The sequence below is a fragment of the Mesorhizobium sp. M0437 genome, from assembly GCF_040321335.1.
In the GTDB taxonomy this organism is placed as follows: Bacteria; Pseudomonadota; Alphaproteobacteria; order Rhizobiales; family Rhizobiaceae; genus Mesorhizobium.
In genome coordinates this window covers 1-55,311 of the sequence record NZ_JAMYRK010000023.1, presented here as the reverse complement: position 1 = coordinate 55,311, position 55,311 = coordinate 1, and the positions used below count along the sequence as shown (strand labels likewise).

The 55,311-nt window shown below is 62.4% G+C and carries 61 protein-coding genes and 1 pseudogene (1 of these 62 only partly in view); 37 read left to right on the top strand and 25 right to left on the bottom strand.

Annotated features, from left to right (window positions below):
• Positions 1-212: the start of an FAD-binding protein gene (locus NKI72_RS16790; protein WP_352850330.1), read on the bottom strand. It extends 1,411 nt beyond the left edge of the window; the window shows 212 of its 1,623 coding nt (coding positions 1-212); its start codon is at positions 210-212; its stop codon lies off the left edge, out of view.
• Between the two features lie 118 nt (positions 213-330).
• On the opposite strand from NKI72_RS16790, the gene NKI72_RS16785 reads away from it, so the two are divergent.
• On the top strand, positions 331-825 hold the full coding sequence (locus tag NKI72_RS16785) for a YegJ family protein (RefSeq protein ID WP_352469768.1): 495 nt from the start codon (positions 331-333) through the stop codon (positions 823-825).
• A 15-nt stretch (positions 826-840) separates the two neighbouring features.
• Here NKI72_RS16785 and NKI72_RS16780 read toward each other — a convergent pair whose 3' ends face one another.
• The gene (locus tag NKI72_RS16780; protein ID WP_352850328.1) at positions 841-1,812 is read right to left on the bottom strand and encodes a hypothetical protein; all 972 of its coding nucleotides are present in this window, start codon (positions 1,810-1,812) and stop codon (positions 841-843) included.
• Between the two features lie 72 nt (positions 1,813-1,884).
• Entirely contained in the window at positions 1,885-2,925 is a 1,041-nt protein-coding gene (locus NKI72_RS16775) for a CapA family protein (RefSeq protein ID WP_352850326.1), read from the bottom strand.
• Positions 2,926-3,066: 141 nt separating this feature from the next.
• Here NKI72_RS16775 and NKI72_RS16770 point away from each other — a divergent pair, with 141 nt between their 5' ends.
• The 6 genes from NKI72_RS16770 to NKI72_RS16745 all read left to right on the top strand — a co-directional run bounded on the left by NKI72_RS16770 (position 3,067) and on the right by NKI72_RS16745 (position 10,950).
• A complete protein-coding gene (locus NKI72_RS16770; RefSeq protein ID WP_352850324.1) occupies positions 3,067-4,320 on the top strand; it encodes a hypothetical protein in 1,254 nt (417 codons plus the stop codon).
• Between the two features lie 114 nt (positions 4,321-4,434).
• Positions 4,435-7,725, top strand: coding sequence for an excinuclease ABC subunit UvrB (uvrB, locus tag NKI72_RS16765; protein WP_352850323.1), 3,291 nt, complete (start codon positions 4,435-4,437; stop codon positions 7,723-7,725).
• Between the two features lie 432 nt (positions 7,726-8,157).
• A complete protein-coding gene (locus tag NKI72_RS16760) occupies positions 8,158-9,687 on the top strand; it encodes an ABC-F family ATP-binding cassette domain-containing protein (protein WP_352850322.1) in 1,530 nt (509 codons plus the stop codon).
• A gap of 102 nt (positions 9,688-9,789) precedes the next feature.
• The gene (locus tag NKI72_RS16755) at positions 9,790-9,963 is read left to right on the top strand and encodes a hypothetical protein (RefSeq protein ID WP_023719167.1); all 174 of its coding nucleotides are present in this window, start codon (positions 9,790-9,792) and stop codon (positions 9,961-9,963) included.
• A 127-nt stretch (positions 9,964-10,090) separates the two neighbouring features.
• The gene (locus NKI72_RS16750; protein WP_352850321.1) at positions 10,091-10,519 is read left to right on the top strand and encodes a VOC family protein; all 429 of its coding nucleotides are present in this window, start codon (positions 10,091-10,093) and stop codon (positions 10,517-10,519) included.
• A gap of 77 nt (positions 10,520-10,596) precedes the next feature.
• Positions 10,597-10,950: a DUF1428 domain-containing protein gene (locus tag NKI72_RS16745; RefSeq protein WP_352850320.1), complete on the top strand. Its 354-nt coding sequence runs from the start codon at positions 10,597-10,599 to the stop codon at positions 10,948-10,950.
• Here the strand turns inward: NKI72_RS16745 and NKI72_RS16740 are convergent.
• The 3 genes from NKI72_RS16740 to NKI72_RS16730 all read right to left on the bottom strand — a co-directional run bounded on the left by NKI72_RS16740 (position 10,937) and on the right by NKI72_RS16730 (position 13,233).
• On the bottom strand, positions 10,937-12,592 hold the full coding sequence (locus NKI72_RS16740; RefSeq protein ID WP_352850319.1) for a tetratricopeptide repeat-containing sulfotransferase family protein: 1,656 nt from the start codon (positions 12,590-12,592) through the stop codon (positions 10,937-10,939). The two genes, NKI72_RS16745 and NKI72_RS16740, sit on opposite strands and share 14 nt — an antisense overlap.
• Positions 12,593-12,773: 181 nt before the next feature.
• Entirely contained in the window at positions 12,774-13,040 is a 267-nt protein-coding gene (locus NKI72_RS16735) for a DUF1488 family protein (protein ID WP_352683477.1), read from the bottom strand.
• 10 nt (positions 13,041-13,050) lie between these two features.
• A complete protein-coding gene (locus NKI72_RS16730; RefSeq protein ID WP_352850317.1) occupies positions 13,051-13,233 on the bottom strand; it encodes a hypothetical protein in 183 nt (60 codons plus the stop codon).
• 368 nt (positions 13,234-13,601) lie between these two features.
• Between NKI72_RS16730 and NKI72_RS16725 the strand changes: the two genes are divergently transcribed.
• Together NKI72_RS16725 and NKI72_RS16720 are read left to right on the top strand one after the other, a co-directional pair.
• Complete coding sequence (locus tag NKI72_RS16725; protein WP_352850316.1) at positions 13,602-13,868, top strand: hypothetical protein; 267 nt, start codon at positions 13,602-13,604, stop codon at positions 13,866-13,868.
• Positions 13,865-14,110: a hypothetical protein gene (locus NKI72_RS16720; protein ID WP_023678408.1), complete on the top strand. Its 246-nt coding sequence runs from the start codon at positions 13,865-13,867 to the stop codon at positions 14,108-14,110. The genes NKI72_RS16725 and NKI72_RS16720 overlap by 4 nt, the downstream gene beginning before the upstream one ends.
• A 127-nt stretch (positions 14,111-14,237) precedes the next feature.
• Here NKI72_RS16720 and NKI72_RS16715 read toward each other — a convergent pair whose 3' ends face one another.
• Positions 14,238-14,639 (bottom strand): Kazal-type serine protease inhibitor family protein, encoded by a 402-nt coding sequence (locus tag NKI72_RS16715; RefSeq protein WP_023678409.1) that lies wholly within the window; start codon positions 14,637-14,639, stop codon positions 14,238-14,240.
• A 490-nt stretch (positions 14,640-15,129) separates the two neighbouring features.
• Here NKI72_RS16715 and NKI72_RS16710 point away from each other — a divergent pair, with 490 nt between their 5' ends.
• The 3 genes from NKI72_RS16710 (at position 15,130) to NKI72_RS16700 (ending at position 16,384) form a co-directional block, all read left to right on the top strand.
• Positions 15,130-15,342, top strand: coding sequence for a cold-shock protein (locus NKI72_RS16710; RefSeq protein WP_006202520.1), 213 nt, complete (start codon positions 15,130-15,132; stop codon positions 15,340-15,342).
• A gap of 227 nt (positions 15,343-15,569) precedes the next feature.
• Positions 15,570-15,782: a cold-shock protein gene (locus NKI72_RS16705; protein ID WP_006202521.1), complete on the top strand. Its 213-nt coding sequence runs from the start codon at positions 15,570-15,572 to the stop codon at positions 15,780-15,782.
• A gap of 191 nt (positions 15,783-15,973) precedes the next feature.
• The gene (locus NKI72_RS16700; protein WP_352687867.1) at positions 15,974-16,384 is read left to right on the top strand and encodes a BA14K family protein; all 411 of its coding nucleotides are present in this window, start codon (positions 15,974-15,976) and stop codon (positions 16,382-16,384) included.
• Between the two features lie 69 nt (positions 16,385-16,453).
• On the opposite strand, the gene NKI72_RS16695 is transcribed toward NKI72_RS16700, so the two are convergent.
• From NKI72_RS16695 to NKI72_RS16685, 3 genes are all read right to left on the bottom strand, one after another.
• Positions 16,454-17,095, bottom strand: coding sequence for an MBL fold metallo-hydrolase (locus tag NKI72_RS16695; RefSeq protein ID WP_352450491.1), 642 nt, complete (start codon positions 17,093-17,095; stop codon positions 16,454-16,456).
• Between the two features lie 176 nt (positions 17,096-17,271).
• Positions 17,272-17,583: a hypothetical protein gene (locus tag NKI72_RS16690; RefSeq protein WP_352450492.1), complete on the bottom strand. Its 312-nt coding sequence runs from the start codon at positions 17,581-17,583 to the stop codon at positions 17,272-17,274.
• Between the two features lie 145 nt (positions 17,584-17,728).
• Complete coding sequence (locus tag NKI72_RS16685; RefSeq protein ID WP_352450493.1) at positions 17,729-18,622, bottom strand: branched-chain amino acid aminotransferase; 894 nt, start codon at positions 18,620-18,622, stop codon at positions 17,729-17,731.
• 249 nt (positions 18,623-18,871) lie between these two features.
• Here NKI72_RS16685 and NKI72_RS16680 point away from each other — a divergent pair, with 249 nt between their 5' ends.
• From NKI72_RS16680 to NKI72_RS16665, 4 genes are all read left to right on the top strand, one after another.
• Positions 18,872-19,399, top strand: coding sequence for a MarR family winged helix-turn-helix transcriptional regulator (locus NKI72_RS16680; protein WP_352456926.1), 528 nt, complete (start codon positions 18,872-18,874; stop codon positions 19,397-19,399).
• Positions 19,386-20,105: a response regulator gene (locus tag NKI72_RS16675; RefSeq protein ID WP_023678415.1), complete on the top strand. Its 720-nt coding sequence runs from the start codon at positions 19,386-19,388 to the stop codon at positions 20,103-20,105. The genes NKI72_RS16680 and NKI72_RS16675 overlap by 14 nt, the downstream gene beginning before the upstream one ends.
• Before the next feature lie 50 nt (positions 20,106-20,155).
• Positions 20,156-21,571 carry an ATP-binding protein gene (locus tag NKI72_RS16670; RefSeq protein ID WP_352541020.1) on the top strand — a complete coding sequence of 472 codons (1,416 nt, stop codon included), beginning with the start codon at positions 20,156-20,158 and terminating at the stop codon, positions 21,569-21,571.
• A gap of 205 nt (positions 21,572-21,776) precedes the next feature.
• Positions 21,777-22,799, top strand: coding sequence for a glycosyltransferase family 4 protein (locus NKI72_RS16665; RefSeq protein WP_352850315.1), 1,023 nt, complete (start codon positions 21,777-21,779; stop codon positions 22,797-22,799).
• 12 nt (positions 22,800-22,811) lie between these two features.
• On the opposite strand, the gene NKI72_RS16660 is transcribed toward NKI72_RS16665, so the two are convergent.
• The 3 genes from NKI72_RS16660 to NKI72_RS16650 all read right to left on the bottom strand — a co-directional run bounded on the left by NKI72_RS16660 (position 22,812) and on the right by NKI72_RS16650 (position 24,312).
• Complete coding sequence (locus NKI72_RS16660) at positions 22,812-23,171, bottom strand: tRNA-binding protein (protein ID WP_352850314.1); 360 nt, start codon at positions 23,169-23,171, stop codon at positions 22,812-22,814.
• Between the two features lie 6 nt (positions 23,172-23,177).
• Positions 23,178-23,678 carry a type III secretion system chaperone family protein gene (locus NKI72_RS16655; RefSeq protein WP_023678420.1) on the bottom strand — a complete coding sequence of 167 codons (501 nt, stop codon included), beginning with the start codon at positions 23,676-23,678 and terminating at the stop codon, positions 23,178-23,180.
• 331 nt (positions 23,679-24,009) lie between these two features.
• A complete protein-coding gene (locus NKI72_RS16650; RefSeq protein WP_352469829.1) occupies positions 24,010-24,312 on the bottom strand; it encodes an accessory factor UbiK family protein in 303 nt (100 codons plus the stop codon).
• Positions 24,313-24,458: 146 nt separating this feature from the next.
• Between NKI72_RS16650 and lgt the strand changes: the two genes are divergently transcribed.
• The 6 genes from lgt to NKI72_RS16620 all read left to right on the top strand — a co-directional run bounded on the left by lgt (position 24,459) and on the right by NKI72_RS16620 (position 30,338).
• Entirely contained in the window at positions 24,459-25,310 is an 852-nt protein-coding gene (lgt, locus tag NKI72_RS16645) for a prolipoprotein diacylglyceryl transferase (RefSeq protein WP_352772597.1), read from the top strand.
• Entirely contained in the window at positions 25,307-26,395 is a 1,089-nt protein-coding gene (locus NKI72_RS16640) for a class I SAM-dependent methyltransferase (protein ID WP_352850312.1), read from the top strand. Before lgt ends, NKI72_RS16640 begins: the two co-directional genes overlap by 4 nt.
• 139 nt (positions 26,396-26,534) lie before the next feature.
• A complete protein-coding gene (gene pgeF / locus NKI72_RS16635) occupies positions 26,535-27,323 on the top strand; it encodes a peptidoglycan editing factor PgeF (protein WP_352850311.1) in 789 nt (262 codons plus the stop codon).
• Entirely contained in the window at positions 27,323-28,474 is a 1,152-nt protein-coding gene (locus tag NKI72_RS16630) for a M24 family metallopeptidase (RefSeq protein ID WP_023678425.1), read from the top strand. Before pgeF ends, NKI72_RS16630 begins: the two co-directional genes overlap by 1 nt.
• Before the next feature lie 54 nt (positions 28,475-28,528).
• Positions 28,529-29,149, top strand: coding sequence for a hypothetical protein (locus tag NKI72_RS16625; protein WP_023678426.1), 621 nt, complete (start codon positions 28,529-28,531; stop codon positions 29,147-29,149).
• Between the two features lie 253 nt (positions 29,150-29,402).
• Complete coding sequence (locus NKI72_RS16620) at positions 29,403-30,338, top strand: ribose-phosphate pyrophosphokinase (protein ID WP_254819191.1); 936 nt, start codon at positions 29,403-29,405, stop codon at positions 30,336-30,338.
• 99 nt (positions 30,339-30,437) lie between these two features.
• Here NKI72_RS16620 and NKI72_RS16615 read toward each other — a convergent pair whose 3' ends face one another.
• Positions 30,438-31,319, bottom strand: coding sequence for an AraC family transcriptional regulator (locus NKI72_RS16615; RefSeq protein WP_352770932.1), 882 nt, complete (start codon positions 31,317-31,319; stop codon positions 30,438-30,440).
• A 128-nt stretch (positions 31,320-31,447) separates the two neighbouring features.
• Here NKI72_RS16615 and NKI72_RS16610 point away from each other — a divergent pair, with 128 nt between their 5' ends.
• Positions 31,448-32,698: an MFS transporter gene (locus tag NKI72_RS16610; RefSeq protein WP_352469748.1), complete on the top strand. Its 1,251-nt coding sequence runs from the start codon at positions 31,448-31,450 to the stop codon at positions 32,696-32,698.
• A 142-nt stretch (positions 32,699-32,840) separates the two neighbouring features.
• Here the strand turns inward: NKI72_RS16610 and NKI72_RS16605 are convergent, their stop codons facing one another.
• The gene (locus NKI72_RS16605; RefSeq protein ID WP_352772583.1) at positions 32,841-34,031 is read right to left on the bottom strand and encodes a glycerate kinase family protein; all 1,191 of its coding nucleotides are present in this window, start codon (positions 34,029-34,031) and stop codon (positions 32,841-32,843) included.
• A 1-nt stretch (position 34,032) separates the two neighbouring features.
• A complete protein-coding gene (locus NKI72_RS16600; protein WP_352850309.1) occupies positions 34,033-35,403 on the bottom strand; it encodes an SLC13 family permease in 1,371 nt (456 codons plus the stop codon).
• A 262-nt stretch (positions 35,404-35,665) separates the two neighbouring features.
• Between NKI72_RS16600 and NKI72_RS16595 the strand changes: the two genes are divergently transcribed.
• The 10 genes from NKI72_RS16595 (at position 35,666) to NKI72_RS16550 (ending at position 44,476) form a co-directional block, all read left to right on the top strand.
• Complete coding sequence (locus NKI72_RS16595; RefSeq protein WP_352850307.1) at positions 35,666-37,270, top strand: sensor histidine kinase; 1,605 nt, start codon at positions 35,666-35,668, stop codon at positions 37,268-37,270.
• The gene (locus NKI72_RS16590) at positions 37,248-37,928 is read left to right on the top strand and encodes a response regulator transcription factor (RefSeq protein WP_352450507.1); all 681 of its coding nucleotides are present in this window, start codon (positions 37,248-37,250) and stop codon (positions 37,926-37,928) included. Before NKI72_RS16595 ends, NKI72_RS16590 begins: the two co-directional genes overlap by 23 nt.
• Before the next feature lie 421 nt (positions 37,929-38,349).
• Entirely contained in the window at positions 38,350-38,856 is a 507-nt protein-coding gene (locus NKI72_RS16585) for a DUF2938 family protein (protein ID WP_352850306.1), read from the top strand.
• A 223-nt stretch (positions 38,857-39,079) separates the two neighbouring features.
• Positions 39,080-39,724: a 50S ribosomal protein L25/general stress protein Ctc gene (locus NKI72_RS16580; RefSeq protein WP_352850304.1), complete on the top strand. Its 645-nt coding sequence runs from the start codon at positions 39,080-39,082 to the stop codon at positions 39,722-39,724.
• Between the two features lie 23 nt (positions 39,725-39,747).
• The gene (gene pth, locus NKI72_RS16575) at positions 39,748-40,473 is read left to right on the top strand and encodes an aminoacyl-tRNA hydrolase (protein ID WP_352850303.1); all 726 of its coding nucleotides are present in this window, start codon (positions 39,748-39,750) and stop codon (positions 40,471-40,473) included.
• A gap of 3 nt (positions 40,474-40,476) precedes the next feature.
• Positions 40,477-41,040 carry a hypothetical protein gene (locus NKI72_RS16570; protein ID WP_352850302.1) on the top strand — a complete coding sequence of 188 codons (564 nt, stop codon included), beginning with the start codon at positions 40,477-40,479 and terminating at the stop codon, positions 41,038-41,040.
• 77 nt (positions 41,041-41,117) lie between these two features.
• Entirely contained in the window at positions 41,118-42,221 is a 1,104-nt protein-coding gene (gene ychF, locus NKI72_RS16565) for a redox-regulated ATPase YchF (protein WP_352469740.1), read from the top strand.
• Positions 42,222-42,438: 217 nt separating this feature from the next.
• Entirely contained in the window at positions 42,439-43,413 is a 975-nt protein-coding gene (gene corA / locus NKI72_RS16560; RefSeq protein WP_352833425.1) for a magnesium/cobalt transporter CorA, read from the top strand.
• Between the two features lie 134 nt (positions 43,414-43,547).
• A complete protein-coding gene (locus NKI72_RS16555; RefSeq protein ID WP_352770919.1) occupies positions 43,548-44,009 on the top strand; it encodes a MaoC family dehydratase in 462 nt (153 codons plus the stop codon).
• Entirely contained in the window at positions 44,006-44,476 is a 471-nt protein-coding gene (locus NKI72_RS16550) for a MaoC family dehydratase (protein WP_352772566.1), read from the top strand. Before NKI72_RS16555 ends, NKI72_RS16550 begins: the two co-directional genes overlap by 4 nt.
• Before the next feature lie 46 nt (positions 44,477-44,522).
• Here the strand turns inward: NKI72_RS16550 and NKI72_RS16545 are convergent, their stop codons facing one another.
• The 4 genes from NKI72_RS16545 to petA all read right to left on the bottom strand — a co-directional run bounded on the left by NKI72_RS16545 (position 44,523) and on the right by petA (position 48,122).
• Positions 44,523-45,068, bottom strand: coding sequence for an adenine phosphoribosyltransferase (locus NKI72_RS16545; RefSeq protein WP_352469734.1), 546 nt, complete (start codon positions 45,066-45,068; stop codon positions 44,523-44,525).
• Between the two features lie 213 nt (positions 45,069-45,281).
• On the bottom strand, positions 45,282-46,154 hold the full coding sequence (locus tag NKI72_RS16540; RefSeq protein ID WP_352469733.1) for a cytochrome c1: 873 nt from the start codon (positions 46,152-46,154) through the stop codon (positions 45,282-45,284).
• A gap of 89 nt (positions 46,155-46,243) precedes the next feature.
• Positions 46,244-47,545, bottom strand: coding sequence for a cytochrome b (locus NKI72_RS16535; RefSeq protein WP_352469732.1), 1,302 nt, complete (start codon positions 47,543-47,545; stop codon positions 46,244-46,246).
• Between the two features lie 16 nt (positions 47,546-47,561).
• Positions 47,562-48,122, bottom strand: coding sequence for a ubiquinol-cytochrome c reductase iron-sulfur subunit (gene petA, locus NKI72_RS16530; RefSeq protein ID WP_352541007.1), 561 nt, complete (start codon positions 48,120-48,122; stop codon positions 47,562-47,564).
• A gap of 281 nt (positions 48,123-48,403) precedes the next feature.
• Between petA and NKI72_RS16525 the strand changes: the two are divergent.
• Positions 48,404-48,759 (top strand): annotated as a pseudogene (locus tag NKI72_RS16525) (cupin domain-containing protein).
• Between the two features lie 27 nt (positions 48,760-48,786).
• Here NKI72_RS16525 and NKI72_RS16520 read toward each other — a convergent pair.
• Genes NKI72_RS16520 through NKI72_RS16505 form a run of 4 tightly spaced genes read right to left on the bottom strand, consistent with a single transcriptional unit; the run spans position 48,787 to position 53,463 of the window.
• Positions 48,787-49,101, bottom strand: coding sequence for a DUF6665 family protein (locus tag NKI72_RS16520; protein WP_352819916.1), 315 nt, complete (start codon positions 49,099-49,101; stop codon positions 48,787-48,789).
• Between the two features lie 22 nt (positions 49,102-49,123).
• Positions 49,124-51,007: an ABC transporter ATP-binding protein gene (locus NKI72_RS16515; protein WP_352833420.1), complete on the bottom strand. Its 1,884-nt coding sequence runs from the start codon at positions 51,005-51,007 to the stop codon at positions 49,124-49,126.
• Positions 51,004-52,893, bottom strand: coding sequence for an ABC transporter ATP-binding protein (locus NKI72_RS16510; protein WP_352541005.1), 1,890 nt, complete (start codon positions 52,891-52,893; stop codon positions 51,004-51,006). The genes NKI72_RS16515 and NKI72_RS16510 overlap by 4 nt, the downstream gene beginning before the upstream one ends.
• Before the next feature lie 27 nt (positions 52,894-52,920).
• The gene (locus NKI72_RS16505; RefSeq protein WP_352469727.1) at positions 52,921-53,463 is read right to left on the bottom strand and encodes a hypothetical protein; all 543 of its coding nucleotides are present in this window, start codon (positions 53,461-53,463) and stop codon (positions 52,921-52,923) included.
• 283 nt (positions 53,464-53,746) lie between these two features.
• Between NKI72_RS16505 and NKI72_RS16500 the strand changes: the two genes are divergently transcribed.
• The 3 genes from NKI72_RS16500 to NKI72_RS16490 all read left to right on the top strand — a co-directional run bounded on the left by NKI72_RS16500 (position 53,747) and on the right by NKI72_RS16490 (position 55,028).
• On the top strand, positions 53,747-54,205 hold the full coding sequence (locus tag NKI72_RS16500) for a tRNA (cytidine(34)-2'-O)-methyltransferase (protein WP_352683922.1): 459 nt from the start codon (positions 53,747-53,749) through the stop codon (positions 54,203-54,205).
• A gap of 132 nt (positions 54,206-54,337) precedes the next feature.
• The gene (soxR, locus tag NKI72_RS16495) at positions 54,338-54,784 is read left to right on the top strand and encodes a redox-sensitive transcriptional activator SoxR (RefSeq protein WP_352683921.1); all 447 of its coding nucleotides are present in this window, start codon (positions 54,338-54,340) and stop codon (positions 54,782-54,784) included.
• Between the two features lie 43 nt (positions 54,785-54,827).
• On the top strand, positions 54,828-55,028 hold the full coding sequence (locus NKI72_RS16490; RefSeq protein ID WP_352819913.1) for a hypothetical protein: 201 nt from the start codon (positions 54,828-54,830) through the stop codon (positions 55,026-55,028).
• 6 nt (positions 55,029-55,034) lie between these two features.
• Here the strand turns inward: NKI72_RS16490 and NKI72_RS16485 are convergent, their stop codons facing one another.
• Positions 55,035-55,292 (bottom strand): hypothetical protein, encoded by a 258-nt coding sequence (locus NKI72_RS16485; protein ID WP_352615528.1) that lies wholly within the window; start codon positions 55,290-55,292, stop codon positions 55,035-55,037.
• Positions 55,293-55,311 lie beyond the last annotated feature (19 nt).

Here is a 55,311-nt window from a genome sequence, read left to right as displayed (position 1 = left end):
AGCGCCGGATCGTAGGCTGGCGGGCCCTCCAGCGGCTTCTGCGCCAGGTCGATGCCGTCAATGTCGGCGATGCGCCCGGAATTCTTCTGCCCCGACGGACCGCGCGCCAGCCGCGCCACGGTCGTGCCGCCCCAGAGCATCGCGCCGCCGACCACGGTTGTACCCAGCAGCAGCCGCCGCGACAGGCGAAACCCCTTGCGTTCTTCGACCATAACCCCACCCCACTGCCCCAGGAATAGCGCCTGATGGAGACAAAAACCAGTTGCCAATCAGACGTTCGGCGAACGATGATCCGGTTTGTCTGGCGAAAATGTCGAAAGCAGTCGCATCATGAAGCTTGCAGCCCGTATCGCGCTTGCCCTGTTGCTTGCGTTTGCTCCGGCATCAGCCGACGCGCAGACTCCTGGTCAAGGCGACGACAAGGTCGTCAGCGTAGCTGGCGACGATCCGGAGATGGCGGCCGCTATCGAGCAGGCGCGTGCCAGCCTCGACGACTTCCTGGTATTGGCCGACGCACCGCCATCCGGAACGGCCGACTTCCAATTGAAAGTCGTGGTCAGGGACGGGGACGCCACTGAACATTTCTGGGTCTTTCCCTTCCACCGGACGGCGGCCGGATTTGCAGGAACCTTGGACAACGAGCCGCAGACCGTGCACAACGTCGTGGCAGGCCAGGAGATCGAATTCAGCCGGGACGATATTTCCGACTGGGGCTACATGAAGAACGGCCGCCGGGTGGGAAGTTTCACTGTCTGCGTTCTCTTCAAAAAAATGTCGAAGGAAGACGCCGACTATTATCGCCAGAACTATGGCTTCGATTGCTGACGGCTGAATTCTAGTTCAACCGGCTTCTACATCCTTCACGCCGATCTTGCGGACCAGTGCCGCGGTCGCCAGGATCGTGGCCATGTCGGCGATCATCGGCGCAACATGCTTGGCATAGTCGAGCGGCACAGAGATGTCCGGCAGTTCGAAGAAGTTCTTCGTCTGCGGAAGCAGCAGAAAGCCGTCGCTGCCGTTGAGCGCGACGCGTGCCGGTTCCTTCGGCCATGTTTCGCCAAGCCATTCGAGCGCCTGCGCCAGCCGGCCGGTCACCAGCGGCCGCGCCGCTTCGATGTTGTCGGTGTGGAACTCGTAGGCGGCGTCGAGTTCGGGTAGGCCGCATGACAATTGTTCCGTCTTGCTGCCGAACATGCCTCGGAAGAAACCTACCACCATATTGGCACGGCGCGCCGCCACCAAGATTCCCGGGAACGGCGCAATGGTGTCGAACGCGATAATGACGCCCTTGAACGCCTGAGATGTGGTCTTGCCGTTCCTCTCCAGCAGCGTCACCTCGTAGAGCTCGAACGCAAAGCCTTCATACCGACCGGAGACGACGTCCTCGAAATACGAACGGTTGAACACGCCAATCGTCTCGCGCGGCAGCCGATCGAAGGAGTTCGGCGTTACGCCATGCTGATAGCGCACGTCCTGGATGAAGCCGAAGACGATCGGCAGCAAACTGTTGCGGAACGTCTGCTGCAATTTGCGCGCTGGCCTGATCGCCTGGAGATAGAGCAGGATCGCCGCCAGGAACCCGCCGATATAGAGGAACACATGCGGGGTCGAGAACCACTGCTCGTTGGGGTCGGCAACCCCGTTGAAGAGCCAGGCCACCAGCGCCACGAAGACAACCACCGATCCGATGAAAAGTGGCACCCGCCAGTGCGTCCGGCGATATGCCGAAGCCCTTTGCGCCTCGTAGGCCTCGATGTCCTTCCTGAGGCCGGCGATCACCGCTTCGCTCGGCATGAAATCCGCAGTTTCCATCACCCACCCGCCCCACAAGCCCGCCCGCGTTGGGCATGATAGCCGGTTTGGTGGACCGCGTCAGCGCTGCTGTCAGCGCCCGGCACCGAAGATCGCATCGAGGCGGGCCAGAACCCTTTGCCTGGATTTTCCCGCCAGCGTTTCAACCGGCATCAGCCGCTCGTGATCGCCGGCGCGCAGCCGCATGAAGGCATGCAGCCGGTAGGCGGCAATGGCCCCGCGCGTGCCGGGATCGTCGCTGATGTCGACGACGAGAATGGCGCCGATGCGGCCGGGCCATGGCTGGCGCGCGAAGGCGGTGCCGATGAAATCGCCGAGCCCATAGGCGACGAGCGTCTTGCCGATCCGCTCGATCGGCTGCACGACATGGGCATGATGCCCGGCGACCAGGCCGACGCCATGTTCGGCCAGAAGTCGCGCCATTGCCCGCGTCTTCGCACGTGGAAAATGCCGGAATTCCCAATCCCAATGCGGCACCGCGCAGAGGAGGTCGACACCCGAAGCGGCAGCGTGCGGCCATTGCGTCGGATCGGGTTGCATCGAGACTCGGCCCGCCAACTGAGCCTCGTCGGTATTGCGCCACAAGGTAAAGGCGGCAAGGCCTATGGTCAGCGAACCAACCGCAAACCGCTCGACCGGAGCCGCACTGCCGATCGTGCGGATGCCTAATTGCTCCAGCGCGGCGACGGTCTCGTCGAAGCCGGCAATACCCTGGTCGAGCACATGGTTGTTGGCCAGCGACAGCACCAGTTTTTCACGCGAAATGCCGGCGGCGGCCAGCGCCTCGGCAAGGAACCGCTCGCTCATCGCGTGGTGCGTGCCGAGCCTGGTGCCCCAAACAGCGCTCGGCCGCTCCACCACCGGGCTTTCGCAATTGCCGACCACCAGATCGGCCGAGGCAAGCAGTGCCGCAATCGCCGGATCGCAGTCTGGCGCGCGGCGATTGGCCACCGCCGAGATATCGCCGACGAAAGCCAGCCGCACCGTCCGCGCCGGCAGTGGTTCGAGCAGGGCTGCGGCCGCCGGAGCAAAGCCGCGCGCGTCGCCATTGAGCGAAGGCCGGAGAAAACGCGGCAGCCACGACAGTTTGTAGGAAAGCGGATAGTTCGACACGCGACGCCCAATCGTTTGCCTTGTGTAGACCGTCCGCCGGATTGATTGAAGCGTCGACTGTTGTGGGTGAACCGCAGGCCACAGGCGCAGCGAACCAAATGCGTGTATGATCCACTGCGGAGCGACAAAGGGGCGATCACGATGACGCGTTTTTCCAGGCTGGTGGCGTGCGCCATCATTCTTCTCCTGCCGCTGGCTTCACCCAGCGCCGCGGCTCCCGAAGCGGCGGCCCTGTTCGAGGCAAAAATCGTAGCCGAACGCGACAGCGCTCTTGCCGCTCTGGAAGCCGCCGCGCCAGGCGATCCGGCAGCCGCCTACGCCGCCGGCGCCGGCGAATTCTTCACCGCGCTGGAGATCCTGGCCGGCGGCCTGCACCGCCACGGTTTCGACAGCCCGCAATCCTTCATGCTGCCGCTGATGCGGCTGCCGGTGCCGGACAATGCCAATCCCGAGCCGCTGACCTACGAACAATTCCGCGCCATTCTCGTCGCCTTCCGCGACCGGCTGGAGAAATCCGCAGCCACGCTCGGTTCGGTACCCCCCGACGCCGACATCGGCATGGTCATCGACCTCACCCGTCTCGGCATCGACGTCAACGAGGACGGCACGATCGCGCCGGACGAGAGCGCCGCCGCGATCATGGCGTCTCTGTCACGCGGCGGTGGTGCGCCAGACGCGGCCGCACCCGCCCTCACCTTCCGCTTCGACCGCGCCGACGGCTATTGGCTGCAGGGCTATGCCGAGTTCCTGATGGAGCAGGCCGACTTCTGGCTGGCGCATGATTTCAGAAACACGTTCGACGGCTCCTTCCACATGCTGTTCCCGCGCGCAAAACTGCCACTGCAGGACACGCTCGTGCCGCTGGACGGTGGCATGGGCGGCGGCATGTTGTCGTCCGAATGGCGTCTCGCCGATTTCATCTCCCTGGTGCATCTCATCAACTGGCAAGTGGTCGAGCCTGAGCGCCGGCAAGCGGCACGCCGCCATCTCATGGAAATGATCCGGCTGTCGCGCGAGGACTGGAAAGCCATCCGCGCCGAAACCGACAATGACCGCGAATGGGTGCCTGGGCCGCAGCAGAAAGGCACCAGCCCGCTGACCGGTCTCGAAGTTGGTGAGCAGCAGGTACAGGCCTGGCTCGCCGCCCTTGATATGGCCGAGGATCTTCTGGAAGGCCGCACCTTGCTGCCGCATTTCCGCATCGCCGACAAAGGCATCAACATGAAGCGCTTCTTTGATGAGCCAAAAACCTTCGACCTGGTGCTGTCGATCACCGGCCCGGCCATCGCGCCCTATCTCGAGCGCGGCAAGACTCTCACCAGCGAGGAGTTCAACCAGATCCAGCGCCAGTTCGGCGGCGCCGGGTTTCTGACGTTCGCGCTTTGGTTTAATTGAGCGGCGCACTTCGACGTTGCTCCTGACAGCCTGCTGTCAGCAGCCAAATTGCGCGCGGCACCCTTCACCACTCCGCTCTTTCCATTTTGGCCGATACCTCCCATATTCGGGGCCATGGCCAGACTCTCCGACAAGAAAACGCCGCCGCCGGCGAATGACGAGCGCGCTTCGCCGCCCAAGCGGCGCAGTCCGCTGACCGATTTCCTCGATGCGTCGGAGCCCCTGTACAAGGGCGGCTTTGCCGAGGCGCCGCAGGCCGAGTTCACCGGCGCGCCGCTGACCGGCTCGATCGCCGACTGGGCCGAACAGATCGAGCAGGAAGCCGAGAAGGAAGGGCGTCAAATCTCCCCCCTCGAGGGGGAGATGTCGCCGAAGGCGACAGAGGGGGTCGGCAAAGGAAGCGCTCGGCATCAAGGGTCGCCGAGCACTGCCGCACCGACCCCACCCGGCGGCTCCGCCGCCACCCTCCCCTCGAGGGGGAGGGAAGGCGCCAAGTCTGCCAAGAAAATCCCCGAGCGCTCCTCTTCCCCCGGCCGTACGGCACGCGGCACCTCGATGGGCGGCGCGGCTTCGGCGCGGGAGCGTACCGCGGCCGGTCTCAATCCCGTCGCCGGCCTCGATGTCTCCCTGGAAGAGGCCGAGACCATGGCCTCGGGCGGCGTCACTGCCACCGTCGCGGCACTGTCGGCGCTGATCGAATCCGGCAATCCGCTGCACAAGGACGGCGTGCTGTGGACACCGCACCGCCCTGCCCGGCCGGAGAAATCCGAAGGTGGCATCGCCATCAGGATGGTTTCGGATTTCGAGCCGGCCGGCGACCAGCCGACGGCGATCAAGGATCTCGTCGAGGGGGTCACCAGCAACGACCGTACCCAGGTGCTGCTCGGCGTCACCGGCTCGGGCAAGACCTTCACCATGGCCAAGGTGATCGAGGAGACGCAGCGCCCCGCTCTGATCCTGGCGCCCAACAAGACGTTGGCCGCGCAGCTCTATTCCGAATTCAAGAAATTCTTCCCGGAAAACGCCGTCGAGTATTTCGTCAGCTACTACGACTATTACCAGCCGGAGGCCTATGTGCCACGGACCGACACCTACATCGAGAAGGAATCCTCGATCAACGAGCAGATCGACCGCATGCGCCATTCGGCGACGCGTTCGCTGCTTGAGCGCGACGACGTCATCATCGTCGCCTCGGTGTCCTGCATCTACGGTATCGGCTCGGTCGAGACCTATACGGCGATGACCTTCCAGATGCAGATCGGCGACCGGCTCGACCAGCGCGCGTTGCTCGCCGACCTCGTCGCCCAGCAATACAAGCGCCAGGACATCAACTTCGTCCGCGGCTCGTTCCGGGTGCGCGGCGACACGATCGAGATCTTCCCGGCCCATCTCGAGGACCGCGCCTGGCGCATCTCGCTGTTCGGCGACGAGATCGAGGCGATCACCGAGTTCGATCCGCTGACCGGCCAGAAGACCGGCGAGCTGAAGAGCGTCAAGATCTACGCCAATTCGCACTATGTCACACCGCGCCCGACCTTGAATCAAGCCATCAAGTCGATCAAGGAAGAACTGAAGTATCGCCTGCAAGAGCTTGAAAAGGCTGGCCGCCTGCTTGAGGCGCAGCGGCTTGAGCAGCGCACCCGCTTCGACCTGGAGATGCTGGAGGCGACCGGGTCCTGCGCCGGCATCGAGAACTATTCGCGCTATCTGACCGGCCGCCAGCCGGGCGATCCGCCTCCAACCTTGTTCGAATACATACCCGACAATGCGCTGGTCTTCGTCGACGAAAGTCACGTCACCATACCGCAGATCGGCGGCATGTATCGCGGCGACTTTCGTCGCAAGGCGACGCTGGCCGAGTATGGTTTCCGCCTGCCGTCCTGCATGGACAACCGGCCGCTGCGCTTCGAGGAGTGGGACGCCATGCGCCCGCTCTCCGTCGCGGTTTCGGCGACGCCCGGCGCCTGGGAGATGGAGCAGTCCGGCGGCGTCTTCGCCGAGCAGGTCATCCGCCCGACCGGCCTCATCGACCCGCCGGTCGAAGTACGCCCGGCCAAGACGCAGGTCGACGACGTCGTCGGCGAAATCCGCGAAACCACGAAGGCCGGCTACCGCACGCTGGTCACCGTGCTGACCAAGCGCATGGCCGAGGATTTGACCGAATATCTGCATGAGCAAGGCATACGCGTGCGCTACATGCACTCCGACATCGACACGCTGGAGCGCATCGAGATCCTGCGCGACCTGCGCCTCGGCGCCTTCGACGTGCTGGTCGGCATCAACCTGCTGCGCGAAGGCCTCGACATTCCCGAATGCGGCTTCGTCGCCATTCTCGATGCCGACAAGGAAGGTTTCCTGCGCTCCGAGACATCGCTGATCCAGACGATCGGCCGCGCCGCCAGAAACGTCGACGGCAAGGTCATCCTCTATGCCGACCAGATCACCGGCTCGATGGAGCGGGCAATGGCCGAGACCAACCGCCGTCGCGAAAAGCAGATGGAGTGGAACGCGGCCAACGGCATCACCCCGGAATCGGTCAAGTCGCGCATTTCGGACATCCTGGACTCGGTCTACGAGAAGGACCATGTCCGCGCCGACATTTCGCAGTTCACCGACAGCGCCGGCGCGATGATGGGCAACAATCTGAAAGCGCATCTCGACGCCCTGGACAAGCAGATGCGCGACGCCGCCGCCAACCTCGATTTCGAGAAGGCCGCCCGTATCCGCGACGAGATCAAGCGGCTGCGCGAGATGGAGCTGTCCATCTCCGACGATCCGCTGGCCAAATATGCCGACATGGAAAGCCCGGTCTCGGGCCGCGAAAAGGGCAAGCACAACAAGGGCGTGGCCAAACACCGTACATCGGAGGAACAGGAGCGTTTCCGCAAGCTCGACGAGGCACGTTCGGCCGAAGAGGCGGCCCGGCCCAACCTCTTCCGCAAGCCGGCACTCGACGAGATGGGCGCCGACGGCGCCGTGCCGGTGAAGAAGCCGCTGTTTTCGAAGCCCTCGCTCGACGCCATGGGGCCGGGCACGGATATGCCGACCCCGGCCGGCGCAGTGTCGCGTTCGCTGTTCAAGAAGCAGTCGGCCGAAGAGGCGCACGGCTCCGACTTCGGCATCCCGGGCGAACCGACCAAGCCGCTATTCAAGAAGAACTCGCTCGACGAGATGACCGTGCGGCGGACGGAAAAGCCGGTCGAAGGAAAGGTGCCAGCGAAACCACAGCCGATCTCCCCCCGTGTGGGGGAGATGCGCGGCAGGGCAGAGGGGGGCGCAAAGGAACGCAACGATTCCGCCAAACCCATTGTCCGCCAGCGCAGTGGTATCGGCTCCTACGAAGACCCGGCCGACGCCCGCCGTGAAAAGCGCCGCCCCGGCAAGACGGGGCGCCCGGGACGCTAGCGAGCTTCCCTTCTCCCCTTGGGGGAGAAGGTGGATCGGCGCGCAGCGCCGAGACGGTTGAGGGGTGCTGGACGGATCGCCGTCGGTGCCAAGCTGGAGCACCCCTCATCCGACCGCTTCGCGGCCACCTTCTCCCACAAGTGGAGAAGGGGGAGCCTATCCACTTGCCATCGGCCCTAGCCTTGGTGTAGCCAGTTTCTACAACTCGAACGTCTTGAAAGGAGGGCTGCGTGTTATTTTCTCACCACCGTCAGCGCGGCCCTGTCTTTGCCCTGCGAGCTAGCTTGCAGGGCTGACCAGGGACGGTCCGGGTTTTTCCCCGCTTCGATTTTTTGGTCTGCCCTTCGTGGTGCGCAATGCCGAGCCTAATGGCTGGCACGTGCACCGTCAAAGTGCATTGAGCCGGGCTCCGGCAAGACCAGAGAAATCAAAATGGCCCTGATCAGCCTCAAATCCCTCGGCGTCACCCTGAATGCGCCGCTGTTTTCCAACCTCGACCTCACCATCGGCACCGGCGACCGGCTCGGCATCGTCGCCGCCAATGGGCGCGGCAAATCCACTTTGCTGAAGTGCCTGACCGGCGAGATGGAGCCGACATCAGGCGACATCACCCGTACGCGCGGCCTGCGCGTCGGCTATGTCGAGCAAGTCGTCCCGGCAGCGCTGGCCGGGCGCAGCTTCCAGCAGGTGGTCGCTGATGCCTTGCCGGCCGGACAGGTCGAAAGCGAACAATGGCGCGTCGATGTGGTTCTTGACTCGCTTGACGTGCCAGAACCGATGCGCGGGCGGCCAATGCAGGCGCTGAGCGGCGGCTGGCAAAGGCTGGCGCTGATCGCCCGCGTCTGGGTCACCGATCCCGACGTCCTGCTTCTCGACGAGCCGACCAACCATCTCGACCTCGGCAAGATCAGCCAGCTCGAGACCTGGCTGAACGCGCTGCCGCGCGAGGTGCCGGTGGTGATCGCCAGCCATGACAGGGCGTTCCTCGATGCCACGACCAACCGCACGCTGTTCCTGCGTCCCGAACAATCACCGGTGTTTTCGCTGCCCTATTCGCGGGCGAGGCTTGCGCTGGACGAGGTCGACGCCTCGACCGAACGCAAGTTCCAGCGCGACATGAAAGTGGCGCAGCAGCTGCGCCGGCAAGCGGCCAAGCTCAACAATATCGGCATCAATTCCGGCAGCGACCTTTTGACGGTCAAGACCAAGCAGCTCAACCAGCGGGCAGAGCGCCTGGAAGAAGCGGCAGCGCCGGCACACCGCGAAAAGTCGGCGGGCGCGATCAAGCTTGCCAACCGCGGCAGCCATGCCAAGGTGCTGATCACGCTCGACGAGTTGGTGGTCGGAACACCTGACGGCACGGTTCTGTTCAGCACCGGCAAGCGCCACATCTGCCAAGGCGACCGCATCGTCCTGCTCGGCCGTAACGGCGTCGGCAAATCACGGCTGATCGGCCTGATCCGGAACGCCATCGTCGAGCCGGAAACGGCGGCGCAAAGCCTGAAGGTGACACCGTCGACCGTGCTCGGTCATAGCGACCAGGCGCTGTCCGGCATCGACGGCGATGACACGCCGCTGGCGATGCTCTCGCGCAAATTCGACGTCGGCGAGCAGCGCGCCCGCTCGCTGCTCGCGGGCGCCGGCGTCAGCATCGACATGCAGGAGCGAAGGATCGGCGTGCTGTCCGGTGGGCAAAAGGCGCGGCTGATGATGCTGGCGCTGAGGCTCGCCAATCCCAACTTCTATTTGCTCGACGAGCCGACCAACCACCTCGATATTGATGGCCAGGAGGCGCTGGAAGCGGAATTGCTGGAACATCAGGCGAGCTGCCTGCTTGCCTCGCACGACCGCTCCTTCATCCGCGCGGTTGGCAACCGCTTCTGGCGGATCGAGAAACGGCGGCTGACCGAGGTCGACGACCCGGAAGCTTTCTTCCGGGAGGTAGCCGAAGCCGGCGGTTAAAAAATTGCGGAAAAAATCCGGCGCTCTGTCGGATGATGATCGCATGCCACGTCCTTAGGTTGCCGACACGGTGATGCCGGCGCTAATCGAGGAGAAAGCATCATGTCCATTCTGTCATCCATAGGTCACGCCGTAACGCGTTACTCGGCGGCTCGCGCCCGTTATCGCAGCGAACGCGCCATCCTGTCATTGCCGATCGAGCTGCGCAAAGATATTGGCTGGCCGGAAATCGTCGTCGACGCGCAAAACAGCCCGCGGATTCGCATCGAAGGTTGAAGGTGGCAGTTGGCCGTCGCGGCAGGCGCCATTTCAAATCCAAAAAACCATCGGCCGTGTAGGATCGTCGCCGTTCCGTTCGTCCTGTGGTTCGCAAAGGCAAACCAGACGCAAAGAGGAGCATGACATGAATGACCAGCCGCAGACCCAGCCCGCCGCCAAAGTGCTTGGCGGATTGACGCCCTACCTTCAGCTTGACGGCGCTTTCAAAGCCGCAGAATTTTACCGAAAGGCCTTCGGTGCCGAGCAGGTCTTTGCCTATCCGCCGGATGAACAGGGCCGGACCATGCATATCCATCTCCACATCAACGGTTCGACCCTGATGCTTTCCGACTTCTATCCCGAGCATGGAATGGCCGCTGTGAAACCGCAGGGCTACACCATGCAGCTCCATCTCGGCAGCGACGACATCGACGCCTGGTGGAAGCGGGCCATCGAGGCGGGCTGCAAGGAAGTCGTGCCGTTGCAGGTGATGTTCTGGGGCGACCGCTGGGGTAATATGCGTGATCCGTTCGGTGTCGAATGGGCAATGAACGCACCGGTGAAAGCAGCTTAGCATTCCACACAAGCTGTGTCTGAAATCACCTCTCCCGCTCCAGACGGAGAGGAAAACGATCGCATGGAGGAAATCAGATGTCCTATGTCGACGGTTTCGTACTTGCCGTACCAAAGGCAAAGCTCGATGCTTACAAGAAGCTGGTGGAAACCGGCGGCGCCGTCTGGAAGGAGCACGGTGCTCTTGCCTACGTCGAATGCGTCGGCGACGACGTCCCTTATGGCGAGCTCACCTCGTTCCCGCGCGCCGTACAGGCCAAGGACGACGAGGTCGTCATCTTCTCATGGGTGGTCTACGAATCGCGCCAGAGCCGCGACGCGGTGATGGCCAAGGTGATGGCCGATCCTCGTCTCAAGCAGGACTGGGAGACCATGCCGTTCGACGGCAAGCGCATGATCTTTGGCGGTTTTCAGCCCTTCATCGAGCTGTAGGCGCCCCTCGATCAAGTTTATTGAGCAGCGGCTTCAGCCGGTCGCCATAGCGCTTCCACAGGTCGACCGAGCCCTGATACATCGGCTGGCGCACTTGCGCAGCCGACGCCGTTCGCACCGGCCGGTCGGTCTGGTGGAACGACAGCACGGCGTCGTCCCACGGCAGGCCGAGATGGGCGATCAGCGCCCGCGACTGGCCTTCCTGGTCGGCGACGAAATCCTCGTAGCGAACGTCGTGCACGACATCAGGCAGCACGGCGTGCCAGTGCGCCATGATGTCGGTGTACAGATTGTGGAAATCGGCGAGCTCGTCGAGATCGTAGCCGTAGCGATGGCTGTCGCCGCGGAAGTGCACCTTATAGATCGACAGGCAGGTCGCCGCCGCATCGCGCGCGCAATGGATGATCTTGGCCTTCGGCAGCATCATATGGATGAAGCCGACCAAGAGGAAATTGCCGGGCATCTTGTCGGTGACGTGCCGAAAACCCGGATAGCGGGCGTGCAGCATGTCGAGATAGGCCTGGCCGGCCTCGGCATAGGCCTTGTCGGGCATGTCGGCGATGCCCCAGGGAAAGCCGCCCTTCATGCTGAGCGGAAACTGCTTGCCGACCGCCGTCTTCAATATGCTGAGCTCGCCGGCGCCATAGACCTGCGGATGGCTGGCGATGATCTGCTCGACCAGCGTGGTGCCGGAACGCGGCATGCCGACGACGAAGATCGGAGTGTCCTCGGCTATCTCGCTCGGCTTGTGCCTTTCAAAAAAGGCCTTGTCGAACACCGCCTTCATCGCCTCGAACTCGCCGCGCGTCTTGCCGGCGTCGTAGTCGATGCCCTGGCGGCGGATCGCGTTGCCTTCGGCGAAATAGTCGAAGGCGCGGCCATACTCCCTGAGGTCGTCATTGGCCTTGCCGAGACCGAAGGAAAGCTGCATGCGCGCCAGGCTGCCTTGCGGCGCCTTGGCGTGCTCCGCCTCCATGCGGGCAAGCTCGGCGTCGCGCTCCTTTTGGCGCTTGACCTGGGTAAGCATCAGCCAGGCCCTCGCCATGCCGGGGTCCACAGCCAGCGCCTGCCTGAAAAGATCCGCAGCCTCGTCGAGATTGCCCTTTTCCATCAGCCCGACACCCAGGCCATGCAAAAGATCGGCATCCTTCGGCCGGATCGTCAGCGCCTCGCGAAAAACAGCCAGTGCCTCATCCAGCCGGCCCGCTTCCTGCAGCGTTTCGGCAAGCCCGACGCGGGCGCGGACATGGAACGGGTTACGGCCCATCGTGCCGCGATAAATATCCTCGGCGCCTTCGAATTGGCCGAGCTGCTTCAGCGACGAGCCGAGATTGTCACGCGCCGCCAACTGGTCCGGCCGAATCGCCACCACCTTGCGGAAGAGATCGGCGGCGGCCGCGACCCGGCCGAGGTCGCGCAGCACGGTGCCGAGATTGTTGAGGAAATCCGGATTGTTCGGTTGCAGACGCACCGATTGTTCGATCAGCGCCAGCCCCTCAGCGCTGCGCCCGGTCTGGTGCAGCAGAAGCCCGAGGAAATGCGCAGCAGCCGGGTGGTTGGCCTTTTGCGCCAGCACCTGTCGGTAAAGCGCCTCGGCTTCCTGCCGGCGCCCCGCCTGGTGCAACTGCAGCGCTTGCTGCACGTACTGGTCGAGCCCCAGTGGTGGCTGCCCGCCTGAGCCGTAACGTGCGCCTGCCGGTTGTCTCGGATCTCTGTTGATGGGAAACCTGCCGTGTTGTCCGCCTGCCGCGATCTAGGCCATCGCTGCGGCGCGTGCAAGAGCAGAGGCGGTCGCAAGGGAGCGAACCTCGGAACCCACCGAGCTAGCGGAAGTCGGCCGGCGTCAGCACATACATGTTCCTGCGGCCGTGCGAGTAGGCTTGGCGCGCAATCTCGTGGATCGACGAACGCTTGGCGTCGAAGGCGCTGAGAAATTCGGCCTCGGCTCCGCTTGCAGCCGGGTTTGCCGCCGAAAGTGCCGCGACCTCGACAAAGAACGGGACTTCGAGCATGCCGTCATGGCCGACGAAACGAATGCGCTTGGCCGCCGGGTCATAGGAGCGGCTGGGATTGGGAAAATTGAGCGTCATGGCTTGCGCGTCAAATCAGGCGGTTGCTTTCGACAAGCTGGCGCGCCCGCCGCGCCGTGCCGTCGGTGTCGGCAATCCTTCGCCTTGCCGCCTCGTCGCTTCTTATCGTGAGACGCGGCGGCAAGACCTTTATCGGCTTTGCGACAGGACTGACTGCAACTGTCGGGACATCCGGTGTTCTTGCGGAGTTCATGACTCTCTTCCTTCCATTGCTAGATAAATACAAATGCCAGAGGAATTTTTTCGGAAGTTCTTCAAACAATTTTTGAGGTGCACCGGGACCGTATCATCGTTCTGCGGATAACTATAGAAAAGTAATTTGACGTTGGTAGGGGTAAGAGGCCGAAAACTTCTTGAATAAGTCGTATTTTCAGACTAGAGGTATGAAACCGTTTGGGTCATGCTTGGCCCCGCGGTGTCAGGGATTCTCGGCCCGCCAAACTTATCCAAATCGCCGACACCTGGTACCGCAATGCAGGCTCCGCTTCCGGGGCAGGCCGGAAAGAAACTTCAAGGCACGAGAACTTCAAGGCACAAGCGAGAACTTCGAGGCGCACAAGAATGTCTGCTCGCACCACCCATTCCATAGCGCATTTCGCGGCACCTTTCGTGCTTGGCGGGCTGGATGGCATGCAGCCGGCCGGCGACTATGACATCGACCACGACGAAGAACTGATCGACGGCATGTCCTGGCCTGCCTGGCACCGCGTCGCCACTTTCATCCATCTGCCGGCAAGGACAGTGAAAAGCGCGACCAGCCAGCTTGTCGCCATTGACCATGCCGAGCTCGACGCAGCGCTTCGGCACGACCAGGAGAATGTCACATGATCCGCTTCCAGCAGAATGCGCGGCGCACGGACACGCCGGCGCATATCTTCACCGTCGGCCAGACCGTCCGCATGAAGAGCCGCACCGGCCTTGCCCAAAAGACCGCGGAGCTGTTCCAGATCAAGAGCCGGCTGCCGGTCAAGGACGGCTCGCCGCAATATCGCATCCGCAGCGATCAGGAGACCTATGAGCGGGTCACCACGGAAGACAATCTCGAACCGGTCGACAACCCGGCCAACTGAGCCGACGCGCCACAACGCTGCTTCACATGCTGATAATGCCGCAGATCCGCATCTCCAACGGGAACGGCGCTGAGCTCTACGCCGGCCCCCAGATGGTGCTTATCCGGCCAGGCTGTAGGTCGGTGCGCTAGCAGGGCCCGTCATCGACGACGCGATAGTCCGCCGCGCGGGCTTCGCATTCGTTGGGGAATGTGCGCAGTTCGCCATGGCGACGGGCACAGACGGGGCGGTATTCGCGGGTGCAGAATGTCTGCTCCTCACCGCCACCACCACCGCCGCGGCACTCGCCCTCGCGAATGATGCGGTATCCGGCCCGTTCGGCAAGGCAGGCATTGGCAAAGGTCTGGCGGTCGCCGCCGCGCCGGGCACAGACCGGGTCATATTGCCTGGTGCAGAATTGCGGCCCCGGCCGTGGCGGGCGCGGCCCCGGCCCCTCATCATCCACCACGACGGTGCAGGCTGCGAGAATTGCCGACAGGAACAGGATGGAAAAAACCTGCCGCGGAAAGATTGCCGCAAGAAACCGCATGAATGTTCTCTCCCTCGAAACTCCGGCCCGCACAAATGGTGCCTGGGTCAGGCCGATCCTCGTCATTCCGCTGCCAGATGCAACCCCTGTTTGCAACTGGCGAGCCAGAGCGGTATGCCGGCGCAAGCCAAGACAGCACCTGCCCCGCTTGCTGGACCATGCCTGGGTGAAGTCTGGCCGATGACCGCGCAGCGAACCCGGACTATCGGTGCGATGCCTCGGGATGCGCCTGTTGGGGCCGCCCGCGGCTGTGTCTTGCAAGCATCACGTTTCCGTGCGATAAATTTTGTGTTCGGGCATTTGCGACCCGGAGAGCGGAACGTTTTGGACGACCTTTCCCCGATACTGTGAATCTCTGACAGCCCCGTTTTCGGCGGGGGGTTTTACCATGCGCCAATGCATGACTGCCGAAGCAACCACCGGGACTTGCCCACGGCGCCAGGCGGCGGGCGGAACCACCAAGACTGACACGGGTGAAGGAGTTTCCCCAATGGCCCAGACCGGCACCGTTAAATTCTTCAACGCTACCAAAGGCTTCGGCTTCATCACGCCCGATGGCGGCGCCAAGGATGTGTTCGTCCACATCTCGGCGATCGAGGCTTCCGGGCTGCGCACGCTCGTCGACGGTCAGAAGGTCACCTTCGATGTCGAGCCCGACCGTATGGGCAAGGGTCCGAAAGCGGTCAATCTCCGCGCCGCCTGAACGGCGGCGTTCCGCGCGTCCTTTCGGGGTGTGGGGATGCTGCAAGGCTTTTGAGTGAACTTGAATTCTGTAAAGGCGCGGCGGTTTTCGTCGCGCCTTTTGTGTTCCGGGATGCTTGCCGGCACCCGCAAAACTTTCTCTTGCCGATGGCACTAAAATAAAGGACAAATTTCCGTCCGGGCATTTGCCGGCCCGAGACTGGACTTGTGGGATCAAAGGAGCTTCCCATGCCGCAGACCGGCACCGTCAAATTCTTCAATCACGCCAAGGGCTTCGGCTTCATCACGCCGGACGACGGGGCAAAGGATGTCTTCGTCCATATTTCGGCCGTGCAGGCGTCGGGTCTTCCCGGTCTCGAGGATGGGCAGAAAGTGACATTCGACACCGAGCCGGACAAGCGCGGCAAGGGTCCGAAAGCCGTCAACCTGTCGATCGGCTGAACCACCCCCGGGCAGAATGGACGTGGGCCGGTCTGGCCCGCGGTATTTGCCGCACGCTTGAACCGCCCAGTTAGATGAACCGCCTGGCCAAATTTCGTTCAGCCCCCGTTCAGCCACGGTCGCATATTAATCTTCGTTAAAGCCGGACCGCATCCCCCGAAACGACCCGGGCCGGCACGAAGGAGACTGACATGAACCGAATTTTCAAGACTGCCATCCTGTCCGCCGCGGTCGTTGCGACCACGCTTGCGACCTTGCCCGCGGCCAATGCCGACGAATGGCGCCATCACCGCCGGCACCACGGCAACGGCGACGCCGTTGCGGCCGGCGTGCTCGGCCTTGCGGCCGGTGCCCTGATCGGCGGTGCGCTCGCCAGCCCGCAGCCCCGCTATTACGACCCGGCCTATGATGATGAATACTACAGGCCTGCCCCGGTGCGCCGTTATTACGTGCAGCCGCGAGTGGCCTATGCCGAAAGCTATGCGGAGCCGTGGACCCGCGGCTGGTACGAATACTGCTCGGACCGCTACCGGAGCTTCAACGCCCGTACCGGCACGTTCACCGGCTATGACGGCGAACAGCATTTCTGCACCGCCAATTAGCGGAGGCAGTTTCCCGTCGGAAAAAAGCGCGGTCGCACAGGCCGCGCTTTTTGTTTCCGGCAAGCGGTTTCAGACCAGAAAAGGATTGCTCCGCCGCTCCTCACCAAAACGGCCGCCGGGACCATGGCCGCAGATAAAGCCGATGTCGTCGCCCAACGGCAAAAGCTTCTCCTTGATCGAGGCGATCAGCGCGGCGTGGTTGCCGCCCGGCAGATCGGTGCGGCCGACCGAACCGCGGAACAGCACGTCGCCGACATGGGCGAACTTCGCAGCCCGGCTATAGTAGACGACGTGGCCGGGTGCATGGCCCGGACAATGGAGCACCTCGAACACGTGCGAGCCGAACGAAACGGTCTCGCCTTCGGCAAGGAACCGGTCGGGGACACAGTTGCGCACGGGATCGGTGATGCCGTAGCGCTTTGCCTGGTTCTCGAGATTGGCGAGCAGCGGCCGGTCGGCGGCATGCGGACCGATGATCTCGATACCGAGCGCCTCCTTCAGTTCCATGGCCCCGCCGGCATGGTCGATATGGCCGTGCGTAATCCAGATCGCGCCGGCAGTGATCGCATTGTCCTCGAGCGCCGCCAGCACCTTGTCGATGTCGCCGCCCGGATCGACGACAACGCCTTGCCTGTCGTCCATGTCGAAGAGGATGGTGCAGTTCTGCTGGAACGGCGTGACCGGCACGATGCCGGCGTTGAGCTGACCCATATTCGTCCTTTCACGCTGTCGGAGCGCTGCGCGTCCCCTCGAACGCGTCAGGAGAGCTCCAACCTTGAACCAGGCCCTGATGTAGAGACACACGCGAACGGCGTCCACCGCTCCCACAAACGGCAAACGAAATGGGCGGCCGAAGCCGCCCATTTGAAAACCTGAAACGTCAAAGCTTATTTCTTCATCGCGTTCATGACCGCACCGATGATGCCGGTCAGGATGGCGCCGCCGCCGGCACCGCCAACGATATTTGAAATGTTCAACGCGCTGCCGGCCCCTGCCGCCGTGGCGGCGGCTGCCGGATCGACCGAGCCACCCAGCAGACTGTTGAGGATGGCCGCACCGCCGACGCCGCCGACAGCGCCGCCCAGGATTTTGGTAAGCTGCCCCATCGCCGCAGTCTTGATAGCCGCGCCAACCGCCTGACCACCGATGATACCCGTAATCACCTGAATAATGATCGGAAGAAGCGTGTTCATATCCATATTTCCAGTCCCTCCATAGCTGCCAGCCTCCCGGGCCGACCCCATCATGAGACGCCGAATTGTGTGAAAGTCAAATGCAGAAGCGCTTAAATAAAAGGGGCGGCCCGAAAACCGCCCTTACTAGTTAAAAAAGCTGTGACTTTCGTTATTCTGCAGCGATTGCGTGCTTGGGCTGAACGGCCGCAGAATAGTCATTCATCAGCGTCTTGGCGATTTCGCCGACCTCGAATCGGTATGGACCGATCTCCGAAACAGGCGTCACCTCGGCTGCCGTCCCGGTGAGGAAGCACTGCTGGAAGCCTTCAAGCTCATCCGGCATGATGGCGCGCTCGATCACCTCCAAACCGCGGTCCTTGGCAAGGCCGATAACCGTGCGGCGGGTGATGCCGTCGAGGAAGCAATCAGGCTTGGGCGTATGGATCTTGCCGTCCTTGACGAAGAAGATGTTGGCGCCTGTCGCTTCCGCCACCTGGCCACGCCAGTCGAGCATCATGGCGTCGGCATAGCCCTTGGCCTCGGCGGCATGCTTGGACATGGTGCAGATCATGTAGAGGCCGGCCGCCTTCGATTTCGACGGTGCGGTGCGCGGGTCGGGGCGGCGCCATTCGGCCATGTCGAGGCGGATCCCCTTGAGCTTCTGCGCCGGGTCGAAATAGCTTGGCCACTGCCAGATGGCGATGGCGCAGTTGATCCGACTGTTCTGTGCGGAAACGCCCATCTGTTCGCTGCCGCGCCACGCGATCGGCCGGACATAGGCGTCCTGGAAACCTTGCTTCTTCAACAGCGTGCGGCAGGCGTCGTCGATCTCGGCGACCGAGTAGGGTATCTTGAAGCCAAGCAGGCGCGCCGATTCATGCAGGCGTTCGGTGTGGTCGGTCAGCTTGAAAATTTCGCCCCCATAAGCGCGCTCGCCCTCGAATACCGCGCTGGCGTAGTGCAGCCCGTGGGTCAAGACGTGGATCTTGGCGTCGGCCCATTTGACGAATTCGCCGTTCATCCAGATAAAGCCGTCCAGTTGGTCGAAGGGAACGGATGCCATGGTAACCTCCCGCGGGCGGCAGCCCGCACATCATTGTGTCGTTGCGTGTTTCGCCTCGGCCGCTGCGGGCGGCCATTGTCTCAAAGCGTAGGCGGATATTTAAGGTCTGGCAAACTCAGGAAGTTCCGGAAAAAACGGCTTCGCTTGCCTTTTCGTTCGCAATCCGCCGAAAAGCTTGCCAAAAATTACCATCGCGCGGAAAATACGTCAATAGTGCTGACATAATTTCCTGCTTCACACGGAGAAAAGATGACGAGCCACGCAGCCGCAGAGCCGATCAGGACAGCGATCACCGACGAGGACGGCATCGATTTCGCCATCATCGAGTTGTTCTTCTTCGCCTATCGCGACTTTACCTCCGATCCGGACCAGATCCTGGCCGATTACGGTTTTGGCCGCGCCCATCATCGGGTGTTGCATTTTGTCAATCGCCGGCCCGGCCTGACGGTCGCCGAGCTCCTCGATGTGCTCAAGATCACCAAGCAGAGCCTGGCGCGCGTGCTCAAGCAACTGATCGACACCGACCATATCGTGCAATTGCAGGGCCCCCGCGACCGCCGCCAGCGCGAGCTTTATCCGACGGCCAAGGGCCGTGCTCTGGCGCTGGCACTGGCGCGGCCACAGTCGCGCCGCATCCATGCTGCATTGGAAGATTCCGGAGCCACCGAACGCGCCGTTATCGAACGGTTCCTTGAAGCGATGGTAAATCCGGAACTAAGGGCGCAGATCGACATTGTGCCCGCAAAGATGTCAGGGAAAAACCATGGAGACCATTGAGAGGGTTGATCATCCGACAGCACCGGAAGACGACGCGCCGCATCTGCTGGTGGTCGACGACGACACCCGTATCCGCAATCTTCTGAAACAGTATCTGACCGAAAACGGTTTTCGCGTCACCGTCGCCGGAAATTCCGGCGAGGCGAGGCGCAAGCTCGCCGGCCTCGACTTCGATCTGATCGTGCTCGACGTCATGATGCCGGGTGAAAGCGGCGTCGATCTCACCAAGGCGCTGCGGGCCGAGAAAAACGTGCCGATCCTGATGCTCACCGCACTGTCCGAAACCGACAGCCGGATCACCGGGCTCGAGGCCGGTGCCGACGACTATCTGCCTAAACCGTTCGACCCGCGCGAGCTGATCCTGCGCATCAACAATATCCTGCGCCGCGGCGGCCCCGCGACGACGCCCAAGGTCGAACAGCTGGTCTTTGGCCCCTATACGTTCCAGATCGCCAGGCGTGAGCTGAAGCGCGGCGGCGAGGCGCTCAAGCTGACCGACCGCGAGCAGGAAATCCTGGCGATCTTCGCTGCGCGTGCCGGCGAAACGATACCGCGGCATGAGCTTGTCGGCGATGAATCCGAGGTCGGCGAGCGCACGATCGACGTCCAGATCAACCGGCTGCGCCGCAAGATCGAACGCGATCCGTCCAATCCGGTCTGGCTGCAGACCGTGCGCGGTATTGGGTATCGGCTCAGCGTGGAATAGAATGCCGCCGACAGCGGCCCTTTGCCGGGTCCCGGTGAGCGAAAGGACGAATGGCGACCACGCAACTCGAACGGCCGGGAGATGGCGGCTTCAGCGCCCGCGCGACGCGGGCGCTCAAGGCCGTGCCGCGCGCCTGGAACCGTTTCTGGCGCCTGGTGTCGCTTTACATGCCGAAGCGGCTCTATGCCCGCTCGCTGATCATCGTCATCGCGCCAATGATCATGCTGCAGTCGGTCGTCGCCTTTGTCTTCATGGAGCGCCACTGGCAGACCGTGACGCAACGCCTGTCGCAGGCCACGGTGCGCGACATCGCCGCCATCATCGACCTGATAGAGACCTATCCTCACGACGCCGACTACGCCAACGTCATCCGCATCGCCCAGGATCGCATGCAGCTGAAGGTCGACCTCCTACCGCCCGACCCGCTGCCGCCTCCCGGGCCAAAGCCGTTCTTCTCGATCCTCGACGAGATCCTCTCGTCCGAGATCACCCGCCAGATCAACCGTCCGTTCTGGATCGATACGGTCGGCAATTCCAATATCGTCGAGGTCCGCGTCCAGCTCGAGAACAAGGTGCTGCGCGTCTTCGTGCGCCGCAGCCAGGCTTATGCATCGAACACCCATATTTTCCTGATCTGGATGGTCGGCACCTCGCTGGTGCTGCTGATGATCGCCATTCCCTTCCTGCGCAACCAGATCCGGCCGATTCTGACGCTGGCCGAGGCGGCCGAGAGCTTCGGCAAGGGCCGGCCGATGCCGCGCGATTTTCGCCCACGCGGCGCCGAGGAAGTCCGCCGCGCCGGCTTTGCCTTCATCCAGATGCGCGAACGCATCGAACGCCAGCTCGAGCAGCGTACCGCCATGCTGAGCGGCGTCAGCCACGATCTGAGGACCATCCTCACCCGCTTCAAGCTGCAATTGGCGCTTGCCGGGACCAAGGCGGCCGATACCCAGGCACTCGACCAGGACATCGACGACATGCAGTCGATGCTGGAAGGCTACCTTGCCTTTGCACGCGGCGAAGCTTCGGAAGATGCCGGTCAGTTCGATCTCGAAGCCTTCTTCGACAAGCTTCGCGAGGAAGCCGCGCTGCGCAAGCGCAAGCTGTCGACCGTGCTTGTCGGCGATCCGCATGTGCACGTGCGCCCCAATGCATTTGCGCGGCTGCTGTCCAACGTCGTCGGCAATGCATTCCGCTATGCCAAGACGGTGGAGATCAATGCCAATCATGGGCGCGGTTCGCTGCTCGTCACCATCGACGATGACGGCCCGGGAATTCCGCCCGAAAAGCGAGAGGATGTATTCAAGCCGTTCGTGCGGCTGGACGAGGCCCGCAACCTCGACGCCAGCGGCACCGGCCTTGGCCTCTCCATCGCACGAGACATTGCCCGCAGCCATGGCGGCGACATTGTCCTCGAACGCAGCCCGCTCGGCGGCCTTCGGGCGGTGATCAAGGTCCCCGCTTGACGGCAGCGACACCCGGCCTTCATCGGCCCGTCATGAAACCATGGTGAAGAGCGCCAATGAAGCGCGCGATCCTGATTGATTCGGCCCTGCGGCCTCATTTCGACCCCGCGCCTGCCCAGGTGCGCTGGTGCGACGCCCGAGCTGCGGCGTGGTCGCCGCTCAGGCGTCGCGGCGAGGCAATCAAGCTTGCCGCCAAGGGACCGCCATGCGCATCCTGATGGTCACCGACGCCTGGCGCCCGCAAGTCAACGGCGTCGTCCACACGCTAGAGCGTCTCTCGGAGACCCTGAAATCCTTCGATATCGAGACGGACTTCCTGACGCCGAATATCTTTCGCACCCTGCCTCTGCCGACCTATCCCGATATCAGGCTGGCGCTGACGACGCCGCACCGCGTGGCGCAGCTGATCGAGGCACGCAAGGTGGACCACATCCATATCGTCACCGAAGGACCGCTCGGCATTATGGCCCGGCGCTACTGCCGCAACGCCGGCCGCCCGTTCACGACCAGCTATCACACACGTTTTCCGGAATATCTGAGCGCGCGCCTGCCGGTGCCTGAAGCATGGGCCTATCGCTGGCTGCGTGATTTCCACAATTCAGGACAGGGCACGCTGGTTGCCACTCAGTCGCTTGCCGACGATCTTGCGGCCCGCGGCTTCACCAAGCTCCGGCCGTGGACGCGCGGCGTCGACACCGATCATTTTCGGCCGGACAAAAGAAAGGACCTGGGATTTCCCGGACCGATCTTCCTCTGCGTCGGCCGCGTCGCGATCGAAAAGAACCTGCCGGCCTTCCTAGACCTCGACCTGCCCGGCAGCAAGTTGGTCGTAGGCGAAGGGCCGGAATTGGCGAAGCTGAAGGCCAGATATCCCGATGCCCATTTCGTTGGCCATCGTCCGAACGACGAACTGGCCGAGATCTACGCCTCGGCCGATGCTTTCGTCTTCCCCAGCCGTACCGACACGTTCGGCAACGTCATCATCGAGGCGCTGGCCAGCGGCACGCCGGTCGCAGCCTATCCCGTCACCGGACCCATCGATATTGTGGGTGACGGCATCGGCGGCGCGGTGTCGGACGACCTGCGGCAAGCAGCGCTCGCCGCCCTTCACGTCGACCGCGCCGAGGCGCGGCAACGCGCAATGCGCTACAGCTGGAAGACCTGCGCGGAAATGTTCATGGAAACGGTCGAAGAAGCGCTGGGTACCAGGCGTAAACTGGCTGCGTGAACAACAGCGCAGCTAGAACAACCTGCCGCCGTCCGGCACTTTGCGTTCGATTGCCCCAAGCACCACCGCGCCCTCTTCATCGGGAAAGCCGAGCGTCAGCACTTCCGACATGAATGGCCCGATCTGACGCGGCGGGAAATTGATCACAGCGAACACCTGCCGGCCGATCAGGGCTTCGGGCGAATAGTATTTCGTGATCTGGGCCGAGGATTTCTTCACCCCGATCACGGGACCGAAATCGATTTTCAACTTGATCGCCGGCTTGCGCGCCTCGGGAAAAGGCTCTGCCTCGACGATCGTGCCGGCGCGGATGTCGACGCGGTCGAAATCGGCAAAGCTGATCTCGGGTTTTCGCGCGTTGCTCGAAACCATCGACGGTCAGGCGTTTCCGTAGGTTTCGAACAGCACGCCGGCCAACGCATCCTTGGCCGAAGTTCCCGACCAGACGACGAACTGGAACGCCTGGAAATAGCATTCGCAGGCCTCCAGCGCCGACGACAGCAGCACCTCGACCTGCTGGCTCGACGGCTCGACCCCACCGGCCAGCAGCAGCGACTGGCGGAACATGATGGCGCCTTCCTGCTCCCAGAGATCGAAATGGCCAAACAGCATCTGCTCGTTGATCAGCGAAAGCAGCCGCATCACCTCGAGCGCGCGCGCCTCCGGGACCTTGATGTCGAAGGCGCAGGCCAGGTGCAGCGCCTCGTAGTCCTCCATCCAGGAGAATGAAACGTGGTAGTCGGTCCAGCTTCCGGCAACCGAGATCGAGATCTCGTCGTCGCCGGCCCGCTCGAAGGACCAATCGTTGTTGTGCGCCACCTGCTCGATAACATCCACCGGATGGATTTCGCGGGAGAATTCGAGTTCGAGAAGTTCCATGAAATGCTTCCTGTCGTTCTGGGAGCGCCACCACACGCTCCGCGGGAGAGGCACACTCGAACAATTCTGCCTAGAACTCGGACGGCCAGGACTTCGTCAACGCAAAGACCCCGGACCGGACCCCACCGCCCGGCGCATGACCCTGCTCCGAATCATGCAACAAATTCAGTCTATTGATCGGGAGTCGCGTGACCAGCCAAATTTTTCGCACTGCGTCATTCGCATGTGGAAAGGCGCTGTCACAAAGATTCACGCAGTACCGGTAAGCGATTCACGACAAAGCGCTTTTTGCGATCCGGCTTTGTGGAAAAGTTTAACGATTTATTTCTTGTTATTTTTTTGCACGCGGCTTTGACGCAGCCGCAGGCGCTGGTTGACCGGTCAATTCGGCAAGCCTGGCCTCGAGCGCCTCGATGCGAGCGGCGAGGCGGGTGTTTTCTTCCCTGGCCTTCGCCGCCATGTCGCGAGCGGCCTCGAATTCCTCGCGCTGCACCACGTCCATGGAGTTGAGTATGCGCTCGGCCTGGCCCCTGAAGGCGGTCTCCACCTCGCGCCGCACGCCTTGCGCGGCACCGGCTGCGTCGGTCATCAGCTTGGCGAATTCATCGAGAATGCGGTTCGGTCCGGTCGCCATGGCAAATCCTCGCTTGGTCGAATTGACGTAGTGGCGCGCGATTCGGAATGCAAGCATATGCTTGCCTTGACCCCGCCAAAAGCCTGCCGCATGGTCCGCGCCCGAACCTGATGCGCCCGAACCTGATTGGGAACCCGGAGACCCTGTTGAGCGAATATTTGCTGCCGCTGGCCGCCCTGCCCTTTCCCAACATCGACCCGGTCATCGTCCGGATCGGACCGCTGGCGGTGCATTGGTACGGCGTCGGCTACATCGTCGGCATTCTGTTCGCCTGGTGGTATGCCAAGCGCCTCGTCACCAACCCAAAACTGTGGCCCGACGGCACCCTGCCGATGAAGCCCGTCGACCTCGACGACTTCATCGTCTGGGCAGCCATCGGTGTGGTGCTCGGCGGACGCACCGGCTACGTGCTGTTCTACGACCTGCCGCGCTACATCGCCAATCCGCTCGATATCGTCGCCGTCTGGCAGGGCGGCATGTCGTTTCATGGCGGCCTGATCGGCGTCATTCTCGCAATGACGCTGTTTTCCCGGTCTCGCGGCATCCGCACATGGTCGCTGTTCGACGTGGTTGCCGCCGGCGTGCCGGTGGGGCTTGGCCTCGTTCGCCTGGCAAACTTCATCAATTCCGAACTATGGGGCCGGCCGACCGACGTTCCATGGGCATTCGAATTCCCCAATGGCGGTCCGTTTGCACGCCATCCGAGCCAGATCTACGAGGCGCTGCTCGAAGGGCTGGTGTTGTTCCTTATCCTGCGCTTCCTCACCCATTCGCGGCTCAAGCTGAAGACGCCGCGCTTCGTCGGCGGCGCCTTCATCGCCGGCTATGGCGCCTCGCGCATCTTCGTCGAATTCTTTCGCGAGCCCGACCAGCAGCTTGGCTACCTCCTTGGCACGAGCTGGCTGACCATGGGAATGGTGCTGTCACTGCCGATGGTGCTGGCCGGCATCTGGGCGATGGCTACAGCCAAGCCGGTGACAAAACCGCAGCCGGCATGACGCGGCTGGAGACCCGCATCGCCGAGCTGATCGGTGCGGTGGGACCGATCCCCATCAGCGAATACATGGCGCTCTGCCTGTTCGATCCGCAGGACGGCTATTATACGACACGCGAGCCGTTCGGCGCCGCCGGCGACTTCGTCACCGCGCCGGAGGTCAGCCAGATGTTTGGCGAGCTGGTCGCCATCTGGCTCTATCAGGCGTGGCTGGCGATCGACCGGCCGACGCCGGTCGCCATCGCCGAAATAGGCCCCGGCCGCGGCACGCTGATGAGAGATATGCTGCGCACGCTTTCGCGGCTCGATCGGACGCTTACCGCCAGCGCATCGTTCGCCTTGATCGAGACCAGTCTGCGGTTGACCGAGGTCCAGAAACGAACGCTTGCCGGGACGTCGGCCACCGTCGCCTGGCATGAGGCCGTCGACACACTGCCGCAGGGGCCGCTTCTGATTGTTGGTAACGAGCTGTTTGACGCGGTGCCCATCCGCCAGTTCGTCCGCGCTGGGGCCGGCTGGCGCGAGCGGATGATCGGTCTCGACGATGCGAACCGGCTGCGCTTTTTCGTCGGCGCCGGCTCGCTTGACCCGATGCTGCTGCCGGAGGGTGCCGAGAATGCGCCGCAAGGTGCCATCGTCGAGGTGGCGCCAGCCCGCGCCGCCCTGATGGCGGCCATCGCCGGGCGACTTGCCGGATTTGGCGGCGCCGGCCTGTTTCTCGACTACGGTCACCTCCAGCCCGGGATCGGCGACACCTTGCAGGCCTTGCGCAAGCACGGGCATGAGGACGTGCTGGCCAATCCGGGGCAGGCCGATCTCACAGCCCATGTCGATTTCGCTGCCCTCGCTGCCATCGTTCGGGCACACGGCCTTGATGCCCACCTCTCCACGCAAGGTGAATTCCTGCTCAAGATGGGGCTTCTCGAACGGGCTGGCCGGCTCGGCGCCAATGCCGATGAGGCAGCTCGCGAAAAGATCGCGGCCGACGTCGAGCGCCTCGCCGGCCCGCTGGCCATGGGCGAACTCTTCAAGGTGCTTGCCGTCCTCCCCGCCGGCATTGCCGTTCCGCCGTTTCCAAGCACGGATTGACTTTTCGCTGCCGCCTCTCTCACTCTCCCGTCTCCGACTAGCGCCCGACATCAACTGCGCCAGCCTTCAACTGACCAGCCTTCAACTGCGCCCCTTCAACTCGCTTGACGAAATCGCCCATACGGACAACAAAGCCGCCATGCTGAATCAGACCAAACCGGATCCCGTTCGGTCGCCCTTGCTGGAAACGGCGCAAGGCATCCGCCACGGCTACTTCACGCGAGTCGGCGGCATTTCCAGCGGCATCTACCGGGGCCTCAACATCGGCACCGGTTCGAACGACGACCAGACGCTGGTGCGCGAGAATCGCCGCCGGGTCGCCGAATGGATGGGCGTGCCTGCAAACCATCTGTTGACCGCTCACCAGGTTCATTCGCCGGACGTCGTCATTGCCAGGGAGCCTTTTGCCGGCGAGCGGCCCAAGGCCGACGCCATTGTCACCGACCGGCCGGGCATTGCCGTCGGTGCCTCGACCGCCGACTGCGGACCGGTCCTCTTCGCCGACGCCGAGGCGCGCATTATCGGCGCCGCCCATGCCGGCTGGAAAGGCGCTTTCACCGGAGTGCTGGAAAACACCATCGCGGCAATGGAAAGCCTCGGCGCCCGGCGCGACCGCATCGTCGCAGTGCTCGGTCCTTCGATCGGCCCACGGAATTACGAAGTCGGACCGGAATTTGTCACCCGTTTCGTCGACGCCGATGCCGGCAGTGCCCGCTATTTCGCGCCCTCCGCAAATGCCGGACACGCGATGTTCGATCTCAACCGCTACACGGTCGACCGGCTGACCAAGGCTGGCGTCAATGCCGAAGGACTTGGCCGCTGCACCTATGCCGCGGAAGAGCTTTTCTACTCCTATCGGCGCAGCACGCATCGCAACGAGCCCGACTACGGGCGGCAGGTTTCGGCAATCGTTTTGGAGGCTGACTGATGGCGCTGCATTTCGAACGCTCGGAATTCGACGCGCGGCGCGATCGACTGATGATCGAGATCGCCGAAAAGAAGCTCGACGCCGTCCTGCTGTTTGCCCAGGAAAGCATGTATTGGCTAACCGGCTACGACACCTTCGGCTTCTGCTTTTTCCAGTGCCTGGTGGTCAAGGCCGACGGCTCGATGGTGCTGCTGACGCGTTCGGCCGACTTGCGCCAGGCGCGCCACACCTCGATCATCGACAACATCGTTTTGTGGACGGACCGCAACGGCGCCAATCCGGCGGTAGATCTGCGCAATCTGCTCAACGAGCTTGACCTGCTCGGCGCCCGGATCGGCGTCGAATACGACACCCACGGCCTGACCGCCTATAATGGCCGGCGCCTCGACGAGCAGTTGCAGACCTTCGGGCAGATCGCGGATGCCTCCGGCATTGTCAGCCGGCTACGGCTATTCAAGAGCCCGGCAGAAATCGCCAAGGCGGAAAAAGCCGCAAATCTGGCCGACGACGCGCTGGACGCAGCACTGCCGCTGATCAAGCAGGGTGGCGATGAGGCGCTGATCCTCGCCGCCATGCAAGGTGCGATCTTTGCCGGCGGCGGCGATTATCCGGCCAACGAGTTCATCATCGGCTCCGGAGTCGACGCCCTGCTTTGCCGCTACAAGGCCGGTCGCCGCAAGCTCACCAAGAACGACCAGCTGACGCTCGAATGGGCCGGTGTCTTCCACCACTACCATGCGGCAATGATGCGCACGGTGTTGACCGGCAAGGTATCGAAACGCCACCAGGAATTGTTCGATGCCGCCCGCGCCGCGCTACTTGCAGTCGAGAAGGCGATGACGCCCGGTAATACGTTCGGCGACGTGTTCGACGCCCATGCCCGCACCCTCGAAGCCCACAACTTGACCAAGCACCGGCTCAATGCCTGCGGCTATTCGCTCGGCGCCCGCTTCACCCCGTCCTGGATGGATATGCCGATGTTCTATCAGGGTAATCCCGAACCGATTGCGCCGAACATGACGCTGTTCGCCCATATGATCATCATGGACTCCGAAACCGAAACCGCGATGACGCTTGGCCGCACCTATCTGACCACCGAATCCCAGCCGAAGCCGCTGTCCCGCCATGATCTCGACTTGATCGTGCAGTGAATCCATAATGGAGAGAGTGTGAGGGGCGTTCGTCGCCAAGGAGTTTTCAGGCTAATGAGACGATCGCATGTGACGACCGTGTCATTGCTCGTGGCGCTGGCACTGGCGGCCTGCACCAATGCGAAGGACGTTCTCGAACCCTCGGCCATTGCCCCGCAATCGACGCAATCCCTCTCCGGAGCCGGAGGTGCCGCGACGCCCCCCGCAACTCCGGCTCAGCCTGCCGGCACCGCGCAAACTGCAGATACGGCGCAGCCTTCCGCTGCAGCAGCCGTGCCGCCCGCCAAAAGCGCGGCTGCCATTGCGCGGACCCGGCTGCAGGTGGCGCCGATCGTCGGCGCCTCGGTAGAAGCCGCGACACCGCTGACCGCCGAGCTTCAGACACGCGCCAGGCAGCGCGGCATCACCTTGGCCGGCAGCACCGACCAGACCCCAACACATGTGCTCAAGGGCTATTTCTCGACCATGACGGAAGGCAAGGACACTACCGTCATCTATGTCTGGGACATCTATGACCCGGCCGGCAACCGGCTGCATCGCATCAACGGCCAGCAGAAGGCGCCCTCTGTTGGCGGCGGCGAAGGCTGGACGGCGGTCGCCCCGGCGACCATGCAGGCAATTGCCGACCAGACAATCGACCAGTTCGCCACCTGGCTTGGCGGCGGCGCCGGCTGACCTGGAGTATGATTTCCGAAAAGTGAATCCGGTTTTCGGAAAAGACCATCCTCAGACTGAAAGATAGAGCTATCCCCGATTCCGTCGGCATCGAAGTGGACCTATCGCGGCATCGTCAAGCCGTAAGCGTTTATTGAGATTAGCCGGCGGATTCCCATTCACGACGCTTGCAATACCGGCGCGGGCCGCTAAAAGCCCGACTAAGAGGCTGGAGTGCTATCGGAGTCTCTCAATCCTTCGCCAGGAACGGTGCATGAAGCTCTTCGCGGGCAATTCCAACAGGGTGCTGGCCGAATCAGTCGCCCGCTACCTCAACATTCCGCTGGGCAAGGCCAGCGTCAGGCGCTTCGCCGACCAGGAAATCTTCGTCGAGATCCAGGAGAATGTGCGCGGCGAGGACGTCTTCATCCTGCAGTCCACCTCGTTCCCGACCAACGATCATCTGATGGAACTGCTCATCATGATCGACGCCTTCATGCGCTCTTCGGCCAAGCGCATCACTGCGGTTATTCCTTATTTCGGCTATGCCAGGCAGGATCGCCGTGCCTCGGGCCGCACACCGATCTCGGCCAAACTGGTCGCCAACATGATCACGAGGGCGGGCGTCGACCGGGTGCTGACCCTGGATCTCCATGCCGGCCAGATTCAAGGCTTCTTCGACATCCCGACCGACAATCTGTTTTCCGTGCCGGTCATGGCCCGCGACGTAAAGGCGAAATACAAGCAGCTTGCCAATGTCATGGTGGTGTCGCCGGATGTCGGCGGCGTGGTCCGCGCCCGCGCGCTCGCCAAGCGCATCGACGCCCAGCTTGCCATCGTCGACAAGCGCCGCGAGCGCCCCGGCGAATCGGAAGTCATGAACGTCATTGGTGACGTGCGCGGCAAGGATTGCCTGTTGATCGACGACATCATCGATTCGGGCGGCACGCTGTGCAATGCGGCCGATGCGCTGCTTGCCGATGGCGCCACCAGTGTGACCGCCTATACTACCCATGGCGTTTTGTCCGGCGGCGCCATCGCCCGCATCGGCGCCTCGAAACTGCAGGAACTGGTCATCACCGATTCCATCCAGCCGACCCAGGCAGTGCTGGACGCCGCCAATATCCGCGTCATCTCCATCGCCGAACTGATGGGCGAGGCGATCTCGCGCACGGCGACCGAGGAATCGGTGTCGAGCCTGTTCGATTAATGCGTGTCGCGCAAAACTGTGCAGCGGTTTTGCGATAACGACATGCATACAACAAGAACCCAAAGCGCGTCGCATGAGGCCGGTCGAACGCGACGCCCTTCAGGGCTGCGCCTCAGGCCGAGCCGGACCACTTGTTCGTCGCACACCTTCGCCAGCATCACGGGCGCCCCGCATGTAACCGCGTGGCGAGGCTCCCAGCATGCGCTTGAACATGGTGATGAACGCCGGCACGCTGTCATAGCCGAGATCGAGCGCCACCCTCGTGATCGGCTCGCCGTCGGCCAGCCGTGGCAGCGCCGCGAACAGACAGGCCTGCTGACGCCAGGTCGACAGCGACAATCCGGTCTGGCGGTGGAACGCGCGGGTGAAAGAGCGGCGGCTCATGCCGACGATAGCGGCCCACTCGTCGATCGTCGCATGCGGTGACGGTGCCGAGACGAAGCGCCGGCACAGCGTCGCCAACCTTGCATCGGACGGGAACGGAAGGCCGAGCGGCCGTTCCGGCAGGTTCGGGATTTCGTGCAGCAGGAGCTTCATGATCAGTCCGCCCCGCCCCTTCAGCTCGGCGCCTTGCGGCAGCTTTTCCGATTCCACGATCAGGCTGTGCATCAGGTCGGTGATGCCGACGACACGCAACCCGTCCGGCAGGCCGGGAATGGCCTCCGGCATCACATAGACGGACCGCATGCTGACGTCGCCCAGCATCTCGACGGAATGTTCGGTGCCGGCGGGGATCCACATCGCGTGGTCCGGAGGCACCATCCAGCGCCCATGCCGCGTCGTCACCAGCACGACACCGACCAGCGCGTGCAGCAACTGGCTGCGGCTATGATGGTGCCGTGGCACATGGTAGCCGTCCGGATATTCGGTCGGCAGCGCCACTGCCGGCCCGACGGCCTCTTCCAGCCATTGCCAGCGACGCTCATGCAACAGCCCGAGATCGGTGTCGCCCGCTCTGAACATTTCCCTGCCATGCGGCATCAGCTATGGCCCACTTGCGAAACTATTGGACCAAACCACGAAAGAAGTCGCGTGACAAGCAACGTATAAGGCTGCGCCCTATAAGACCGCCTGCGGGAGCGCCCGCCAAAAAGACCACGGAGCCTGCCTTGACCGATACCACAGCAACCGCCGACGCCAAGCCGGCAGCGGCCAGCCACATTTCAGCTCAGGCGACGGCCTTCACCGTCATCCTGGCGGTGAGCTTCTGCCATTGCATCAACGACATCATGCAGTCGCTGCTGTCGGCGATCTATCCGCTGCTGAAGGACAATTATGGTCTCGATTTCTGGCAGATCGGCCTTTTGACTTTTACCTTCCAGGTGACGGCATCCTTGCTGCAGCCGGTGATCGGCATGATTACCGACAAGCGGCCGATGCCTTATTCGCTGCCCTACGGCATGGCTTCTTCGCTGATCGGGCTGGTCGTGCTGGCCTATGCCGGACATTACTCGCTGCTCCTCATCGGCGCCTCGCTGATCGGCATCGGCTCGGCGATCTTCCACCCGGAATCCTCGCGCATCGCCCGCTTCGCCTCCGGTGGCCGGTTCGGTCTTGCGCAGTCGCTGTTCCAGGTCGGCGGCAATTTCGGCCAGGCGATGGGGCCGCTGCTGGCAGCATTCATCGTCGTGCCCTTCGGCCAGACCAGCATCGCCTGGTTTGCCGGCGGCTCGCTGATCGGCATCATCGTGCTGTGGCAGGTTGGCGGCTGGTACAGCCGCCTGCGCGCCGCACAGGGCACCCGCAAAGCGGCAGGCTTCGTTTCGCCTTTCCCGCGCCGCAAGGTCCTGGGCGCGCTGGCGGTGCTGACCTTGCTGGTATTGACCAAGAACGCCTACATCGCCAGCCTGTCCAGCTACTACACCTTCTATGCCATCCATAAATTCGGCGTTTCGGTGCAGATGTCGCAGGTCATGCTGTTCCTGTTCCTCGGCGCCTCGGCCCTGGGCATCCTGCTCGGCGGCCCGTTCGGCGACCGCTACGGACAGAAGGCGATGATCTGGTTCTCGATCGTCGGCGTGCTGCCCTTCACCCTGGCCCTGCCCTACGCCAATTTCGAGTGGACAATGGTTCTCACCGTGCTGATCGGCCTGATCCTGTCCTCGGCCTTCTCGAACATCGTCGTATTCGCGCAGGAACTGGTGCCCGGCCGGGTCGGCATGATCGCCGGCATCTTTTTCGGCTTCGCCTTCGGCATGGGCGGCATCGCGGCCGCCGTGCTTGGCGTCGTCGCCGACATGAAGGGCATCGATTTCGTCTTCCAGGTCTGCTCGTATTTGCCGCTGCTCGGGCTGCTGACGGTTTTTCTTCCCAACATGAAGGAGGCGAGGAAGCTCAAGGCGGGGACCACGATCGGGTGAAGTTTGGGTTGGACTTCGGCTTCCCCGCCCACCGGGCAGCGCGAAATTCGGTTCTCGACATAGACTTCGAGCCGGTCAGGGCCGCCGCTTAGCGACATCGCGGCCATTGGCTGACACGCTCCGTCATCTGAAACACGCTCCGTCATCTGAGCTTGAAAGCACGCGTCGCCCGCATCAGCCGGAATGCCTGCTCGGCAGCGTTCGCCAGCAGCGTGTCGGCGTCACGGATCGCGTCTTCGAGGGAACACGGTCGGCACAGAATGCTGAAGAAGGCATCGATGCCGATGTCGTGGGTCGCCTCTGCACCTGCTCCGATCGTTCCGGCCAAGGCGATGACGGGCAGATTGTGACGTTTCGCGCGCCGGGCAATCTCGGCTGGTATCTTTCCAAAGCTCGTCTGACCATCCAGGCCACCCTCGGCTGTCATGACGATGTCGGCGTTTGACAGCCGATGATCGAGATCCATATACCGCAGGATCAGGTCGAAGCGCGGATGCAGCCGGGCTCCAACAAAGGCGTGAAGTCCGGCGCCGAGTCCCCCGGAAGCTCCTCCGCCGACAAGCGGCGTCACGTCGACGCCGAGGTCGCGGCGAACGACGTGAGCGACATTTTCCATGCCCTGCTCGAGCAAAACCACCTGATCAGGTGTTGCACCCTTTTGCGGGCCGAACACCCGAGCGACGCCTCTCTCGCCGAGCAGCATGTTGTAGGGATTTACCGCGACGTCGACACGAACATTCGAAAGGCGATGATCACGACTGGAAAGATCGACACGAGCTAGCGATGAGAGGGCCGAGCCGCTCCCCGAAATGGGACGGCCGCCGCCATCGAGCAGACGCACGCCTAATGCTTGGGCCATGCCGGTTCCTGCATCGTTGACACCCGAGTCACCGCAGCCGATCAGAATTCTTTCCGCGCCAAGATCGAGCGCAAAACGAATCAACTCACCAACCCCATAACTTGTAGTGCGGGTCGGGTCACGCATGTCAGTGGGGACGAGCCGGAGCCCGGCAGCCGCCGCGATTTCCAGAACTGCAGTCCGTTTCTTTCTTCGCCCGAGAAAACCGACATTGGCCGCCACGGGTTGTCCCACCGGTCCCGTCACTGTGACGGAATGCAGCTCGCCATCAGACAATTCAACAAGGGTCCGCGTAAAATCCTCGCCGCCATCCACCATTGGAAGGCCCAGGATCTTTGCTGTCGGAACGGCATTGCGAACGCCGCGCGCCAATGCAGCGATGACATCACGAACGCCGAGGCTCTCCTTAAAGCCGGAGGGTGCGACCAATACTCGAAGCCGTCTTCGTTTCGTCAATCCTTTCTTTTTCGACATTCTACGGCTCTCCAACAAGTTGCAGATGGAGCGTGTTGAGCAGGGCTCCGGTGGCTGGCCACACGGCGACCGCGAACACGACGATGAGGATGAACTGCATCGGCAGCAGGATTGAGCTGAGCAAGGCGAGGTCTTTCGGGCCGTAGCCTTCCTCGTCGACCCCCGCGAAAAGCGCCACCGGTTTCGCGCAGATCGCGAGGGTTTGGCAAAAGCCGGTCGCCGAGACGAGGACAAACATTGCCAGGAGAGGGTCGAGCCGCGCTGTCGATGCGAGCATCAGCGCCGGGGGCAGCAGCACCGAGACACGCGCCGTGCGACTGTGGATCACGAGATGACTGAAAAGCCCAAGCAAGGCTAATAAGGAGATAAGCGCCAACGGGCCCAAGCCGGCGCCGCGCAGCGGATCGACAGTCGTCTCGATCAACCATCGATTGAGGCCTGATGCCGTCAGGCCGTCTGCCAAGCAGATCGTCGCCGCCAGAAACAAGAGCAGCTTCCACTCCGCACTCTTGATTGCATCGCCAAACGCCACGGAGCCTACTCTAGGAAGTGTGGCCAAGAGAGCGCCGCCAAGAGCGACAACGGTGGCATCAAGTCCGTGGACAGGTTCGGTCAGCCACGCGATGACAACCCCGCCGGCGATCCAGAGTATCGGCTGCCGTGCCAATCCGGCACCGCCACTAGTCACCGTCGTTGGCTGCAAAAGGGTCATCCGCCGTTCGACCGGCGACAGGAAAAGCCGGAGCAGGCATTCGACCGAAAGGAAGGTGCTTACGGCCGCAAACGGCAGGCCGAAAGCGATCCATTCCAGATAGCTTACTTTCACACCCGAGAGGCGGCCGACCATTTCGATCGCCAGCAGATGGGCACCGGCGCCGACGGGCGATGCAATGGCCGAGAGCAGGATAACAGTGGGGAACAGCAGCGCGAAGGCCCTTCGCAACCGGGCGCTTCCACAGCGTCCCGCGATCGCCTGAAAGGCGGGGATCATCAAAGCTGCGCGACCTGAGGTCGACGGAATGACGAAGGCTGTGGCGATCATGACGGCCGTCAAGGAATAGGCGATTGCGCGAACCGATCGCATGCGCCCCGTCACGAGGCCGAGAACGCGATCTGCGACCCCACTCGCCTTGAAGGTGGCCGCCAATATGAAGGAGGCAAGCAATAGCCAGATCAACTCATCGCCGAGCGCATGAAACAGCGCGCCTGGATCACGGTTGACCAGCAGCGCCATTGCCAATCCGGCGGCGATTGCAACGAAGGCATCGTCGAACCGCGTTAAGGTCCACCCGATGATCGCGACAAGCAGGATCTCGAGCGCTCGCCGGGCGTCGGACGGGAGCGCGGAGAGGCCGAATTCAATGATGGCCACACACAGGGATACACAGGTTCCGATCAGTGCGGCTCGCCGTATCGGCCAGAGCACCGGCGGTGTCCTTTCCCGAAGGGTGGCGTCACTGTCGGTCCGAAAATCTACTTGTGCCAACCGAAACCTCGTCTAGTTCGCCGCCAACGTGGCGATGAGGGCGTCGCACACCCTCCGCTCGAACTTAGGAGGTTCCGATTAGACGCTTGCGAGGGCTCCGGTTAGAATTTGGTGAGAGGCATTATCCGATCGCCGGCAGGATTACCGCATGACCGTTCGAGGCCGCATCTTCCTATTTCAAATCGCCATTCTCGCCCTTGTCGGACTGATTTCAGGACTGGCATTCGCAACACTCCAGCTGACAGAGGAATTCGTCCGCCGAATCGACAGCGTCCACGGGCGGTTCGAGGCGCTCGCCGAACTCAATGGGCAAGCCAACAATTACACCGAGCAACTCGCTGAAGTCTTGCTGCTTGGGCCCGAGCAAATGCCGGATTTCGAAGCGGCGCGAGAAGCAGTGAAATCCGGATTCTACAAGCTGGAGGGCGCCACTCGCGAGGAACTCGGTGCTCTCGGATATTGGAGCGATAGACGCCAGGAGGAGGCCGAACTCAGATTCGTCGGTCGCGTCAAGGCGCTGTTTGAGGCGATCGATCGGGCCGCCCAGCGACTGTTCAGCCAGCGAACAAAGGGGGATCCAAAGGGCATCGTAGACGCCTTCCGCAACGATGTGGAGCACCGATTAGAGAACGATCTTGAAGAAATGATTGAAGCCGCTTTGCACGATGAGCGCAGGGAGGTTGGAGAGGAACTCGCCGGCGTCCGTGGCGCACAATGGCGGCTGCTGCTGCTGACCGGCGGCTTCGCTGCGTTGCTCATGCTGGGCAGTCTGGGGTTCGGCCTGGTCCTGCGACGATCAATCGCCACACCTGTGCGTGAACTGAACGAAAGCGCCAAAGCCATCGCTGCAGGCAAGCTCGACCATCGCGTTTCCGCGACCGGACGCGACGAGTTCGCTTCCCTCTCGCGAAGTTTCAACAGCATGGCCGAGGCTCTCGAGATCGAACGTGCTGCTCTGATTTCGGTACAGGACCGCTTGGAGGCGGAGGTTCAGTTGCGCACCCGTGAACTGCGGAAAGCCAATGAGCAACTGAGAGCGATCGATAGCCGACGCACACAATTTTTTGCGGAGGCAAGCCACGAACTCCGCACGCCGTTGACGATTCTCCGCGGAGAGGCCGACGTTGCCCTCCGCGGCCAACCGCGTGTTCGATCTTACCGCGAAGCTCTGAGCCGAATCCGCAATTGCGCTGAAGATATGGCTCGCAACCTGGGGGACCTTCTGGCATTCGCCCGCTCCGAAGCTGAAAATTTCAGGTTCTCCTTGCGCAACATCGATACCGGTGAGGTTGTGAAGGCGGCCGTTCAGGAGGCTTCCGTACTCGCAGGTCCCAAGCAGATATCCGTTGACCTGTCGCTCAACCCAGACCATTGCCTCATTTGGGGTGACGCCCAGCGCCTAAAGCAAGCGCTGCTGATCGGCTTCGACAACGCCATAAAGTACTCAAAGCCGTATCAGACAATAGCAGTCGAGATGGCTGAGCGTCATGGAATGCTTGAGATCGCCATCCGCGACAACGGTTCAGGGATCGATGCCAACGATCTCCCGTTCGTGTTTGACCGATATTATCGCGGGCGTGTCGGCGGGAGGTCCGCAGCCGACGGCCTTGGTGTTGGCCTCGCGATCGCCAAGGAGATTATAGACGGGCACAATGGCACAATCGGCCTTGAAGGAATTGAGCCTTCGGGAACCCTCCTCAGAATCAGACTGCCGCTGGTACATCGCACCCATGATTCGAATCCTGATCGTTGAAGACGACCGGCGTGTCTCCGACTTTCTCCGCCGGGGGTTGGAGGCCGAAGGCTTCCACGTGAGTGTCGCGGAGGACGGTCGCGAGGGACTAGCCATTATTCGTACGGATCCATTCGATCTCGTGATCCTGGACCGTCTGCTTCCCTACCTGGACGGCCTTGAGCTGTGCCGGATCGTGCGATTGGAGCAGTGGCCGGTTCTCATCCTGATGCTGACCGCGAAGGAGACAATTCAGGATCGCGTAGATGGGCTCAAGGGCGGTGCCGACGATTACCTGACGAAACCGTTTGCGTTTGATGAACTGGTGGCCAGGATTGACGCGCTGCGCCGACGCCGTCAGGGTGCAGTGGATCGACAATTGCTTCGAGTGAGCCGCCTCAATCTCGACACGAGCGCTCGTCGTTTTGCGGACGGCGACCGGGAAATCAGCCTTACCCGACGTGAATTCGACCTTCTGCATTTTCTCATGCTCAACGCGGGGAAAGTGGTTAGCCGCGAGCGCATCCTCAACAATGTCTGGTCATACAGCTTCGAACCCGGGACGAAGATCGTGGAGGTATACATTCGCTATCTGCGTGCGAAGCTCGGGCCGGATGCATCGGCCAGCATTCAGACAGTTCGTGGGATCGGCTACATGCTGGTCGAGCGGAAGCCATAGAAGGTAGAGCGAAACTCTTTATCGCACCGTTCTCGCCACTCGCTGGAAACCTCCTCTTTCCGCAACGCCGCTTCCACCGCTTGTTTCCGAATAGGTGTTCATCGGCTCCCTTCCATGCTGCCGGCGCGCGCCGTCCACCCGCCGTGGGCATTGCCCCGCCGCGGTTCCCCTTTCCACCCGCCGCGGTTCCCCTTTCCATTTGTGTTCGGGCTTGGGCGGCGACACCGATTTTGGCGGCCGTTAACCGCTTTCGTAATTCACGGCCTCTACCCCCAGGCCTGCAGCCACCCAGTCGGGGAAGCCGCCTTCGAACCGGCGCGGGGCCCAGCCTCGTGCCCTGAGGATTGCCAAGGCGTCGGGCGAAAGAACGCACTGGACTCCACGACAATAGGCGACAACGGGTGAAACAAGAGATGCCAAAATGTTGGAGTTCGTTGTTCGTGCGGCCGTCGTTGGAATCGGCGCGACAGCCCTGATGGACCTCTGGGGATGGTTTCTGAAGCGAATGTTCGCGATTCCACCGCTTGATTACGCCTGGGTCGGCCGCTGGATCGGGCACTTTCCACATGGACGTTTTGCACATGCGAATATCGCACAAGCTGCCCGCGTTCGCGGCGAAACCGCCATTGGATACCGCCGTTGGATGGAGTGCGCATTACGCGACCGGCATCGTATTTGCCGCAGCGCTGATTGGAGTGTGGGGCCTCGACTGGGCACGGCACCCGACAGTGCTTCCGGCCCTGTTGGTCGGCGTCTGCATCATCGTCGCCCGTTCTTCGTGATGCAACCGGCTTTTGGGATCGGCATCGCGGCTTCGAAAGTTCCCAACCCGCGCACTGCGCGCCTGCGCAGCCTTATGGCCCATCTGTCTTTCGGGATTGGGCTGTACGTTGCAGCATCGCTTTCGGCATTGCTACTTCCGGCCTGATGGGCCGCCCGCTTGCACCTCGCGCCGCCTTCCGCTATAGAGCCGCCACCCGCGTAGACACCCTTGGAGGCAACGCGGCGGAAGGCCGCCTTCCCGCATGATCCCGAAAAGTGGATTCCGGTTTTCGGACCAGGTCATGCGTCAGCTATGTCGGCTTTCGACGTTTACGGCCCCGGCACGTTGCCGGCCGCGAACGCTCCAGAACAACGCGAAAGGAAATGCCATGAGCCACGATACTTACGAGCTCAAGGCCGAAGCGCGCGAACAGGTCGGTAAGGGGTCCGCCCGTGCAGTTCGCCGCAACGGTAAAGTGCCTGCAGTGATTTACGGCGACAAGCAGCCTCCCCTGGCGATTGCGCTGACCTACAAGGACATCTACTACAAGATCCATGGCGGCGGGTTTCTGACCACGGTCGCCACGATCGATGTCGACGGCAACAAGATCCAGGTTCTGCCCAAGGATTTTCAGCTCGACCCGGTCAAGGATTTCCCTGTCCATGTCGATTTCCTGCGCATCGGCAAGCATACCGAAGTCAACGTCGATGTGCCCGTGCACTTCATCAATGAAGACAAGTCGCCCGGCATCAAACGCGGCGGCGTGCTCAACATCGTGCGCCACGAGGTCGAGTTCCACTGCCCGGCCAATGCGATCCCGGATTTCATCACCGTCGATCTCACCGGTACCGATATCGGCGATTCGATCCACATTTCGGCCGTCACCTTGCCGGCCGGCGTCAAGCCGGTGATCTCCGACCGCGACTTCACCATCGCGACCATTGCCGGCTCCTCGGCGATGAAGCCGGAGGCTGCGGAAGAGACGACTGAAGCGGCTGCGCCCGAAGCGGCTCCTGCCGCCGAAGAGAAGTAACCCCTTCCCGCCCGGAGGCGACGATGCTTGTCTTTGCAGGCCTCGGCAATCCGGGCGCGAAATACGCCAACAACCGGCACAATGTCGGCTTCATGGCGGCGGACGCGATCGCCCGCCGCCATTCCTTTTCGCCTTGGTCGAAGAAATTCCAGGGTCTGATTGCCGAAGGCACGCTTGCCGGCGAAAAGGTGATCCTGATCAAGCCGCAGACCTTCATGAACCTGTCCGGCCAGGCGGTCGGCGAAGCCTTGCGCTTCTACAAGCTCGGCCCTTCGGCGCTGACTGTCTTTTATGACGAGATCGACCTTGCCGCCGGCAAGGTGCGGGTCAAAGTCGGTGGCGGTTCCGGCGGCCACAACGGCATCCGCTCCCTCGACCAGCACGTCGGCAAGGATTTTCGCCGTGTGCGCATCGGCGTCGGCCATCCCGGCGTCAAGGAAATGGTGCACGGCCATGTGCTTGGCGATTTCGCCAAGGGCGACCGCGAATGGCTGGACGTGCTGCTCGACGCAATCGCCGATGGTGCCGGATTGCTTGCCAAGGGCGACGACAATTCGTTCATGAACCGCGTGACGCTGGCGCTGCGCGACAAGCTCACGCCGACGGACGACGACGATCGCCCGCCGCCCAAGGCGCCAAAGGCGCAAAGCCACGTCCGCCAGGCGCGGCCGCAGCAGCCGGCGGCCAAGCTGCCCGAAACCGGCCCGATGGCGGCCATGCTGAAGAAGCTTTTTGGCGGCAAGGACTGAGCCATGGATCTGGATGACATTCAGGAATTGGTCCGTCTCATCAGACAGAAGTATGTTGATTATTTCGTCACCGCTGCCGGCGAACTTGCTCGCAACAGCCAAGGATCGCATGCGACCGAAATCAAGTTTTCGAACGTCGATTCCTTCTATCGAAATTTCATCGCGGTTGATTTCGTCAGTAATGACGGACAGCCAAATCCGCAATTCATCAACAGCGATTCCTATGTGAAATTCTCTCCGGATATTCACGCCGGGATGGGTGGAATGGATGTCCTCATCTCACCTTTCAGGTGGGATGAGGTTCATTTTAAATTCCCTATAAATGAGCTCGACGGCGATCTCTTCGACGAATGGTTTCGCGGCTGGTTCGATATCGATAGCGAGCGTGAAAGATCGGAGACCGTCGGAAACGTCATTCACAGTGCGCAATTGCTCGAGGGGCAACTGACCATCGATTTCGGAACCGCTGAGGTCGACGCGTTCTGGCATCTTCTGCAAATACTGAGCAGGTCCGGCGTTCGTTCGTTGGCGATAGGCACCGATGACATCGCGCAGCGTCTGAATTGAATTGCGCCTTGACGATCATCGGGGCTTTCGCCCATAGCCCTGATTAAATTTCGATTTCCCGATAGGACCAGACAAAAATGGGTTTCAAATGCGGCATCGTTGGCTTGCCCAATGTCGGCAAGTCGACGCTCTTCAATGCGTTGACCAGGACGGCGGCCGCGCAGGCCGCCAATTATCCGTTCTGCACCATCGAACCGAATACCGGCGAGGTGGCGGTGCCCGACCCGCGCCTGCAGAAGATCGCCGCGATCGGCAAGTCGAAGGAGATCATCCCGACCCGCATCTCGTTCGTCGACATTGCCGGCCTGGTGCGTGGCGCCTCCAAAGGCGAAGGGCTTGGCAACCAATTCCTCGCCAACATCCGTGAGGTCGACGCCATCGTCCATGTGCTGCGCTGCTTCGAGGATGACGACGTCACCCATGTCGAGGGCCGCATCGATCCTGTCGCTGATGCCGAGACCGTCGAAACCGAATTGATGCTTGCCGACCTCGACAGCCTTGAGCGCCGCATCGTGCAGATCCGCAAGCGTGCCGCCGGCAAGGACAAGGAAGCAGCGACCGCACTTCCGATGATGGAAGCGGCGCTTGAACTGCTGCAGGCCGGCAAGCCCGCCCGCATCCTGCTCAACGGCATCTCGGCTGAGGATCTACGCATCCTGCAGGGGCTGAATCTCTTGACCTCACACCCGGTGCTTTACGTCTGCAACGTCGCGGAAGCCGATGCCGCCACCGGCAACGCGCATACCAGGGCGGTCGAGAAGATGGCCGCCGCGCAAGGTGCCCGCACCGTTGTGATTTCCGCGGCGATCGAGGCCGAGGTCGCCCAGCTCTCGGACGAAGAGGAAATGGAATTCCTGGCAACGCTCGGTCTGGACGAACCCGGCCTGAACAAGGTCATCCGCGCCGGCTACGAGCTGCTCCAGCTCATCACCTACTTTACCGTTGGCCCCAAGGAGACACGCGCCTGGACCGTGCACAAGGGCGCCAAGGCGCCGCAGGCGGCAGGCGTCATCCACACCGATTTCGAGCGCGGCTTCATCCGCGCCCAGACCATCGCCTATGAGGACTTCGTCAGGCTAGGCGGCGAAGTCGCGGCCAAGGAGGCCGGCAAGGCGCGCGACGAAGGCAAGGAGTATGTCGTCCAGGACGGCGACATCATGCTGTTCAAGTTCAACACCTGACCTGGCGAGGGAGCCCAATGGTCACCATTGCCGTCGCTCGATGACAAACTTCAAAGCAGGGCGTCGCAGTGGCTCTTGCGCTGCTTGACGGGCCATCGTGCGGGGTCTAAGGGGCCTCTGCACCGGCCTCGCGCCTCGCCTGCCCGTGTCCGTGCGATGTGACTGACGCGCCCCCTCCAAACGAACGCTCTTTGGCAACAGCAAGGGAGACCCGGCGATGATCAAGGCCTTCGTCGTCGACAATGATCGCCTGCGCCTGGTCGACGATCTCGTGCAAAACAGCGACACTGTCGTCTGGGTCGACCTCTTCAACCCGACAAAGGAGGAAGAGACGACAATCGAGACCTGGCTCGGCATCGCCGTTCCGACGCGGGAAGAGATGGAGGAGATCGAGATCTCGAGCCGTCTCTACGTCGAGGACGGCGCCTACTTCATGACCGCCATTCTGCCTGCGCAGACCGAGGTGAACGATCCCTTGATGTCGCCGGTCACCTTCGTGCTCGCCGGAAGCAGGCTGATCACCGTGCGTTACCACGAGCCGAAGGCGTTCAAGACCTTTCCGCTGCGCGCCGAGAAGGTGGCGACCGGCTGCACCAGCGGCGACACCATCCTGATCGGACTGCTGGAGGCGATCGTCGACCGCCTCGCCGACATTCTGGAGCGCGCCGGCCGCGACGTCGAGGCGATCTCGCGCGACATCTTCGAGGCACGCTCGACCAAGGTTTCCAAGCGCAACCGCGACTTCCAGGAGCTGTTGAAAGGCATTGGCCGCAAGGAGGACCTCGCCTCCTCGATCCGCGACAGCCTAATCTCGCTGCAGCGCCTTGCCGGCTTTCTCGCCCATGCCTCCACGCAAAGCAGGATGAGCAAGGATATCCGCGCTCGCATCAAGACCTTGTCGCGCGACGTGCTGTCGCTCGCCGACCACGCCACGTTCCTGTCGCAGAAGATCAGCTTCCTGCTCGACGCGACGCTCGGCATGATCTCGATCGAGCAGAACGCCATCATCAAGATCTTCTCCGTCGCCGCTGTCATCTTCCTGCCGCCGACGCTTGTCGCTTCGATCTACGGCATGAATTTCGACATCATCCCTGAGCTCAAATGGCACTTTGGCTATCCCTTCGCCATCGGCATGATGGTGCTTTCGGCAATCCTGCCCTTCTGGTATTTCCGCCGCCGCGGCTGGCTATAGGGTCGTCAATACCGCGCTGCGGCTTGGGCGCAGCGGGCTGGCGCAATAGAAATTGCTTGACCAAATGCCGCCCTGCCTGCATCCGGGACCCGGACCCGTAGCGATCGTACAATCCTGAACAGGATTTCCAGACCATGACCGCAAAGACCTGGGCTTATGAGGATTTTGTCGAGGGCGCTTCGCTCGACCTGGGCACCAAGCTGGTAAGCGCCGCCGAAATCATAGAATTCGCCAACGAGTTCGATGCCCAGCCGATGCATCTCGACGAGGCCGCGGGCAAGGCCAGCATCCTCGGCGGGCTGGCGGCTTCAGGCTGGCACACCTGCGCCATGTTCATGCGCATGCTGTGCGATGCCTTCCTGCTCGACTCGACCTCCCAGGGCGCGCCGGGCGTCGACCAGGTCAAATGGAAACGGCCTGTCCTGGCCGGCGACCTGTTGACCGGCAGCACCACCGTCCTTGCCAAGCGACTGTCCAGATCGAAACCCCGCCTTGGCCTGGTGACCATGCGCAGCGAGTTGTTCAACCAGCGCGGCGAAGGTGTTTTCGAGCTCGAAAACACCGTCATGTTCCTCACCCGCGAGGGCAGTGCGTGAGCCTCGACGAATTCTTCTGCATCGGTATCACCGTCACGCTCGGTTCACATCGATTCGAACCGGAGGCGGTCAAGGCGTTCGCCCGCAAATACGACCCGCAGATATTCCATATCGACGAAGAGGCGGCGAGGAACAGCATATTCGGCGGGCTCTGCGCCTCGGGCTGGCACACCGCCGCCACCTGGATGAAATTGAACCTCCAGGCTGGCATAGAGGCAGAGGTCGCCCGCTGGCCCGGTCCCGGGCCGGTGCCGGAATTCGGTCCCTCGCCCGGCTTCAAGAACCTCAAATGGCCCAAACCTGTCTATGCCGGGGAAACCGTGACTTTCACCCGCACCGCGCTGGCCCATCGCCCCATCGCCTCGCGACCGGGCTGGCGGCTGCTGACGCTCCGCTCGGAGGCCTTCGATTCGACCGGCGACAAGGTCATCGAATTCGAAAGTGCCGTGCTGGTGAAGGTGGAGTGAGCGGAGTTCTTCCCTTCTCCACAAGAAGGGGAGAAGGAAGAAACGCTCAATGCCCCTCAAACCCGATCAGCGTCCTCACCGGTACGCCGAGCGCCTCTAACCTCTCGCGGCCGCCAAGGTCCGGCAGGTCGATGACGAAGCAGGCGGCGAGGATGTCGGCGCCGATCTGCCGCAATAGCTTGACGGCCGCCTCGGCCGTGCCGCCAGTGGCGATCAAATCGTCGACGAGGATTACCTTCTCGCCTGGAGAAACACCGTCTTTGTGCATCTCCATCTCGTCCAGCCCGTATTCCAGGCTGTAGGCGACGCGCACCGTCTCGGAAGGCAACTTGCCCTTCTTGCGGATCGGCACGAAGCCGGCCGAGAGCTGGTGGGCGATGGCGCCGCCGAGAATGAAGCCGCGCGCCTCGATGCCGGCGATCTTGTCGATCTTGAGGCCGGCATAGGGATGCACCAGTTCGTCGATGGCGCGGCGGAAGGCCCGCGCATTGCCGAGCAGCGTGGTGATGTCGCGAAACAGGATGCCCGGCTTGGGATAATCCGGAATGGTGCGGATCGCGGCAAGCAGCGTCTCTTCGAGCGAGGATTTCATCAAGCGGCTCTCCGGGCCTTTCAGATTCGGCTGAAGACGTGAAGGGAATTGGCCAATCGTAACCCGGTGCAGCTAAGTCCGGCTACGGCCATGTGACGCCTGACGGAAAATTGTCCGGCAAAGGGGCCACTCTGCGCCGGCAGCGATGAATCGACATGCCTGCAATGAGAAGGGCGTCTTTCGACGCCCTCGCATTCTCGTAGATCGCAGGGCTCAGTGCGCCACGCCGGCCCACACCTTGCGCTTGGTCAGGTAGACCAGTGCGCCGAACAGCAGCAGGAAGACCAGTACGCGAAAGCCGGTCTTCTTGCGGTCCTCGAGGTGTGGCTCGGCCGCCCACATCAGGAAGGCCGACACGTCACGCGAATACTGGTCGACCGTCTGCGGCGCGCCGTCATCATAGGTTACCTGGCCGTCAGAGAGCGGCTTCGGCATCTTCAGCGACACGCCGGACAGGAAGTACGGATTGTAGTACGTGCCTTCTGGTATGACCATGCCCGCCGGCGGCTGCTGGTCGTAGCCGGTCAGCAGCGAGTGGATGTAGTCGGGGCCGCCCTGGGCATACTGGGTAAAGATATCGAAGACGAAGCGCGGGAAGCCGCGTTCGACCCCGCGCGCCTTTGCCAGCAGCGACATGTCGGGCGGTGCTGCGCCGCCATTTGCCGCCGCCGCCGCTTCCACATTGGGGAACGGCGCCGGGAAATGGTCGGACGGCTTGCCGGGACGATCGAACATGTCGCCGGCATCGTTCGGTCCGTCATGGATCGTATATTCGGCCGCCAGCGTCTTGATCTGCGCATCCGAATAGCCAAGGCCCTCCAGTGTACGGAACGCCACCAAATTCATCGAATGGCAGGCCGAGCAGACTTCCTTGTAGACCTTCAGCCCGCGCTGCAGCTGGGCCTTGTCGTAGGTGCCGAATGGCCCGGCGAAGCTCCAATCCATTTCCTTCGGTTCGTGTATCGGGAAATGCGTCGGCGCCGCCTCATTGTGCGCCTCTTCCTGGGCGCTGGCTCCAGTGCTTGCGGCACCCATGCCCGCGGCCACAAGGCCAAGCAGCGCCAGCGAGGAGAGAATCTTCTTCATGCCAAATCCCCTTGAGATTCTCTGACGCGCCGTCACCGTCTCGAGCATGACCTTGTCCGAGTACCGGTTTCCACTTTTCGGAATCATGCTCAGCCCTTGGTTTCCGGCGCGGTCGTGGCGCCGGCAGGATGTCCACCGCCGCCCTTGTTCTTCTCGAGCACCGCCTCGGTGATCGAGTTCGGCAGCCGCCGCGGCTTTTCGATCAGCCCGAGCACCGGCAGCGCTACCAGGAAGAAGGCGAAGTAGAACAGCGTCGCCATCTGCGCCATGAATACATAGCTGCCCTCGGCCGGCTGCGAGCCCAGCCAGCCGAGCAGGATGGAGTCGGCCACGAACAGCCAGAAGAACAGCTTGTACCAGGGCCGGTAGACTGCCGAGCGCACCTTCGAGGTGTCGAGCCACGGCACCAGGAACAGCATGACAATCGCGCCGAACATGCAGAGCACGCCGCCGAGCTTGGAGTTGATGGGCCCGATATTGAAGGTGATAGCGCGCAGGATCGCGTAGAACGGCAGGAAATACCATTCCGGCACAATGTGGGCCGGCGTCTTCAGGGGGTTGGCAACGGTGTAATTGTCCGGATGGCCGAGATAGTTCGGCAGATAAAAGACGAAATAGGCGAAGACGAACAGGAACACGATCATGCCGAACCCATCCTTGATGGTCGCGTAAGGCGTGAAGGCGAGCGTGTCGGTCTTCGATTTGACCTCGATGCCGGTCGGATTGTTCTGGCCGACGACGTGAAGCGCCCAGATGTGCAGCACGACAACGCCGGCGATCATGAACGGCAGAAGGTAATGCAGCGCAAAGAAGCGGTTCAGCGTCGGATTGTCGACCGCGAAGCCGCCGAGCAAAAGCTGCTGGATCCAGTCGCCGACCAGAGGTATGGCGGTGAAGAAACCGGTGATGACGGTGGCGCCCCAGAAGCTCATCTGGCCCCAGGGCAGCACGTAGCCCATGAATCCGGTCGCCATCATCAGCAGGTAGATGATACAGCCGAGGATCCACAGCAGCTCGCGCGGCGCCTTGTAGGAGCCGTAGTAGAGCCCGCGGAAGATATGGATGTAGACGGCGACGAAGAAGAACGACGCGCCGTTCGAATGCAGGTAGCGCAGCAGCCAGCCCGAATTCACGTCGCGCATGATCTTTTCGACCGAATCGAAGGCGAGAGTGCTGTCGGCCGCATAGTGCATGGCCAGCACGATACCGGTCAGGATCTGCGCCGCCAACATAAGCGCAAGGATGCCGCCGAAGGTCCAGGCATAGTTCAGGTTGCGCGGCACCGGGTAGGCGATGAAGCTGTCATAGACCAGCCGCGGGAGCGGCATGCGGGAATCGAACCAGCGTCCGATACCGGTCTTGGGCGTATAGGTCGAGTGTCCCTCGCTCATCGAAATATCCCTTGCCTCAGCCGATACGGATCTTGGTGTCGGAAACGAATTGAAACACCGGCACCGCCATGTTCTCCGGCGCCGGTCCCTTTCGGATGCGGCCGGCCGTATCGTATTGCGAACCGTGGCATGGGCAGAACCAGCCGCCGAAATCGCCTTCCTGGCCGAGCGGGATGCAGCCGAGATGGGTGCAGACCTGGACCATCACCATCCAGGCTTCCTTGCCCGGCGTGGTACGGTTGGCGTCGGTTGCCGGCGCGTCGGCCGGCAGGTTGGCATTGCGGGCAATTGGATCCTTGAGTTCGGCGAGATTGACCGCCTCGGCGTCCTTCATCTCTTTTTCGGTGCGGTTGCGCACGACAACCGGCTTGCCGCGCCACTTCACGACGAGCGACATTCCCGGCGTCAGCGAGGAGACGTCGACCTCGACCGAGGCGAGCGCCAGCGTCGAGGCATCCGGGCGCATCTGGTCGATGAATGGCCAGGCAACGGCGCCCGCGCCGACCACTGCGGCCATGCCGGTGGCGACGTAGAGAAAATCACGACGGTTGGGATCCTGGGTGTCGGTTGCGCTCACGGGTGCCTGATCCTTTCGCCTCTTCCGTGCCGGCGGCCGAGCCTTGTTCCCCGCTCAATCGCGCCGGCCCGACAGCGCATGGCGAACAGGCTAGCGAATTCCTCCGGCATTTGGGACTTGGGTTTATGCGTGAAGCCTGTTTTTGTCCAGACGGGTGAAGGCACAAGGGCAGATTGTCGCGGGGGCGTAATTCGCACGGCGGAACGATTGGAAAACAGCAGCAAAACCAAATGGCTGCGTTCGCCTCGACAGCTGGCGCTGGCCCGGTTTATCCTCGGCCTATGGCGCATGTCATAGACCGCGGCAAATGGGCCGAAGCGCCCGACCGCTGGCCCGACCACTGGCAGGGCGAGCTGCAAGGCGGAGCTTACGGCTCCCGCAGCTGCCTGATCTTCAACTACCTGCCCGAGATCGCGGCGGCCCCAGGCTGCACAGCCATCCCTATTGCGAGATTTTTATTATCCGGACCGGCACCGGCCTGTTCACCGTCGGCGACCGGCAGATCGAGGCCACCGCCGGCCAGATCCTGGTCGTACCGCCGAACACGCCGCACAAATTCACCAATGTCGGGCCAGGCCCGCTGGAAACCACCGACATACACGAGAACGGCAGCTTCATCACCGAGTGGCTGGAATAACGCTTCTCAAACCAGTTCCGGTTCGGATCATGCGCTGGCGCCGAGCCTGGCCAGCACGGCGTTGGGAATGTTGTATTCCCGGATCACCGCGTCGTGCTTGCGAAGGCCGCAGAGTTCGCGCTGGATGAAATACCCGTGCACCGCTTCGGCTGCATCCCTGAGCAGCCGGGCGCGGTCGACATCGTCGCAATTCTCGCGCAGCCTCGTCAATGTTTCCTCGACGCGCCGGCCGGCGCGGCCGAGCGCGGCCGCCTTCTCGCCGAGGATTTCATGGCCAAGCAGGTCCAACGCGCTCTCCTGCGCGCCGGACCGTCCGAAATTCGATGGCATTCTCACCGCCATGGTCTACTCCGGTCTTTAGAAACTACTCCGCCGGCCGGGTCTCGGCCAGCGCGCTCTCCTCGTTGAACAGGAAACCTCCGGACTGCCGCTTCCACAGCCTGGCATAGAGCCCGTCGAGCCCGACCAGCTCGTCATGCGTGCCTTGCTCGACGATGCGGCCCTCGTCGAGCACCACCAGCCGGTCGAGTGCCGCAATGGTCGACAGCCGATGCGCGATGGCGATGACCGTCTTGCCTTCCATCAGCCTTGCCAGATTTTCCTGGATCGCCGCCTCGATGTCGGAATCGAGCGCCGAGGTCGCCTCATCGAGCACCAGGATCGGCGCATCCTTGAGGAAGACGCGGGCGATCGCCACGCGCTGGCGCTGGCCGCCGGAGAGCTTGACGCCGCGCTCGCCGACATAGGCCTCGTAGCCGATACGATCGCGATTGTCGCGCAGACCGAGGATGAACTCGTGCGCCTCGGCCTTCTTCGCTGCCGCGACCACCTCGGCGTCGGTCGCTTCCGGCATGCCGAGCTTGATGTTGTCGCGCAGCGAGCGGTGGAAAAGTGCCGTATCCTGGCTGACGACGCCGATATTGGCGCGCAGCGAATTCTGCGTGACCCTGGAGACGTCCTGCCCGTCAATGGTGATCTTGCCGCTCTCGAGGTCGTAGAGGCGCAGGATCAGATTGACCAAGGTCGTCTTGCCGGCGCCGGACGGGCCGACCAGGCCGACCTTTTCGCCCTGCCGCACGACGAGGTCGATGCCGTTGAGCACGCCGGACCCCTTGCCGTAGTGGAACTCCACATTGCTGACGTTGATGCGCCCGCCGCCGACGACAAGCTCTTTCGCGTCCGGCGCATCGGTCAGGCCGAGCGGCTGTGAGATCAGCGCCTTGGAATTCTCCAGCACGCCGAGGTTCCGCAAGATGCCGTTGAGCTGCATCATCAGCCGGCCGAGCAGCATGTTCAGCCGCAGCACCAAAGACAGCGTGAAAGCCACGGCGCCGACTGTGATAGAACCCTCGACCCAGAGATAAACGGCAAAGCAGGCGATCGCCGTGATCATAATGCCCGACAGCATCGTCAGCGCCATGCGCACGCCGGTCAGCCTGCGGGTGAACGGGCGCAGCGCGTCGAGATAGATGTCGAAGCCGTTCCTGATGTAGCGGTCGTCGCCATCGGCCGAGAACAGTTTCAACGTCTGCACGTTCGAATAGGAATCGACAAGGCGGCCGGTGATCATCGAGCCGGCTTCGGCGGTGGCTTCGGCATGTTTGCGGATTGCCGGCAAATAGCGCCTGGCCAGAAAGCCGAAGGCGGTAATCCAGATCACCACCAGCACCGCCAGCCGGAGATCGAGCCCGGCGACCAGCGCCAGCGTCGTCACCGTATAGACGACCATGAACCAGACCACCTCGATGAAGCTTTCCATCAGATCGCCGGTCGCCTGTCCCGCCTGCCAGACCTTGGTCGCGATACGCCCGGCAAAGTCGTTCTGGAAGAAGGCGTAGGATTGGCGCGAGACATGGCGATGCGCCTGCCAGCGCACCAGATTATAGAAACCCGGCGTGATCGTCTGCTCGTCGACCAGCGCCGACAGGCCGACGACAATGGTGCGGATGACCAGCACCACCGCGATCATGAAGACAAGTTCCGGGCCGGCGGCAGTCCACAGAGCGTGCCAGCTGCGTTCACCGGGAAGCTGGTCGAGGATGTCGACCAGCCGCCCGACGAAATAGAACAGTCCGGCTTCGACCAGCGGCGCGATGCCGCCGATCACCAGCATGGCGAAGAAGGCGATCTTCGCCTGCCCGACATAATGCCAGAGGAAACCCCTGACGCCGGCAGGTGGGCGAAGGTCCGCAGGCTCGCGGAATGGATAGACCCAGTTCTCGAACCAGCGGTAGATGGCAGTCATCATTCGGCGGCTTCACCCTTGGCGATTGCATCGTTGGCGGCTGCATCGTTGGCGGAGGGGCCGTCGTCGAGCAGGAAGCCGCCCGACTGGCGTTGCCAGAGCTGGGCGTAGAGCCCGCCGCTGGCAACCAGTTCCTCATGCGAACCTTCCTCGATGACGCGGCCCTTGTCCATAACGACGAGCCGGTCCATGGCGGCGATCGTCGACAGCCGGTGCGCAATGGCGATGACGGTCTTGCCTTGCATCAGTCTGTAGAGGTTCTCCTGGATGGCCGCCTCGGCCTCGGAATCGAGGGCGGAGGTCGCTTCGTCGAGGATAAGGATTGGTGCGTCCTTCAGCATGACACGGGCTATGGCGATGCGTTGCCGCTGGCCGCCGGACAATTTGACGCCGCGATCACCGACATGCGCGTCGAAACCCTTTCGACCGTTAGAATCCGACAATCCGGCGATGAAATCCAGCGCCTCGGCGCGCCGCGCCGCCTCGATCAGCATCTGGTCGCTGGCGTCCGGCCGGCCATAGAGGATATTCTCGCGCACCGAGCGATGCAGCAGCGAGGTGTCCTGCGTGACCATGCCGATCTGGGCGCGCAGCGAGTCCTGCGTCACCGCCGCAATGTCCTGGCCGTCGATCAGGACCTTGCCGCTTTCGAGGTCATAGAAGCGCAACAGAAGATTGACCAGCGTCGACTTGCCGGCACCCGAACGGCCGACGATGCCGACCTTCTCGCCCGGCTTCACCGTCAGCGACAGGCTTTCGATCACGCCCTTCTGCTTGCCATAGTGGAAGCGGATGTCCTCAAAACGGATCTCCCCCTTGGTCACGGCAATATCCTTGGCGCCAGGCCGGTCTTCGACGAGGCGCGGCAGCGAGATCGAGGCGATGCCGTCCTGCACCGTGCCGATATTCTCGAACAGCGTGGACATCTCCCACATGATCCATTGCGACATGCCCCAGAGCCGAAGCACGAGGCCGATGACCAGGGCGACGGCGCCGATCGTCACGGCTTGGCCGAGCCACAGCCATAGCGAGATTGCGGTGACCGAAAACAACAGCAGCGAATTCAGGACGTAGAGCAGGCCGTAGAGCTGAGTCACCAACCGCATCGACCGGTAAACGGTGTCGAGAAAGCCGGCCATACCGTCCTTGGCGAAGGATGCCTCGCGCCGCGCATGCGAGAACAGCTTGACCGTCTGGATGTTGGAGTAGCTGTCGACGACACGGCCGGTCATGGTCGAGCGCGCATTGGCCTGCTCCTCGCCGACCTTGCCCAGCCGCGGGATGAAATAGCGCAACAGCAGGACATATCCGGCAAGCCAGACGGCAAGCGGCGCAGCCAGCCGCCAGTCTGCCGAGCCGACGATGAACAGCATGCCGAGAAAATAGACGACGATATAGTTGAGCACATCGATGAGCTTGATGACGCACTCGCGCACCGCGAGCGCGGTCTGCATCAGCTTGGTCGCGATGCGCCCGGCAAACTCGTCCTGATAGAAGCTCATCGACTGCTTGAGCAGGTAACGATGCACCTGCCAGCGGATACGCATCGGATAATTACCCATCAGCGTCTGCTGGTTGAGCAGCGAATGGAACCAGACCGTCGCCGGCAGCGCGAAAACCACGATGAAGGCCATCCCGGCCAGCTTCAAGCCTTCGGTCTGCAGGAATGTCTCGCGATTCTGTCCGGACAGCCAGTCGACGATCCGGCCCATGAAGCCGAACATCCACACCTCGGCAAGGGCGATGGCCGTCACCAGTACCGCATCGAGAGCGATGTAGGGCCACGCGCCGCGCGTATAATGCACGCAGAAGGCGATCAGTGTCCGCGGCGGCTCGACCGGCTCCTTGGCAGGGAACGGATCGAGCCTTTTTTCAAACCAGCTAAACATAGAGATGCTCACAATACCTGTTTCCGCTCACGCGGCACGCGAACGGACGGGGTGCCCAGACCGCATGGCGTCAAGGACCGGCGATACGGAATCGTCCGCCTCGCCGGTCCTGCTTCGCGCTATATAGGTTGTCGCGGGCCTTTCGCCGACAGTCTCGTTTGACGATGCTGACGACGTTTTGACGATCCGGATTTTCGCGCTGGTTTTTGCACCAGGCCGGATCAGCCTGATGATCCGGCGCACCAGCGACGGCCGGCTATAGTCCGGAACGGCGCGCGAGAAATCGACGTCCGGCAGCATACCGCGATGCGGACGCCGGCGGGTCTCGGCGTGAACCGCCGACGAGTAGGTCTCGCCGATCAAAAGCGCCCAGGTCGCAGTCTTCCGCTCGTGCAGGCTTCTTGAGCCGGGTATTCTACAGGGATCGAACATCGGTCCGTCCTCCAGTTGAAGATGCAGGTAGAAGGGTGAACCAACCCAGGCCGCGGGCACGCGCGGCGCGGCAAAGGTGGCATCGGTCGAAGCGTGTTCAGGTGGGGCGTTCAGCCCCTTCCACAGCTTGAAAAACATCGCAGGATTCCTTCAAAGGCCGAAAAAGGTTTCGGCGGGAATCGGTGCGATTGAAGTCTAGAAGGTCAGGAGAATCGTCGTACCGAAACCGCCGTCGGGCTGGTAAGCCCACGAGAGGGGTGGTGGATGTGCATGGCCATCATGAATTACCCCTCCGTCGGTTCGGGTTGACAATGCTGGCCGTATAACCGACTTCGCAGAAAATGACCACCCGCCAGTCCAGGAATTTCCAAAACCGCGAGAGCTCTGTGGCTGATCTGCCACTTATTAGAAAGACGCGGAAATGAACGACCGTCTCCGCATCGCGCTCTACCAGCCTGATATCGCCGGCAACACCGGGACAATCCTGCGCTTCGCCGCTTGCCTCGGTCTCGGCGTCGACATCATCGAACCGGCGGGCTTCCCGCTCGGTGACCGGGCGCTGAAACGGGCCGGCATGGACTACCTCGAAATGGCGGCGCTCACCCGGCACGTCGACTGGCACGCCTTCGAGGACTGGCGCAAGCTTGCAAAGCGGCGGCTGGTGCTGCTGTCGACCAAAGCCACGACCCCTTACACCAGCTTCGCCTTCGGCGATGACGACATTCTTCTGTTCGGCCGCGAATCCGCAGGCGTTCCGGATCTTGTCCATCAAGCGGCGGATGCCCAATTGACCATTCCCATGCAAGACGCTGCGCGCAGCATCAACGTCGCGCTTTCCGTCGCCATGGTGGCGGGTGAAGCCATCCGGCAACTCGGATAACGGCACTCCGTCTCCCGTCATCCTGGCCCAGGCGCACATCACCATCTCCTTGGTTTGCAGATCCCGGGTTTCTTCGCTACAAGCTCAACTTAACTTTAGGTCAAGCGAAAAAATCGGAACGGAAAAAGAGGGATGGCACCGGTAACGGAATTGACGGTCGGCCAAGTGGCCATGCGCAGCGGTGTGGCGGTGTCGGCGCTACATTTCTATGAGGCCCGCGGGCTGATCCGCAGCCACCGGACGTCAGGCAACCAGCGGCGCTACGGCCGCGACGTGCTGCGCCGTGTCGCGATCATCAAGGTAGCGCAGGAGGTCGGTATCTCACTGGCCGAGATCGGCACGGCCCTTGCGTCACTGCCCGAGGGCCGCACGCCGACGCGCGATGACTGGAACCTGCTATCGACCGCCTGGCGCGACGGGCTCGACCACAAGATCGCCCAGCTGAAGAAACTGCGCGACGGGCTGACCGACTGCATCGGCTGCGGCTGCATGTCGATCGACAAGTGCCCGTTGAGGAACAAGGGCGACCGGCTGGCAAGGGAGGGGACCGGGGCGCGGCGGCTGATTGTTGCATCCTAAATGGAAGCAGTGCGATTATGGTGCGATACGGAAGGGAACCTCAGTGCTGGGACATCTAATCCAAGCAGAAGAAGAGACACAGCTCATCGTGATCTATCGGATCGATTCCGGCGGCATGCCAACGCCCTATACGTCCTTGAGCTTCGATGAGGCGCAGAAAATGGGCTTCGAAAAATTCGGCAAGCTACTTGGTGAGAACCTAATTCTAGATTCTCCAAAATTGCGCGATCTATTTTTGTCGTGACATCCCTTAATCTGCTGCCGGCAACCGTCGTATCGTGAACTCGATCACGTCGCCCGGCCGCTCGAACCAGCTTTCGATCTCGGTCCAATAGGCCTGCTTGGGAAAGCGCTCGAACCATTCCTTCGCCTTGAGACGAGCGTCGGCGCGCGGCAGCACGAAGGTCTCGCGCAGGAAGCCGTCGCGCGGCATGCGCGCGTTCTCGGCGCGCGAACGGTCGAGCCTCTTCTTCAGGCCATCCAGCGGCGGTCTTGCCGGGGTGCGCACGAAAGAACTCCATTCACAC

Coding starts and splice junctions, on each gene's coding strand:
- NKI72_RS16785 (WP_352469768.1), top strand. CDS start 331: ATGAAGCTTGCAGCCCGTATCGCGCTTGCCCTGTTGCTTGCGTTTGCT.
- NKI72_RS16780 (WP_352850328.1), bottom strand. CDS start 1,812: ATGGAAACTGCGGATTTCATGCCGAGCGAAGCGGTGATCGCCGGCCTC.
- NKI72_RS16770 (WP_352850324.1), top strand. CDS start 3,067: ATGACGCGTTTTTCCAGGCTGGTGGCGTGCGCCATCATTCTTCTCCTG.
- uvrB (WP_352850323.1), top strand. CDS start 4,435: ATGGCCAGACTCTCCGACAAGAAAACGCCGCCGCCGGCGAATGACGAG.
- NKI72_RS16760 (WP_352850322.1), top strand. CDS start 8,158: ATGGCCCTGATCAGCCTCAAATCCCTCGGCGTCACCCTGAATGCGCCG.
- NKI72_RS16755 (WP_023719167.1), top strand. CDS start 9,790: ATGTCCATTCTGTCATCCATAGGTCACGCCGTAACGCGTTACTCGGCG.
- NKI72_RS16750 (WP_352850321.1), top strand. CDS start 10,091: ATGAATGACCAGCCGCAGACCCAGCCCGCCGCCAAAGTGCTTGGCGGA.
- NKI72_RS16745 (WP_352850320.1), top strand. CDS start 10,597: ATGTCCTATGTCGACGGTTTCGTACTTGCCGTACCAAAGGCAAAGCTC.
- NKI72_RS16735 (WP_352683477.1), bottom strand. CDS start 13,040: ATGACGCTCAATTTTCCCAATCCCAGCCGCTCCTATGACCCGGCGGCC.
- NKI72_RS16730 (WP_352850317.1), bottom strand. CDS start 13,233: ATGAACTCCGCAAGAACACCGGATGTCCCGACAGTTGCAGTCAGTCCT.
- NKI72_RS16725 (WP_352850316.1), top strand. CDS start 13,602: ATGTCTGCTCGCACCACCCATTCCATAGCGCATTTCGCGGCACCTTTC.
- NKI72_RS16720 (WP_023678408.1), top strand. CDS start 13,865: ATGATCCGCTTCCAGCAGAATGCGCGGCGCACGGACACGCCGGCGCAT.
- NKI72_RS16715 (WP_023678409.1), bottom strand. CDS start 14,639: ATGCGGTTTCTTGCGGCAATCTTTCCGCGGCAGGTTTTTTCCATCCTG.
- NKI72_RS16710 (WP_006202520.1), top strand. CDS start 15,130: ATGGCCCAGACCGGCACCGTTAAATTCTTCAACGCTACCAAAGGCTTC.
- NKI72_RS16705 (WP_006202521.1), top strand. CDS start 15,570: ATGCCGCAGACCGGCACCGTCAAATTCTTCAATCACGCCAAGGGCTTC.
- NKI72_RS16700 (WP_352687867.1), top strand. CDS start 15,974: ATGAACCGAATTTTCAAGACTGCCATCCTGTCCGCCGCGGTCGTTGCG.
- NKI72_RS16695 (WP_352450491.1), bottom strand. CDS start 17,095: ATGGGTCAGCTCAACGCCGGCATCGTGCCGGTCACGCCGTTCCAGCAG.
- NKI72_RS16690 (WP_352450492.1), bottom strand. CDS start 17,583: ATGGATATGAACACGCTTCTTCCGATCATTATTCAGGTGATTACGGGT.
- NKI72_RS16685 (WP_352450493.1), bottom strand. CDS start 18,622: ATGGCATCCGTTCCCTTCGACCAACTGGACGGCTTTATCTGGATGAAC.
- NKI72_RS16680 (WP_352456926.1), top strand. CDS start 18,872: ATGACGAGCCACGCAGCCGCAGAGCCGATCAGGACAGCGATCACCGAC.
- NKI72_RS16675 (WP_023678415.1), top strand. CDS start 19,386: ATGGAGACCATTGAGAGGGTTGATCATCCGACAGCACCGGAAGACGAC.
- NKI72_RS16670 (WP_352541020.1), top strand. CDS start 20,156: ATGGCGACCACGCAACTCGAACGGCCGGGAGATGGCGGCTTCAGCGCC.
- NKI72_RS16665 (WP_352850315.1), top strand. CDS start 21,777: ATGCGCATCCTGATGGTCACCGACGCCTGGCGCCCGCAAGTCAACGGC.
- NKI72_RS16660 (WP_352850314.1), bottom strand. CDS start 23,171: ATGGTTTCGAGCAACGCGCGAAAACCCGAGATCAGCTTTGCCGATTTC.
- NKI72_RS16655 (WP_023678420.1), bottom strand. CDS start 23,678: ATGGAACTTCTCGAACTCGAATTCTCCCGCGAAATCCATCCGGTGGAT.
- NKI72_RS16650 (WP_352469829.1), bottom strand. CDS start 24,312: ATGGCGACCGGACCGAACCGCATTCTCGATGAATTCGCCAAGCTGATG.
- NKI72_RS16640 (WP_352850312.1), top strand. CDS start 25,307: ATGACGCGGCTGGAGACCCGCATCGCCGAGCTGATCGGTGCGGTGGGA.
- pgeF (WP_352850311.1), top strand. CDS start 26,535: ATGCTGAATCAGACCAAACCGGATCCCGTTCGGTCGCCCTTGCTGGAA.
- NKI72_RS16630 (WP_023678425.1), top strand. CDS start 27,323: ATGGCGCTGCATTTCGAACGCTCGGAATTCGACGCGCGGCGCGATCGA.
- NKI72_RS16625 (WP_023678426.1), top strand. CDS start 28,529: ATGAGACGATCGCATGTGACGACCGTGTCATTGCTCGTGGCGCTGGCA.
- NKI72_RS16620 (WP_254819191.1), top strand. CDS start 29,403: ATGAAGCTCTTCGCGGGCAATTCCAACAGGGTGCTGGCCGAATCAGTC.
- NKI72_RS16615 (WP_352770932.1), bottom strand. CDS start 31,319: ATGCCGCATGGCAGGGAAATGTTCAGAGCGGGCGACACCGATCTCGGG.
- NKI72_RS16605 (WP_352772583.1), bottom strand. CDS start 34,031: ATGTCGAAAAAGAAAGGATTGACGAAACGAAGACGGCTTCGAGTATTG.
- NKI72_RS16595 (WP_352850307.1), top strand. CDS start 35,666: ATGACCGTTCGAGGCCGCATCTTCCTATTTCAAATCGCCATTCTCGCC.
- NKI72_RS16590 (WP_352450507.1), top strand. CDS start 37,248: ATGATTCGAATCCTGATCGTTGAAGACGACCGGCGTGTCTCCGACTTT.
- NKI72_RS16585 (WP_352850306.1), top strand. CDS start 38,350: ATGTTGGAGTTCGTTGTTCGTGCGGCCGTCGTTGGAATCGGCGCGACA.
- NKI72_RS16580 (WP_352850304.1), top strand. CDS start 39,080: ATGAGCCACGATACTTACGAGCTCAAGGCCGAAGCGCGCGAACAGGTC.
- pth (WP_352850303.1), top strand. CDS start 39,748: ATGCTTGTCTTTGCAGGCCTCGGCAATCCGGGCGCGAAATACGCCAAC.
- NKI72_RS16570 (WP_352850302.1), top strand. CDS start 40,477: ATGGATCTGGATGACATTCAGGAATTGGTCCGTCTCATCAGACAGAAG.
- ychF (WP_352469740.1), top strand. CDS start 41,118: ATGGGTTTCAAATGCGGCATCGTTGGCTTGCCCAATGTCGGCAAGTCG.
- corA (WP_352833425.1), top strand. CDS start 42,439: ATGATCAAGGCCTTCGTCGTCGACAATGATCGCCTGCGCCTGGTCGAC.
- NKI72_RS16555 (WP_352770919.1), top strand. CDS start 43,548: ATGACCGCAAAGACCTGGGCTTATGAGGATTTTGTCGAGGGCGCTTCG.
- NKI72_RS16545 (WP_352469734.1), bottom strand. CDS start 45,068: ATGAAATCCTCGCTCGAAGAGACGCTGCTTGCCGCGATCCGCACCATT.
- NKI72_RS16540 (WP_352469733.1), bottom strand. CDS start 46,154: ATGAAGAAGATTCTCTCCTCGCTGGCGCTGCTTGGCCTTGTGGCCGCG.
- NKI72_RS16535 (WP_352469732.1), bottom strand. CDS start 47,545: ATGAGCGAGGGACACTCGACCTATACGCCCAAGACCGGTATCGGACGC.
- NKI72_RS16520 (WP_352819916.1), bottom strand. CDS start 49,101: ATGGCGGTGAGAATGCCATCGAATTTCGGACGGTCCGGCGCGCAGGAG.
- NKI72_RS16515 (WP_352833420.1), bottom strand. CDS start 51,007: ATGATGACTGCCATCTACCGCTGGTTCGAGAACTGGGTCTATCCATTC.
- NKI72_RS16510 (WP_352541005.1), bottom strand. CDS start 52,893: ATGTTTAGCTGGTTTGAAAAAAGGCTCGATCCGTTCCCTGCCAAGGAG.
- NKI72_RS16505 (WP_352469727.1), bottom strand. CDS start 53,463: ATGTTTTTCAAGCTGTGGAAGGGGCTGAACGCCCCACCTGAACACGCT.
- NKI72_RS16500 (WP_352683922.1), top strand. CDS start 53,747: ATGAACGACCGTCTCCGCATCGCGCTCTACCAGCCTGATATCGCCGGC.
- soxR (WP_352683921.1), top strand. CDS start 54,338: ATGGCACCGGTAACGGAATTGACGGTCGGCCAAGTGGCCATGCGCAGC.